Here is a 42,733-nt window from a genome sequence, read left to right as displayed (position 1 = left end):
ATCGACATCTTCACATTGGCAAGCTCGACACCCGTGCCATCCGGACGAACCCGGATCTTCACGTTGTAGTCGACAACCCGTTTGACTGGCACGAGTATCTTCATGGGGTCCTTCCTTCAGGAGAAACTGGCTTCAGAGGCTTTTTTAGAAAATGCGCGCTTGGGCGCCGCTCCGATTGTCGAATGGCGACATGGATACGCGTTTTTCCTCCAAATTCAACGCTTCCATGACGCCGGCAGGCAATTTGCCTCGGCAATATATGGACGTTTACGTTCACGTCAATATAGCTATCAGCGTCGGCCCCAGGGAAAGCGCTGCGCCGTTTGCCCGTCCGTACCGGCCGCGATGGCCGGACCGGCACTGCGGTCGTTTCTCACGGCGCGGGGCGTGACGATCTGCCGGTCGAAGAGCGGTACACCCGGCCGGCGCAACACCAGGATCAGAAGAGCGCCGGCAAGAATGCCGCCGACATGCGCGCCCCAGGAAACGTCGCTATCAGGGGTGATCGCCAGCATGAAGAACTGCTGCCCGATCCACAAAAGCAGCGGAATGAAGGCCGGCAGGGGCAGTGGCACACGGAAGAACACCAGCACCCAGACCCTGACGCGCGGATGCAGCATGACATAGGCGGCAACGACGCCGGAGATCGCCCCCGAGGCGCCGACCAGCGGCGCTTGCGAGGTCATGGTCAGCAGGCCGTGGCAGAGCGCGCCGGCGGCCGCGCAGAGGAGGTAGAAAATCAGGAAACGCAGATGCCCCATGGCATCCTCGACATTGTCGCCGAAGACCCAGAGGAAGATCATGTTGGAGGCCAGATGCCAGAAGCCGGCATGGACGAAGGCATAGGTGAGATAGGTCAGCGGTTCCGGCACGATTTCCAAGCCCGGCGCCAGCACAGCGTCGCCGAAGGCGATCGCCGGGATATAGCCGAGCCCGACAGTTGTCGCCTGGGCTGCCTGTTCGCTCTCCAGGCTGGTCAAAAGCCAGACCGCGATATTCAGTGCGATCAGTGAGAGTGTCACCCACTGGACCTTGATATGTTTCAGCGTATTGGCGTCGTGAAGTGGTATGAACATAAGGCCCCCCGGCGATCGTGCGGCAAGCCTATCTGTTTTTTCCCGGAACCCAAAGCACATCCGCATGGCCGCGGGCATTGGCATGGCGTGCGGCGACGAAGAGAAAATCGGAGAGCCGGTTGACATATTTCATCGCCGCCTCGCTGACGATTTCGCCATCGGTGCGGGCAAGCGCCACCATCAGACGTTCCGCGCGCCGTGCAATCGTCCGGGCAAGATGCAGATGTGCGGCGGCCGGGCTGCCGCCCGGCAGGATGAAGGATTTCAGCGGCTCGAGAGCGGCATTCAGCTGGTCGATATCGCGCTCGACGCGGTCGACCTGCGTCTCGACGATCCGCAGCGGCTCATAGGCCGGCGGCTCACCGGTGTCAGGGGTGGCGAGATCGGCGCCGAGATCGAAGAGATCATTCTGGATCGACATCAGCATGGCGTCGAGTTCGGGCAGGCCTGAAGTGTGCAGCCGCGCCAGGCCGATCGCGGAATTGGCCTCGTCGATCGTGCCATAGGCCTCGACGCGCAGATCGTCCTTTGTCCGGCGCGGGCCGGAAACCAGCCCGGTCGTGCCGTCGTCACCTGTCTTGGTGTAGATCTTGTTGAGTTTGACCACGGTTCCCCCTCAAAGCGCCGTCAGGTCGGGCGGCCGCCGCCGGTCAGCCAGAGCGTTATCATGATCAGGACGACGGCGATCGCCTGCAACAGGACGCGAAGCTGCATCAGCTTGTTGGAGCGGTTGGCATCGCCGCCCTTCATCATGTTGAAGAGACCGCGAATCAGCACCAGGGCGACGGCGCCCATAACGATGATCGCGAGGACATAGGTGAACGTGGACATGGCACTCAGCTTTCTCAGTCAGTCCGTCCAGCGCATCAGGCGGTAGAAGAGGTCTGCCGGAAGCAGCCGCTTCAGGAACATGCCCTGCTTAGCCGGAGTCGTTACGGGATAATGTGGTCTTGGATTTTTCGAGTTCAATGCGTGTTTCAATACGGAATAGACCGCCTCCGGGCCGAGTTTATGGCGGTTGACCGGCCCCGATCCGTCGAGCCTTGCCAGTTGTCTGCTGTAATCGACCGCGTGCGGCGAATTGTCGAGGTCGATATTCTCCTTGATCTTTGCAAGCGCGTTGGCGGTGAAACGGGTGGCGATCGGTCCCGGCTCGATCAGGCTCACATGGATTCCGCTGCCCTGCAACTCCATGCGCAGTGTGATGCTGAGGCCTTCGAGCGCGAATTTGGACGCGGTGTAGGCGCCGCGATAGCGATAGGGCACGACGCCGAGGATCGACGAGCATTGGACGATCCGCCCCTCTCCGCGTTTGCGCATCGGCGGAATGACCTGCCGCGTCAGTTCGTGCCAGCCGAAGAAGTTCGCCTCGAACTGGGCGCGCAGCACTGCCGTCGAAAGATCCTCGACGGCGCCCGGCTGGCCGTAGGCGCCGTTGTTGAAGAGCGCGTCGATGCGGCCGCCGCTGCGTTCGAGAACCGCGCCGACCAGGTCGGAAATCGTCTCGGGCCTGGTATAGTCCATCAGGAAGGTCTCTATGCCGTCTGCTTCCAACCCCTTGAGGTCGTCCGGCTTGCGCACCGTCGCGAAGACACGCCAGCCATCGGCTTTCAGCGCCCGCGCGCAATGAGCGCCGATCCCGGACGAACATCCGGTGACGACGATGATGCGCTCTCCCGCCATGGAATGATTCCTGTACAAAATGGGACTCGTTTCCCATATTCGGCCAGAGGATACAATCTGGAAAGCCGGAGACGGAATGCCGAAGGTGCTGCGCACGATCTACGACGTGGTCTATGACGCGATCTGTCACATGATCGAGGATGACGGCTTCGCCATGGCAAGTCACGTGGCACTGTCGAGCCTGCTTGCGGTTTTCCCGTTCCTGATCTTCGGCACCGCGCTTGCAAGCTTCCTCGGCGCCGATCAGTTCTCCTCGACCGCCATCCACCTGATCTTCGACACCTGGCCCGAGGCGATCGCCAAGCCGCTGGCCGACCAGGTGCTGCAGGTGCTGACCATTCCGCGCGGCGGGCTGCTGACGATCTCCGTGCTGGCGGCCGCCTATTTCGCTTCGAACGGCGTCGAGGCGCTGCGCATCTCGCTCAACCGCGCCTACCGGGTGCAGGAGACGCGGCCCTGGTATTTCACCCGTCTCTTCAGCCTCGGCTACGTGTTGATCGCGGTCATCATCTTTGCGGCGATCAGCATTCTGCTCGTCGCCCTGCCGCTGGCGCTCGACTATTCCAGGAAATGGTTCCCTCTGTTTGCCGATACGCTCGACATCGTCTTCAGCTGGCGCATCTACGGCACGCTGGTGGTTCTGACGGTTGGACTGCTGGTCATGCATCTCTGGCTGCCGGCCGGCAAACGACGGGTCTTCGACGTTATTCCGGGCGTTTTGCTGACACTGCTTCTGTGGCTCGCCGGCGCACTGATCTTTGCCTACTACCTGGCGACCTTCGCCAATTATACGGCAACTTATGCCGGTCTGGCCTCCGTCATGATCGTGTTGATCTTCCTCTACATGGTCGGCGTCATCTTCATCATCGGGGCGGAGATCAATGCGGCGCTGATCAAGTTCCGCGTCTTCCGAATGTTTTCCCATACGCTTTCGATCGTCGGCAGAGAGCGTGTCGAAAGGCCATCAGAGCCCGACAAGACGGCGAATATCCGCTCCTGACATGCCTTGGGCGCGCAATTCGCCAAGCCCGGTGTCGCCTTCGCTTTTCGAAAGTTTGCGGCCGTCGGCGCCGAGAATGAGGCGATGATGGTGATAGACCGGCTGCGGTAGCCCGAGCAGCACCTGCAGCAGCCTGTGCACCGATGTCGCATGGAAGAGGTCGAGCCCCCGCACGACATGGGTGACGCCCTGCAGCGCATCGTCAACGACCACGGAAAGATGATAGCTCGATGGCGCATCCGAGCGCGACAGGATGACGTCGCCCCAGACGCCGGGCTCGGCGGCGATTTCGCCAGTCCTACCGTCGCCGGTTTCAGTCCAGAACAGCAGCTGACCGATCAGGTCGAGCGCCGTGCGCATATCGAGCCGCCAGGCATGTTTCCTCCCCGCGGTCAGCATCTCCTGCCATTCGTCTTTCGGCCGGTCGCGATCACCTGCCGGATAATGCGGAGTACCGTCTGGATCGCGTGGCCAGGATTCTCCCGCCGCCTCGTAGGCCGCGACGCGCGCCTTCACCTCGCTGCGCGTCAGGAAGGCCGGGTAGACCAGACCGCGCTCGATCAGCGCATGCAATGCTGCCTGATATTCGGGCAAATGTTCCGACTGGCGCCGCACCGGGCTTTCCCAGCGGATATCAAGCCAGTCGAGATCTCTGTGGATGCCGGCCTCGAACTCGGGCGTACAGCGTGTCTGGTCGATATCCTCGATGCGGAGCAGCAGGCGGCCTTGTTCAGCCCGCGCCATGTCGTGGTTCAGAAGCGCCGAGAGGGCATGGCCGAGATGCAACGCCCCGTTGGGACTCGGCGCAAAGCGAAAGACGGGTTTTTGACGCTCACTCGTGGTCATGCTTTCTTCTGCCATGGATTCGGCTTTTGAACCACTGCGAGGCAATGTGCAGATCATCCGCAACGAAGACGACGTCAGGCAGGGGCTCGAAGCATTGCTTCGCCTCGATCCGCGCCTTGCGCCGATCGCAGCGGACGCCGGACCCGTTCCGCTGCGATTGCGCGAACCCGGCTTTGCCGGGCTTGCCCATATCATCGTCTCGCAGATGGTGTCGCGCGCCAGCGCCGACGCGATCTGGCGGCGCATGCTGCCAGCGGATGGTCTTTTGACTGCCGAAGGCTACATGCTTCTTCACGCAGAGGCATGGCGCGAATTCGGCCTGTCGCGCGCCAAGGCCGAGACTCTGTCGCGGATCGCCGAAGCGGTTGCCTCCGGCCGCCTCGATCTCTCCGGCCTCTGCCTGAAGCCGCCGGGCGAGGCGCTTGGCGAACTCACCGCGCTGAAGGGTATCGGCCCGTGGACGGCGGAGGTCTATCTGATGTTTTGCGGCGGCCATGCCGATGTTTTCCCGGCCGGCGATGTCGCACTGCAGAATGCGGTCGGGACGGCATTCGGCCTTGCGGCACGGCCGCAGGCGAAGGCGCTTGCCGAGCTTTCGGAAGTCTGGTCGCCGTGGCGCTCGGTGGCGGCACGGCTTTTCTGGGCCTATTACGCCACGAAAATGCGCCGCGACATGGTGCCGATCGGCTGATCGGCAACACTCTTCATTTTGCCTTTATCCTCTGAATTTATTGGACTTCACAATCCTGTAACAACCGGCCTAATATACAGGTGCAGATGCCGAATCGATCAGGAGAGTCCCTTGACGATTGCAGTCTCCCCGCAGGCCCTGCCGGCGCTCGTCCTGAACGCTGACTACCGGCCGCTGAGTTATTATCCCTTGTCGCTATGGTCCTGGCAGGACGCGATCAAGGCGGTATTTCTCGACCGTGTGAATATCATCGCGGAGTATGAACATTCGGTTTCCTCACCGAGCTTCTCGATGCGGCTTCCGAGTGTCGTGTGCCTCAAGACTTACGTTCAGCCGTCCCGCAATCCCGCTTTCACCCGGTTCAACGTCTTCCTGCGCGACCGGTTCGAATGCCAGTATTGCGGCGCCCATGACGACCTGACCTTCGATCACGTCATCCCGCGCGCCCATGGCGGCGAGACGACCTGGGAGAATGTCGTGGCTGCCTGTTCGCCGTGCAATCTGCGCAAGGGCAGCAAGCTTCCCAAGCAGGCAGGCATGTTCCCGGCGCAGAAGCCCTACCAGCCGACGGTGCAGGATCTGCACAATAACGGCCGGCTGTTCCCGCCGAACTATCTGCATGACAGCTGGCTCGATTATCTCTACTGGGATACCGAACTGCAGCCGTGATCGAGTTGCTTACAGCACGGCGTCCTTCGGAGGCACAGAGAACGGCCGACTTAAGGGATTATGCAGAGGCAGCCCTGCGAACGCCTGCAAAGGCGAAGGCTGCGAGCAGAATTCCGGCAATCACGTTCCAGCCTGCAAAAGACAGGCCGAGCACCCGCAGCGCCGCATCGGTGCAGGACGGGCCTTTGATGGTGTTGAGTTCGCCGAGCAGATCGCCGGCATTGGTCGTCATGCTGCTTGCCGTGGTCGAGCAGGTGGCCGGCCCCGGCCAGAAATGCCATTCGACGCCAGCGTGATAGACACCCATGCCTGCCGTGACCAGCATCAGGATGCCGGCCGCCAGGATGAGCGCGCGGGTGATCCAGTTCGGCAGGCCGACGAGCTCGGAGATTGCGGCGAGAATCGCGATCGGGACGGCGTAATAATAAGGCTGGCGCTGCAGCAGGCAGAGCGCGCAGGGAATATAGCCGCCGATATATTGGAAGCCCAGCGCCGTGCCGACGACGGCCGCCATGCCGATCGCGAGCAGCAGGGAATAGGTAAAGCCGGGGCGGGTGAGCGGCGAGGAAGTGGCAGTCATGGCGGAACTCCGCAAAGTTGGTAAAGCCTGAGATGCGGATTCAGATTTTAGGCCTGTTCGGCCGAAAATCATCCTGTTCTAGTGAGCGAGATAGCGGTAGGCGGGATATAACACGATCACGGCGGCGGCACCGACGCTGACGATCTGGCCGAGGCGCTTCTCGATGAAATGGCGGATCGGCTCGCCGTAACGGCGCAGCAGCCAGGCGAGGAAGAGGAAACGCGCGCCGCGCGCGACGATCGCCGAGACGACGAAAAGCCCCAGATTGACGTGGATGACGCCGGACAAAATCGTGACGATCTTGATTGGCGGCAGATGCGCGAGACCCGAAGTGACGAGCAGCAGCAGGATCCACTCGTAGGTGACATAGGCCTTCATCTGCTCGAAGGCGTCGAGTTTGCCGTAGAATTCGAGAACCGGCCGCGCAACCGTTTCATAGGCGTAAAAGCCGAGCGCCCAGCCGGCGATGCCGCCGAGCACGGAGGCGACGGTTGCAATCAGCGCATAGCGGTAGGAGCGTTCCGGCCTCGAAAGCGCCATCGGCAGGAAGAGCACATCGGCGGGGACGAGAAAGACGGAGCTTTCGACGAAGGCGATGACGGCGAGCCAGACTTCGGCCGATTTGCGCGAGGCCAAAGACATGGTCCAGTCGTAAAGTCTGCGGAGCATTCCGTTTCCTTCCTGTTGCGGTGCAAAAGCTTTAGGGGCCGTGCGCGGTGCTGTAAATGCTCGCCCGTGTCCTTCCTGCCACCGCCGTCCAAAAATTTTCGTGATGCGGCGCATCCGCGCCTCTCTCGAGATTTCATGGGATTGCGAATCGGCCATTCTGCGGCAAGCTGTATTAGAGCATAGGGTCGACGTGCAGGGTGGCATGAGAATGTTCGAAGTGATCGAAGGCGGCCGTGGGCAGGCCGTGCAAATGGATGACCGGTCCGAAAAGGGGCGCGGACCGAGCAGAGACGATGTACGCCAGGAGGCTGCGCGGCGGCTGAGCGCCAGCGGCTGTCATCTGTCCCGCATCCGGGAGTTTGCGACCGGCGCGCCGATGCTGGCGTCTCTCAAATACTTGTCGCTACAGATCGATTTCGCGGCCGAGACATTGTCGCGCCTCGATCCGATCCCGGAGGATTTCCGTGCCGATGGCTATTGGCCGGCGGTCTAAAGCGCGTCGCAATCCTCAGATTCGCTTGCGATTTAGATGTTTGCTTTTACGCATGTCGGAATCGCAAAACCGCTGCTCAGTTTTGCGCGACCTACTCTAGGCAATCACGCTATCGCGCTCCCGCGAGAAATGCGGCGGTGTTTGCTCAGGACAGGTCCATCGACTTTTCCCATTGCTGGCGCAGGACGTTCATCTCCGTGCGCTTCTGGGCCATTTCGCTGACGGCGGCGCGCAGATTGGGATGGTGTGACATGAACATGTTAAAGTCTCGCCGCTCGAGCACCTCGAACTGGCAGAAATCGACGGCAATGACGTCGGCGGTGCGTCGTCCGCCGGTGAGAAGCGCCATTTCGCCAAAAAAGGCGCCCGGTTCCAGGCGGATCGCACCGCTGGCGAGCCGCACCTCCACCGCTCCCGAAGAGATGAAATACATGCTGTCGCCGCGGTCGCCGCGGCGAATGACGCGTTCGCCGGGAGGGGCGGACTTTGCCTTGAAGAGCAGCAGCAGCTCCTCTTGCGCGTCCTCGCTGACCTCGGAGAACAACGGGAAAGTTTCGATCAACTGCTGCATCTTCAACTGATGCTGACGCTCGCGCTCCTCGCTGAGCGCCCTGATCTTTTCCAGTTCCTTGCCGAGCGCTTTCTGCCTCTTTCTGCCGTAATTTTCCCAAAGGGAGGGCCATGTCGAATGGATATATTTCTTCAGTCCGTCGGTCGCCAGGATCACGATCGGGTTCAGCGTAATCGACAGGATTGCGGCGGCAAGGATCAGATCCTGGCCCTCATGCGGCAGAAGCCCGAGCGACACGCCGAGACCGGCGAGGATGAAGGAGAATTCGCCGATCTGGGCGAGGCCGCCGGCCAATGTCAGCCCCAGGCCGATCGGATATCTGAGCAGGATAACGATGAGGAAGGTGATGATGCCCTTGCCGAGGATGACCAGCGCCAGCGCGCCGATCACGGCCAGCGGCTGGCGCACCAGGATCGAGGGGTCGAAGAGCATGCCGACGGAGACGAAGAACAGCACGGAGAAGGCATTCTGCAGCGGCAGCGAATCGGCGGCCGCCCTGTGGCTGAGCTGGGATTCGCTCATGACGACACCGGCAAAAAATGCGCCGAGTGCAAATGAGACGCCGAAGATCGCCGCCGAGCCGAAGGCGATGCCGAGCGCGATCGCCAGGACTGTCAGCGTGAACAGCTCACGCGAGCCGGTGCGGGCGATCATCGTCAGCAGCCAGGGCACGATGCGAGGGCCGAGGAAGATCGCCATGGCGGCGAAGGCCGCCACCTTCAACAGCGTCAGGCCGATCGTCAGCACCAGCGGCAGGTCGCCGAGGCCGTGGTTGGTCGTATCGGCGGCGTTGCCACCCAGAAGCTCTGCGAGCGCCGGCAGCAGCACCAGCGCCAGCACCATCACCAGATCCTCGACGATCAGCCAGCCGACGGCGACGCGTCCGCTTGGCGCGTTGACGAGATTGCGCTCCTCCAGCGCCTTCAAGAGAACGACGGTGCTCGCCACCGACAGGCTGAGGCCGAGGACGATGCCGGCGCCGAGGCTCCAGCCCCAGAGTTGGCAAAGGCCGACGCCGAGCAGGGTGGCGAGAATGATCCGTCCGATCGCCCCCGGCACGGCGATGCCGCGCACGGCGAGCAAGTCGGAGGCGGAAAAATGCAGGCCGACGCCGAACATCAAAAGGATGACGCCCATTTCGGCGAGCTGACCGGCAAGGGCGGTGTCGGCGACGAAGCCCGGGGTGAACGGCCCCATCAGGATGCCGGCCATCAGGTAGCCGACGAGCGGCGGCAGCCGGAGCCGATCGGCGCCGTAGCCCAGGATCGCGGCGAAAACAAAACTGACGGCAACCGTCGCGATGAGTCCTACTTCCTGATGCACGTCCGCCCTCTCTATTTGTAGCGGCGGCCACTTTGGACGAAGCGCAAGCAAAATTAAACAAGTGATTTGAGCGGTGAGGCCCCCTCACTCATAGTTCTGGCCCGCCAGATGCAGACGTTGTCTGCGGCACGGCCGGGCCGTCACAATGTTGGAACCACTTGCGGCTTGCCTCGTTGCCCTTTCATCAAGAAAGGAGAACGACATGCGGAAGATTATCCTGAACTGTACTGTGGCGGCCCTTGCCGCCTGCTCGTTTGCAGCGCCTGTTCTTGCCGATAACGTCTATGTCAGGGAGCGTTCCTATGATGACGGCTATCGTCACGAGCGGGTACGACCTGGAATTACCATCAGCGAGCGAGGCGTCACTTTTGGTGCCGTGCGCGAACGTGAGCACCGCCGCTACCGCGATAGTGGCTGCGAAACCAGGAGCGTCACGCGCCAGACCGATGAAGGCGAGGTCACCAAGACGGTCCGACGCTGCAATTAACGAGACATACGCTACAAGGGCGAAGCCCGGTTCCCACGAGCCGGGTTTTCGCCTTTTGTGGCGCGACTGTCTGAATGGGTGGTGGAAGTGGTCCGTCGGTGTTATGAGCACGCCTTTGGTAAAAGCGCGTTCCCAGCGCAAATACCTCCCGCACAGGATTTTTACTATGATTGAGCTTACCCCGTCCCAGATCGCCGCACTCAAACTCGCCAGGGATGGAGATCTCTATCCTCAGCCAGCCAACAAATGGACGCACCAGAACGCGCAGGTGACTTACGCAAAAACCGACCGTTGGAAAGAGCGGCCGCAGAAAATCAAATCAGTCACTGCCAAGACGCTGGGTGAATTGAAGGAGCCGGGTTTCCTCGAGCGGCGGCATCTGGACGACGACGTCTCAAAAGACGTCTACGGCATCACCATGGCCGGCAAAATGTGGCTGTTGAAGAACAAGTAGGCTTCACCCGCAGGCGAATTTTGCTCCGTAGTCCCGTATCAGGTCTCCTGAGGCAGGGCTACGCGAAGCGATTTGAGATGATGGTGCAGCTAGCCGGAGCATTGTCGAACCAGTCCGCCTTCGTTCCTGACGGAACTACGGCGCGACAACCCTTCGCTTAGCTGCTCTTCGGCCTGCCGAGCCGAAGTTCGCAGAGCGTAGGTGGTGCCCCATGCCGGGGTCGAACCAGCACTTCTTTCGAAACTCGATTTTGAGTCGAGCGCGTCTACCAATTCCGCCAATGGGGCAACGGATACGAACGGGCGGCTGTCTAACATGCGAGCGCCTGCGCGCGCAAGACGGGCAAGCGAAGTTATCAGACCGATCCGGTGGAGAGACCCGGCCTCGTTTCGAGGCCGGGTCCGGTCGATATCAATGGGCTGCAGCGGGGGCCGGGCTGCTGAGGCCGGACTTCTTCAATGTGATCGCCAGGATCGAGGCCAGCAGGCAGAAGGCGCCGGCGACGAAGAAGGCGGGCAGATAGCTCGAAAGCTCCGTGCGCGAGAGGCCGGCGCCATAGGCGGCGGTGGCGGCTCCCAGCTGATGGCCGGCAAAGACCCAGCCGAAAACGAGGCCGACCTTTTCGCGGCCGAAGCGGTCGGCGGCGATCTTGACGGTCGGCGGCACGGTGGCGATCCAGTCAAGGCCGTAGAAAATGGCGAAGATGGAAAGGCCGTAAAAGCTGAAATCACTGAAGGGCAGGTAGAGCAGCGAGAGGCCGCGCAGGCCGTAATACCAGAACAGCAGCCAGCGATTGTCGAACCGATCGGAGAGCCATCCGGAGCCGATCGTGCCGAAGAAATCGAAGATGCCCATGACGGCGAGCACGCTGGCGGCGGCCACGGGCACGATGCCGAAATCGCCGCAGAGGGTGACGAAATGGGTCTGGATCAGGCCGTTGGTGCTGAGGCCGCAGATGAAGAAGGTGGCGAAGAGGATCCAGAAGGTCGAGGTCTTCGAGATTTCCCTGAGGACGGTGATCGGCGTCATCAGCGCGACGCCGAGCGAGGTGGCTGCCGGCGGCGGCGTCACCTGCGTTTCGCCGAGAGCCGGCAGGTTGAGGTCGGCCGGGCGGTCGCGCATGAAGGCGAGCACCGCAAGGGCTGCGACCATGATCATGGCGCAGACGAAAAACACCGTCGAGCGCCAGCCGTAGCGTTCCGTCAGCTCGGCCATCAGCGGCAGAAAGACGAGCTGGCCGGTGGCCGAGCTTGCCGAAAGCATGCCGACGACGAGGCCGCGATGCCTGGTGAACCAGCGGGAGGAGATCGTCGCGGCGAGCACCATGGCTGTCAGACCGGTGCCGAAGCCGACGACGATGCCCCAGAGCAGCAGCAACTGCCACAGCGTGGTCATGAACAGCGAACCGATGAAGCCGGCGCCGATCAGGGCGAGCGCGAAGACGATGACCTTGCGCACGCCGAAATAATTCATGAAGGCGGCGGCGAACGGACCCATGAAACCGAACAGGATCAGACGGATCGCCAGCGCCGAGGAAATCTGCGAGGTCTCCCAGCCGAACTCGTCCTGCAGTGGCTTGATGAGAACGCCGGGTGCGCCCATGGCGCCGGCGGTGACCAGCATGGTGAGGAAGGTCGCGGCAACGACGACCCAGCCGTAATGGATGTTGCGCCGGGCAAGGGTGGAGGCGAGGGCTGTGGAAACCATGGGCAAGATTCCGTTCGAATTCAGGTTCGCGAAAGTACAGGACCGATTTACATGATGGTCATCATATTTCTTGCGTATTGATGATGGACGTCATATATTTTGTCAAGCGACTATTTCTGGAGACGAAAAATGCGGGTCAGCCGCGAGAAATTTGCCGAAAACCGCGAAAAGATCCTGAGCGTTGCGGGCGTGCTTTTCCGCGAGAACGGTTTCGACGGGGTCGGCGTTGCTGACATCATGAAGGCGGCGGGGCTGACGCATGGCGGCTTCTACGGTCATTTCAGTTCGAAGGACGATCTGGCGCTCGAGGTCAGCCGCAAGCTGATCGACAGAGTGGAAACGCGGTGGAAGGAGCACATCGCCGAATCGCCGGACCGGCCGCTGGCAGCACTTCTCGACCATTATATTCACTGGCGCACGGTCGACGATCCGGGTGGCAGCTGCGTCTTCGCAACGCTGATCCAGGAGGTGAGCCGCAGCCGGGGGGCTGTCCGCGCGGTCTTCAGCGACGGGCTGTCCGTGCTGGTCGACACGCTCGCCGATATCGTTCCCGGCGAGACTGAAGAAGAACGCCGGGCCAATGCCGCGACGACGCTCTCGTCGATGATGGGCGCCGTCATTCTTGCCCGCGCGGTCGAGGATAGGGCGCTTGCCGAGCAATTTCTGGTGACGATGCGCCGGCAGCTCGACCCCGGCAGCCGGATGTAAGATCGGTCGTGGAATAGTCATAATGCCGATCTCCCTCTCCGCGCGGGCGCGTAGAGGGATCTGCCTCGCTCATGCCTGCTGAGAAGTCGGCCGGCTGACTACTTGAAGCCGGCGACGGCGTGCGGGATGTAGGGTGCTTCCAGTGTCGCGATTTCCTCGGGGGTAAGCTTGACCAAGAGCGAGGCAACGGCGTCCTGCAAATGGTTCGGTTTCGAGGCACCGATGATCGGCGCGGTCACCGCGCTCTTCTGCAGGATCCAGGCGGTTGCGACCTGGGCGCGGGAGATGTTGCGGGTCCTGGCGATCTCGGCCACCGCCTCGACGATTCTGCGGTCGGCATCGATGGACTGGGTGTAGAGCGTCTTGCCGAATTCGTCGGTTTCGCTGCGTGCCGTCGTCTCGTCCCAGTCGCGGGTCAGGCGGCCGCGGGCCAGCGGGCTCCAGGGGATGACGGCGATCTTCTGATCCTCGCAGAGCGGCAGCATTTCGCGCTCTTCCTCGCGGTAGAGCAGGTTCAGGTGGTCCTGCATGCTGACGAATTCGGTCCAGCCGTTCAGCCTGGAGACGTAGAGCGCCTTGGCGAACTGCCAGGCATACATGGAGGAAGCGCCGATATAACGCGCCTTGCCCGATTTGACCACGTCGTGCAGCGCTTCCAGCGTTTCCTCGATCGGCGTCGTATAGTCGAACCGGTGGATCTGGTAGAGATCGACATAGTCGGTGCCGAGGCGACGCAGACTGTTGTCGATCTCGTCGAAGATCGCCTTGCGTGACAGGCCGGCGCCGTTCGGGCCCGGCCGCATGCGATTGAACACCTTGGTCGCCAGCACGATATCCTCGCGTTTGGCGAAATCTTTGATGGCGCGGCCGACGATCTCCTCCGAGGAACCGTTGGAATAGGTGTTGGCGGTGTCGAGGAAATTGATGCCGAGGTCGATTGCCTGCCTGATCATCGTCCGGCTTTCGTCTTCCCTGAGGCTCCAGGCATGATTGCCGCGGCCGGGATCGCCGAAGGTCATGCAGCCCAGGCAGATTTTCGACACTTCCAGTCCGGTCTTCCCAAATTTTGCGTATTCCATGAAACGGCTCCGTGATGAATTGGTGGCCCCCGGCGGCTTCCATGATCTAGTGCGAAAGCCGGCAAAGTCGCAGGGCACCTGGCGAAGAATCCGTTCTGCCATGCGTGCAACTATGCGTGATGGCTTTGAAGCCGGGCAGTCATCGCCGCCCGGACCGGCCGCTTGCGCAATTGCAGCACAAGGTGTTAGCTGGTGCAACATTCACCGGATTCTGCCTATGAAACTGCCGCCCCATGATCGCTACGACGATCTCTATCGCGATTTTTCGTGGCGGATTCCCGAAGATTTCAATATCGGCCGCGCCGTCAGCGACGACTGGGCCACGAGAGATCCGGAGCGCGTCTGTCTCGAGCATTTCAGCCCGGATGGCCATCACCGCGTGATGACCTATCGCGCCCTTGCAGACCAGTCCTCGGCCTTCGCCAATGCGCTCGTTTCGCTTGGGGTGGAGCGCGGCGATCGTGTCGCGCTGCTCTTGCCGCAATCCTTCGAGACGGTGATCGCACATGTGGCGATCTACAAGACCGGCGCGGTCGCGCTGCCGCTGGCGCTGCTCTTCGGCGTCGAGGCGCTGGAATACCGGCTGAAGGCAGCAGGTGTTGCAGCAATTGTCACCAATGGTTTCGGTCTCGAGCGCATCCGGCAGATCCGCGATTGCCTGCCGATGCTGAAACATGTCGTCAGCATCGACCGGGCGGATGTCGATGCGGTTGCCTTTGGCGATCTGGTGAACGGCCATCCCTCTGTCTTCGACGTTGCCAGGACCGGTCCCGACGATCCGGCGCTGATGATTTTCACCTCGGGAACAACGGGGCCGCCCAAGGGCGCGCTGCATGGCCATCGCGTTCTGCCCGGCCATATTCCGGGTATGCAGTTTGCCCATGAGGGCTTTCCGAGAGTGGGCGACAAGGTCTGGACGCCGTCCGACTGGGCCTGGGCGGGCGGTCTGCTCAATGCGCTGCTGCCGAGCCTGCTGCTCGGCGTTCCCGTCGTCTCGTCGCCGGCGCAGAAATTCGATGCCGACATGGCCTATCGCATCATGGCGGAGATGAACGTGCGCAATGCCTTCATTCCGCCGACGGCGCTGCGGCTGATGCGATCCGTTGCCGATCCGCGTTCGAAATATGATCTGGTGCTGCGCACCATCGGCTCGGCCGGCGAGGCGCTCGGCCGTGAGACTTACGAATGGGCGCGGCGTACGCTCGGCATCACTATCAACGAATTTTACGGCCAGACGGAGTGCAATTTCGTACTCTCGTCGAGTGCTGCCCATGACGTCACCAAGGCTGGCGCCATCGGACGGGCGGTCCCGGGGCATCGCGTTGCCATCGTCAGCGAAGCGGGCGATGAATTGCCGGCCGGCGAACCGGGCCAGATCGCCATTGCCAGTCCCGACCCCGTCATGTTCCTCGGCTACTGGAACGATGCGGCGGCGACCGAGCGGAAGTTCGCCAAAGGCTGGCTGCTCACCGGCGATATCGGCCGGCAGGACGCCGAGGGTTACATCACCTTCGAGGGCCGCGACGACGACGTCATCACCTCGTCGGGATATCGCATCGGCCCGGCCGAGATCGAGGATTGTCTGATCGGCCATCCCGCCGTGCAGCTCGCCGCCGCCGTCGGCAAACCCGATGCCGTGCGCACCGAGATCGTCAAGGCCTATATCGTGCTGTCACCAGGCCATCATCCAAGCGAGGCGCTGGCCGCCGATATCAGGGAATGGGTGAAGACGCGGCTTTCGATGCACGAATATCCGCGCGAGGTGGAATTCATCGACGCCTTGCCGCTGACGACCACCGGCAAGGTGATCCGCCGGCTGCTGCGCGAAAGAGCGGCGGCCGAAAATTAGCCCCGGCCGGCAAGCGACATGATCTTCTCGCGCAGCATCTTCGCCATATTGCGGGTGCTGCGGTACATATGGAGTTGGGCCGAGACCTGGCGCATGTCGCGGTCGCCGTTCTGCGTCAGGCCGATCACCAGCGTTCCCATCTCCTCGCGCTCCTGCCAGAAGCGGCTCATGATCGGATGATCGGAGACGGCACAGGAATCGGAACGCACGATATTGGCGTCGTCGAGATGCCATTCGGTGAGCTCGCTCATCAAGAGCTTGCCCGGCGAATAGCGGGCATAGTTCTCGTCATAGGCGGTCTTCCAGGTATAGGCTTCGCCGCCCATCATCAGGACGACGATGGCGGCGATCGCCTTGCCATTGAGATCGATCGTGTGAATACGCACGGCATCGACGGCGGCAAGGTTCGACACCGCCTCGCGGGCAAAGGCCGTGTGATAGCGATCGGTGACGAGAGCGCTTCGCCGCTTGCCCTTCCAGCCACCGGCTTCCATCGCCAGGAATTCCTCGAAGCGGATATGGATTTCGCGCGGCTGGCGGGCGACGGCATAGACCGCCGTTCCCTGTTCCTCCAGCAGGCGCCACTGACGGCGCATTTCGCGCATATGCGAGGAGGAAATGGTTTTGCCGAGATAGGCCGGCGCCTCTTCGTCGCTCTGCAGCATCGGGCGCTGGTAAGGATTGGTGACGGTGACGGGAAGGTTGCGGCTGAGCGCCACAGCCTTGAGCATGCGCACGAAGATGCCGTTCAGCCGCAGATCCGGCAGAACCAGAATGCCGGGCAGATTGAGATCGCGCACGGTCAGGGCCTCGAAGAGATTGTCGAGGGTCTCGGCAGCATCCTCGGCATCGACGAGCGGCGTGCCGAGCGGGCCGAAACTGTTCGACCAGCCGCGGATGATCGACGGGCCGACGGCAAAACCGGGCCGGTCGACCGAAAACGGCATCAGGAAGCGCATGCGGCTGCGGCCGGCATTGTGGTCGCGGATCAGGGCGAAGTTCACCTGCCGGTCCTCAAGCCGCGGCATAGCGGGGGCGAGAAAGCGGCCGGAGAAGAAGACGTTCGGTTCCATCGCCCGGTTGGAGAGGAAATCGAGCTCATCCTGAAGTTCATAGCCGAGTTTGCCGGGATAGAGGCAGAGCTCGCGCCCCGGCCGGCCGATCTCGGCGCGGGCCTCGGCCTGCGGCGCTTCGAAATGCAGCGCGGCGAGATCATGCACCATGCGGTTGGCGGCGCTGTTGGTGCTTTCGGTAACGGGGGGAACACGCACCATCTATCGAACTCTCATTTCTGGCGTTGCGGCGGAGGGGCTGGCGAAGGCGAACAGGACGATACCGAGCGTGCGGCGCACGGCGAGATGCAGCAGGATCGCCTCGACCGCCATGGCCGAGGCCGTGGCAATCGCCGTGCCCTCGATGCCGTAATGCGGGATCAAAGCGAGGTTGAGGCCGACATTGGCCGTCAGTGCGCCGGCATAGAGTGCGACGCAGAGGTTCTGCTTGCCTGCCATCATCAACAACGTTTCGGCGGGGCCGACCAGCGACTTGGCGAGGATGCCGGCGAGCAGGATCGCCATGACCAGATAGCCTGATGTGAAGGCGCCGCCGAAGAGCGATAGCAGCAGATGGCCGGCCGCAAGCACGGCAAGGCCGACACCGAGCGCCGGCCAGAAGGTCCAGCGGGCGGCGTCGATGGCAGCGGTCGCCAGCTGTCCGTGGTCGCCTTCGGCGATGATCGAGGAGAAGCGCGGGCCGGAGGCTGCCTTGACCGAGAAATTGATGAAATGCACCAGCGCCATCGTCTTGGCGGCGGCGAAATAGATGGCGACATCGTGCGGTTCGAGGAAGATGCCGACGACGACGACATCGGAATTGGTGAGCAGGAAGCTCACGCCCTCGATCAGGAAAATCGGAAAGGCGACGCTGAACCAGGCGAGGAAATCGACCTTGCGCGGGCCTTCATCATAATGCCGGCGAAGGCGATAGAGCGTTGCGGCATACTGGCCGAGCGCGGTGACAAAGGTGGCGACGAGTGCTGCCTGCATCGCAGTGACGGCGGTGTGCTCGGCGCCGATGGCAATGGCGATGAGCATGAAGAGGATGATGAGGATCGGGCGGACGATATAGACCGGGCTCAGCGCCATCACCGGCCAGTGGTTGGCCCGCGACGTGCCTTCCAGAATGTCGCCGAGCGCGATCATCGGCATGGCGAGCAGGCCGATGAAGATCGGGACGAGATAATAGACCTGGATCATGTCGCCGAAGAAATGCAGACCGAGCGTGCCGGCGGCGAGCACCGCCGTGCCGGAAAGCAGCGCAAAGATGCGCGCCGTCCCGGTCAGGCCGCGGATTTCCTCGAAAGCGCCCGCTGCCCTGTATTGCGGCAGGAAGCGGATGATCGCCGTGTGGAACCCGAGGCATGAGAGATCGCCGAAGACGACGACCAGCACCCAGACGAAAACGAAGATGCCGTATTCATATTCGCCCATCAGCCGGGCGAGCACGATCTGGGAGACGAAGGCGAGAGCCGCGCTGAGGATACGGATCGAAAAGGCCGTCAGCGCCATGCGCTGGGCGGCCGCCTTCTCGCCGCGTTCCGTGAGCACGGCCGCAAGCATGCGCAGCGTACGGCCGCCGATCGGGCGCAGGCCCGCGGGCAGCATCTTCTCCGCTGTTTCTATGACCGCCATGATGAACACGCAAAACTCTAAGGTCAGGCAAATCGCGCCTGAAGTCTTGACAGAACAGGGTTAAGAAACGGTTCCGGATCGGGCTTGCTGCCCGACGCTGAGTTACGATCGTGAGGCGTTGCCGGAGAAAAGAAAATGCCGCCCGAAGGCGGCATTTTCAGGATCGTTGCGGCTTGCCTCAGACCTGCTCGAAGGCGCCGTGGCAATGCTTGTATTTCTTGCCGGAACCACAGGGGCAGGTCTCGTTACGGCCGACCTTGCCCCAGGTGGCCGGGTCATCCGGGTTGCGGTTTTCGGGAGAAACGATGACTTCCGATGCCTGGTAGATCGCTGGGGCGAAATCGTCTTCGCCGGTCGTCGGATCCAGGTGATGGGCCTGCATCAACGGCGGTTCGGGCTCGGCGGGCGCCTGCTGCACCAGCTCGACGCGCATCAGCTGGGCGGTGACGGCCTCGCGCAGATTGTTGAGCAGCGCCGTGAAGAGCTCGAAGGCTTCCGACTTGTATTCCTGCAGCGGATCGCGTTGGGCATAGCCGCGGAAGCCGATGACGGAGCGCAGATGGTCGAGATTGACGATATGCTCGCGCCAGAGATGATCGAGCGTCTGCATGACGATCGAGCGCTCGACATAATGCATGATGTCGTCGCCGAAACGCTCGGCTTTTTCCGTGAAGGCGGCATTGGTGGCTTGCGTCAGCCGCTCGCGGATATCGTCTTCGCCGATACCTTCTTCCTTCACCCAGTCCTCGATCGGCAGATCGAGATTGAGGATGTTCAAAGCACCGGTCTTCAGGCCGGCAGCATCCCATTGTTCGGCATAGGCGCGCTCGGGGATATGCTTTTCGACCATGTCCTCGATTACCTCGCGGCGCATGTCGGAGACCATTTCGGAAATATTGGCCGCTTCCATCAGCTCGAGGCGCTGTTCGAAAATTACCTTGCGCTGGTCGTTGAGAACGTCGTCATATTTCAGAAGGTTCTTGCGGATATCGAAGTTGCGGGCTTCGACCTTCTTCTGGGCGCGCTCCAGGGCCTTGTTGATCCAGGGATGGACAATCGCCTCGCCCTCCTTGAGGCCGAGCTTGGTCAGCATGCTGTCCATGCGGTCGGAGCCGAAGATGCGCATCAGATCGTCCTGAAGCGACAGGTAGAACTTCGAGCGGCCGGGGTCGCCCTGACGGCCGGAACGGCCGCGCAGCTGGTTGTCGATGCGACGGCTTTCATGGCGTTCGGTGGCGATGACGTAGAGACCGCCGGCGGCGAGCGCCTTCTGCTTGAGTTCCTTGATCTCCTCGACGATCGCCTGGATCCGGGCGTCACGCTCCGGACCGGCTTCGACATCGCCGAGTTCGCGCTCGATGCGCATGTCGAGGTTGCCGCCGAGCTGGATGTCGGTGCCGCGGCCGGCCATGTTGGTGGCGATGGTGACGGCACCCGGCACGCCGGCCTGGGCGACGATATAGGCTTCCTGCTCGTGGTAGCGGGCGTTCAGCACCTGGAAGTCGTTGAAGCCTTGCTTGCGCAAGCGCTCGGCAAGCAGCTCCGACTTCTCGATCGAGGTGGTGCCGACCAGCACCGGCTGGCCACGCTTATGGGCATCGAGGATTTCCTCGATGATCGCCTTGAACTTCTCGTCGAAGGTCCGGTAGACCTCGTCGTCCTCGTCGATGCGCTTGATCGGCAGGTTGGTCGGAACCTCGATGACATCGAGATTGTAGATATTCCCAAATTCTTCCGCTTCCGTCTGCGCCGTACCGGTCATGCCGGCGAGCTTGCCGTACATGCGGAAGTAGTTCTGGAAGGTGATCGAGGCCAGCGTCTGGTTTTCCGGCTGGATCTGCACCTTTTCCTTGGCTTCCAGCGCCTGGTGCTGGCCTTCCGAATAACGGCGGCCCGGCATCATGCGGCCGGTGAACTCGTCGATGATGACGACTTCGTCGTTGCGGACGATATAGTCCTTGTCGCGCTGGAAGAGCTTGTGGGCCTTCAGCGCATTGTTGATGTGGTGGACGATCGCGACATTCTCGATGTCGTAGAGCGCGTTGCCCTTCAGGAGGCCGGCCTGGCGGAGCAGGTTTTCCAGCTTCTCAGTGCCTTCTTCGGAGAAGTTGGCGGAGCGCTGCTTCTCGTCGATCTCGTAGTCGCTGGGCGCCAGCAGCGGAATGAAGGCGTCGATCGTATTATAGAGTTCGGAGCGGTCGTCGAGCGGACCGGAGATGATCAGCGGCGTGCGCGCCTCGTCGACCAGGATCGAGTCCACTTCGTCGACGATCGCGAAGTTATGGCCGCGCTGGACCATCTGGTTCTTCTCGTACTTCATGTTATCGCGCAGATAATCGAAGCCGAGTTCGTTGTTGGTGGCATAGGTGATGTCGCAGGCATAGGCCGCGCGACGCTCCTCGTCGGAGAGGCCGTGGACAATGACGCCGGTGGTCATGCCGAGGAAGCCGTAGACTCGGCCCATGGTGGCGGCGTCGCGCTGGGCGAGGTAATCGTTGACGGTGACGACGTGCACGCCCTTGCCGGAAAGCGCGTTCAGATAGACCGGCAGGGTGGCGACGAGGGTTTTGCCTTCGCCGGTCTTCATCTCGGCGATCGCATTCGAATGCAGGATCATGCCGCCGACCAGCTGTACGTCAAAAGGTCGCAGGCCGAGAACGCGGCGCGAGGCTTCGCGCACGACGGCAAAGGCCGGGATCAGAATGTCGTCGAGGGTCTTGCCCTCGGCGAGCAGGGCGCGAAACTCCACGGTCTTTGCCGCGAGCTGCTCGTCCGTCAGGGCCTTCGTCTTCTCTTCGATAGAGTTGATGGCAGTGACGTTCGGCTGGAAGGACCGCACGCGGCGGTCATTGGAAGAACCAAATAACTTGCGGGCTATACCGCCAAAGCTGACCATATGACTGGTCCTTTCTCAATATTCATCCCCGACGTTTCTTATTCGCGGCCCAGCCGAAAATCAGGCGCGCGCCTTAAAACGCCCGGAAACTGTTCTGGACGCGAGGTTGCGTGACAGATAAGAGGGGGGTCGAATGATGTCAACGGATTTGGCGGATACAGAAAGGCCACAATCCGGTGTTGATGGCTATTTTGGGCTGGATTCAGGCGATGCTGAAACCGGCGATGTAACTGTGAAGGGTATTTCATGTTGAGCACCAACAAACTTGCCGTTCTGGCGTTCGCAACTTTTGTTGCGCTCCAGGCCCCGGCCTATGCCGATGACGCCGTCATCGCCAAGGTCGGCAATCTGGAGATCCACCAGTCGGAACTCGACCTTGCCGTCGCCAATCTCGACCCGCAGCTGGCGCAGCTCCCCGATGACCAGAAGAAGGTCGCAGCCCTTTCCGCCGCCATCGACGTGAAGCTGCTCGCCGCCGACGCTGCGGCCGAGAAGCTCGATCAGACCGACGAATTCAAGAGGCGCATGCAGTATCTCACCGATCGCGAGCTGCACAACGCCTATTTCAAGAAGCATGTCGTCGACATCGTGACGCCTGAGGAAGTCAAGGCCCGCTACGACAAGGAAGTCGCTGCCCTGCCGAAGCAGGAGGAAGTCCACGCCCGTCACATCCTCGTCAAGACCGAGGACGAAGCCAAGGACATCATCAAGCAGCTCGACGCCGGCAAGGATTTTGCCGAACTCGCCAAGGAAAAGTCCACCGATCCGAACAAGTCGGAAGGCGGCGATCTCGGCTATTTCTCGCGCGGCCGCATGGTCAAGGAATTCGAGGACGCAGCCTTCGCGTTGGAGAAGGGCACCTATTCCAAGACACCCGTCAAGACCGATTTCGGCTTCCACGTCATCAAGGTCGAGGACAAGCGCGACGCTCCGCCGCCGCCCTTCGAGCAGGTGCAGGATCAGGTTCGTCAGCTCGTCATGCGCGACAAGTATCTTGAGCTTCTGAACAAGGCGAAGGCCTCCGCCAAGATCGAGATCTCGGACGAGACGCTGCGCAAGGGTTACGACCAGGCCAACAAGCAGCCGGAGCCGGGCAGCGAGCCCGTCGCGCCGGCGCCGCAGCAGTAATCATCGCATCGGGGCCCGGTTCTTCCGGGCCCTTCCAAATCAAAAAGCAGAGCATGATGTCGTCGAAAAACGCCGACACTTTCGGCATCATGCTCCGGCATCGTTTGTTGTCGCATTTCCGGACGGCGAACCGGTTTCCAATTCGCCTGGAAATGCTCATTGGCAGGTCTTATCATGTCCGGTTCCGTCTCTCCGCTCGCTCCGAAATCCTTCGTCTCGATGCCGCCGTTGCGCGGCGTGCGCATGGCGACGGCGTCCGCCGGCATCAAGTACAAGAACCGCACCGACGTGCTGATGATGGTCTTCGACAGGCCGGCGGCCGTTGCGGGCGTCTTCACCCGCTCGAAGTGCCCGTCGGCGCCGGTCGATTTCTGCCGGGCCAATCTTCCCCATGGCAGCGCCCGCGCCGTCGTCGTCAATTCCGGCAATGCCAATGCGTTTACCGGGCTGAAGGGCCGCCAGGCGACCGCGCTGACGGCGCAGTCGGCTGCCGCTGCCGTTGGCTGCGCTGAAAACGAGATCTATCTGGCCTCGACCGGCGTCATCGGCGAGCCGCTCGATGCCACCAAATTCGCAGGCGTTCTGGATCGGATGCAGGTCGAAGCGACCGGCGATTTCTGGTTCGAGGCCGCCAAGGCGATCATGACGACCGACACCTACCCGAAGGTTTCGACCCGCAGCGCCGAGATCGGCGGCGTGGCCGTGACGATCAACGGCATCGCCAAGGGCGCCGGCATGATCGCGCCTGATATGGCGACCATGCTCTCCTTCGTCGTCACCGATGCCGACATTGCACCGGCCGCGCTGCAGGCGCTTCTGTCCGACGGTGTCGGCCCGACCTTCAATTCCATGACTGTCGACAGCGACACTTCCACCTCCGATACGCTGATGCTGTTTGCGACGGGTGCGGCGGCCGAGGACGGCCAGGCCCGTATCGAACGCGCCGATGATCCGCGCCTTGCCACCTTCCGCGCTGCACTCAACGAAGTGCTGAAGGATCTGTCGCTGCAGGTGGTGCGTGATGGCGAAGGTGCCACCAAGATGCTCGAGATCACAGTGACGGGCGCCGAGAGCGATACCGCCGCCAAGCGCATCGCACTGTCGATCGCCAATTCGCCGCTGGTCAAGACGGCGGCCGCCGGCGAAGACGCCAATTGGGGCCGTATCGTCATGGCGGTCGGCAAATCCGGCGAGATGGCCGATCGCGACCGGCTCGCCATCTGGTTCGGCGACATCAGGGTCGCCGTCAATGGCGAGCGTGACCCGGATTATTCCGAGGAGGCCGCCTCTGATGTCATGAAGGCGCAGGATATCCCCGTCAAAGTCGATATCGGGCTCGGTGCCGGCACGGCTACGGTCTGGACCTGCGACCTCACCAAGGAATATGTTGCGATCAATGGCGACTATCGGAGCTGATCGGTCATTGGCGCAGGCATCCATTTCCTCACAAAATCTGCCGCTGGTCCGCAGGCTGGAGGCTGTCGGCTTCCGCGCCTGGCCGGCGGCGTCCGTGCAATATGACGGCAGCTGGCAGGTGCGGCTGACGGCCGGCCACCCGTCCAACCGGTTGAATTCGATCGTGCCGCTCGATCCTTCGGATCATCGCGACGTCGAAATCCGCCTGGAAAAGGCGAGCCGAAAGTTCGAGGCCTATGGCCGCGCCGTCGTGGTCCGCCAGACGCCGCTTGCCTCGCCGGTGCTGATCGAACTTCTGCGCCAGCAGAACTGGATGCAGTTCGACGAGACTGTCGTGATGACCTGCGATCTGGCCGAGGCGGAATTGCCGGACACGCTCGATCACCTGCCGACCCATGATGTCGGCCGTTTCGTCGATGCCAATCTCGCCGTCGAGCGGGCGCCACTGAGCTTGAAGCCGGCGCTTGCCGAAATCATTACGGCGATCAAGCCGCCATCCGGCCTGTTCATGATCGAGAATGCGACGGATGGCCCGCTTGCGACCGTGCTCTGCGTTCAGGACAACGATCTTGCCGGCATCATGTCGCTTTCGGTCTCCGAGGCGCGGCGGCGCGAGGGGCTTGGCACCGAGATCCTGACCTCGGCGCTGCGCTGGGCACGCATGCGCAGCGCTCGTTCGGCCTGGCTGCAGGTGAAGCTTTCCAACCGTCCGGCGATCGCCCTCTATGAGCGCCTCGGTTTTCGCGACGCCTATCATTATTGCTATTGGCAGCGGGAGCCGAAATGATCGAGGCAGGCCGGAAGATATTGCTGGTCGCCGCCTGCGCGCTGATCGATACCGACGGGCGTATCCTATTGGCACAGCGTCCCGAGGGGAAGTCGCTTGCGGGGCTCTGGGAGTTTCCCGGCGGCAAGGTCGAACCTGGCGAGACGCCGGAAGAAACGCTGGTGCGCGAGCTCGAGGAAGAGCTCGGCATCAAGACCAAGATCGCCTGCCTGGCGCCGCTCACCTTCGCCAGCCATTCCTACGAGACCTTCCACCTTTTGATGCCGCTTTATATCTGCCGGCGCTATGAGGGCATTCCCCAGGGCCGCGAGGGCCAGGCGCTGAAATGGGTGCGGCCGCAGGCGTTGCGCGATTATCCGATGCCGCCGGCCGACGAGCCGCTCATCCCGATGCTGCAGGATTTACTTTAGCGTTACCTGATTATTATCGCGCCGTGTCGTTTTCGGCTGTGGATATTAATGGATCGTTTAACACCTTCTGCCAAAGATCGGCCTCAATCAAGCATCTGGCGTGCGTGTATTAAAAGGCTTGACGTCATGGACGATGATTTCTGGAAAGCTGTCCGGGAAAAGGAACGGGCTTCGTCTGCCTCGCGCAGGACGGGTGCGCTCAATATCGCCCTTCTGTTCGGTACGGCGGTGGTTGCGCTGACGCTCATCCTGACGCCGATGCTTGCGGATTCCTCGAAAAAGAGTGTCTTTGCCAGCGCTCCCCTTGAATTTGATACGATGACAACAGGATCGATTCCGAAGGCCGAAAGCGGCAAGCGTTATACGATTCGCCGCAGCGTCCTCCAGGATACACCCGGCTCGGTCTGCGTCGTCCAGGGCTATGGCGTCGGCGCCGGTTGCTGAAAAATGTCGGCCATCACCTGATGGTCGTGGAATTGGTCGTTTGCTGTCCGTTCGCGCTAAGGGTTGGGTGATGCATTTTTTGAAGGCATTTCTTGCAGATAATAGAGGTGCGACGGCGGTCGAGTATGGGCTGATCGCCGCCGTCATCGGCGGCGCAATTGTCTCTGCTCTCGGTATCTTCTCCGGCAGACTGCAGGATATTTTCAACGCGATCGGCAACAATCTGCCTGGGAATTGAAGAGGCAGCCGGCCATTACTGCCTGAGCTTGTGCTCGTCCACTTTCAGCGCATCGGCGAGGCGAGCCTTGGCCGAACCGGGCTTCAGCGGCTTTTGCTGGCTCTCGTGCGCAGCCCATCCCGAGACATAGACGATCGAGAAGGTGGCGCGGATGCGCCCGTCGGGATCGGAATAGCGTTCGGCGTAGATCTCCGCTGCGCGCAGGAAGAAGGCGCGTGTCAGCGGCATCCGGCCGCGGGCTGCAAGCGGATTGCTCATGCCCATCGCTCGCAGATCCCGCATCAGCGGGAAGAGCGAATCATAACGCACCGTGTAGTTCTCCGTGTCGATCACCGGCAGCGTGAAGCCGGCGCGCTGCATGAGGCCGCCAACATCGCGCACATCGGCGAAGGGAATGACACGCGGGCTTGCGCCGCCGGTCATCTCGACCTCGGCGGCCAGCAGCACCTCGCGCAGTTCCTGCAGGGTCCCGGCGCCGGGGATCGCAGCGAGAAACAGCCCGTCCGGCTTCAGGGCTCGGCGAATCTGGATGAAAACGCCAGGCGTATCGTTGGTCAGATGCAGACTGAGCGGCGCAAGGATGAGATTGGCCGATTGCGGTTCGAGCGGCACATCTTCGAGCGGCGCCTCGATCAAGGTTTCGCCCGGCCCGGCATAGGCCTTCTCGCTTTCGACGCGGATCATCGTGCCGATCTTGCCCGTCGCCAGCGCCGCACGGGCGGCAGCCCCGGTTGCGCCGTGCAGCTCGACGGCGGTCTCGAAGGTCCGCTCGACGACGGCAAGCCTCTCGGCCATTTCCTCAGCGGCGATGTCGAGCAGGAAGGCGGCTTTCGGGTCGTTGCTGGCAAGCGCACGATGGCGGTGTGCGGCGATCAGGGCCTTGTCGAAGATCGTTTCCATGGCGATGTCCTTAGTCCCGCGCCGTTTATGCGGCAAGACGATTTTCGTTTCGCGCAGAACGCGCCAGAGCCTTTCCTGGCCAGATTGAAGCATTCTGCCGGAGCAGGTTTTCGTCAGGGCAGAGGCGATTGGCGAAGGGCATACCCCTTGGTACGTCCGACCGAGCTTATCGCCTCTGCCCTGGCGTAGAGATGCCCGGCCCACCGGCCGCACTGCTTCGCCATGCGAAGCAATAGGTGCGTCCGGCGGTTCTAAAGTCTTGCAGATTTGCCAGGCAAATCTGCGGGAGGGTTGGCTGAAACGGCTGGCTGATCGACCGGCCGGCTTGGCCGTAGAGCCGGGCTACGACGCGCGCCGGCCGGTCGACCATCCGACTCCGTTTGAGCCAACAGAATGCTTCAATCTGACCAGGAAAGGCTCTAGTCTTAGCCGCATGGGCTCGATCGATTTCGAAAGACCGGCAGAGTTTTTGCGGGCGCATCTCGTGCGGCCGTTGTCGGCGCTTGCCGATTTCTTCTATCCGCCCGCCTGCTCCGTCTGCGGTATTTCCACAGGCGGCCATCGCGGGCTCTGCGCAAAATGCTGGTCCGGCATCCGCTTCATCGAACGGCCCTATTGCGAGGTGCTCGGCATTCCCTTTTCGCACGATCTCGGTGCCGGCATCCTCAGTGCCGAGGCGATTGCTGACCCGCCGCCCTTCGACCGGCTGCGGTCGGCTGCGACCCACGACCATGCGGTCCGCGATCTCGTGCATGGGCTGAAATATCGCGACCGTACCGATCTGGCGCCGATGATGGCCGCCTGGATGCTGCGCGCTTCCGACGGGGCGGTCGAAAGCTGCGATGCGCTGATCCCGGTGCCGCTGCATCGCACCCGCATGCTGGCGCGCAAGTTCAACCAGGCAGCCGAGCTTGCCCGCCATATGGCAAGGCTTTCGGGCAAGCCGCTGCTTGCAGCCACGCTTATTCGCGTCAAGCGCACCAGCCAGCAGGTCGGCCTTGGCGCGAAGGCGCGCGAGGACAATGTCAGGGGCGCTTTCGCGATTGCCAAGGGTTGCGAAAACGACATTTTCGGCAAGCGCATCGTCCTCGTCGACGACGTCTATACAACGGGGGCGACGGTTGCTGCGGCAAGCCGGACATTGCGCAAGGCAGGTGCGGCCGAGATAACGGTTTTGACCTTTGCAAGGGCTCTCTCCGAGCCTATATGACAGAAATACCCGGCATCGGTCTGGAGAGATTATGGTACCCGTCACGATCTATACACGGCAGTTCTGCGGCTATTGCAGCCGCGCCAAGTCCCTTCTCGAAGAAAAGGGCGTCGACTACGTCGAACACGACGCAACCTTTTCGCCGGATCTTCGCCAGGAGATGATCGGCAAGTCGAACGGCCGCACCACCTTTCCGCAGATCTTCATCGGCGCCGATCATGTCGGCGGTTGCGACGATCTCTTCGCGCTCGATCGGGCCGGCAAGCTCGATCCGATGCTGGCGGCCTGAGGACAAATCGATGAGCTTCAAGGCCGCCGCCATCCAGATGTGTTCCGGGGTCGATCCGGTGAAGAACGCCGCCGCCATGGCGCGGCTGGTGCGCGAGGCCGCCGCAGAGGGCGCGATCTATGTGCAGACGCCGGAGATGACCGGCATGTTGCAGCGCGATCGCGCGGCGGCGCGCGCCGTGCTTGCCGACGAGGCGCATGACATCATCGTCAAGACCGGCTCGGAGCTCGCCGCCGAACTCGGCATCCACGTGCATGTCGGCTCGACGGCAATCGCCCTTGCCGACGGCAAAATCGCCAATCGCGGTTTCCTCTTCGGTCCCGACGGCCGAATCCTCAATCGCTACGACAAGATCCATATGTTCGACGTCGACCTCGACAATGGCGAGAGCTGGCGTGAAAGTGCCGCCTATACGGCCGGCTCGGAGGCCCGTGTTCTGTCGCTGCCCTTTGCCGAAATGGGTTTTACGATCTGCTACGACGTGCGGTTTCCCACGCTCTTCCGCGCCCAGGCGATTGCCGGCGCCGAGGTGATGACGGTTCCCGCAGCCTTCACCAAACAGACCGGCGAGGCGCATTGGGAGATTCTGCTCAGGGCACGCGCGATCGAGAACGGTGTCTTCGTCATCGCCGCCGCACAGGCCGGCCGGCATGAGGACGGCCGCGAGACTTTTGGCCATTCGATGATCATCGATCCCTGGGGCACGGTGCTGGCGTCGGCCGGCGCCACCGGCGAGGCCATTATCGTTGCCGAGATCGATCCCAGTGCGGTCAAAACCGCGCATGACAAGATCCCGAACCTGAGGAATGGCCGGGAATTCTCGGTCGAGAAGATTGCGGGGGCAGTCGCAGGAGGCGTCGCCGCTTGATCCGCTATTCTCTCACCTGTGACAATGCCCATGAATTCGAAGGCTGGTTTTCCGAAAGCGCCGATTTCGACCGTCAGGTCGCGACCGGCTTCCTGACCTGCCCCGTCTGTCATTCCGCTGCTATTTCCAAGCTGTTGATGGCGCCTTCGGTGTCGACGGCGCGGAAGAAGGACGAGATCCAGACACTGGCGATGGATGCCATGCGCCAGGAGGCCCTGCAGAAGCTGAAAGAGGCGGTCGCGGCCGTCAAGGCCAATTCCGAGGATGTCGGCACGCAGTTTCCCGAGGAAGCCCGCAAGATCCATTATGGCGAGGCGGATGCCCGCGGCATCATCGGCCAGGCGACTTTCGACGAGGCGCAGGCACTCCTCGAAGAGGGCATCGAGATCGCAGCCATTCCGGTTTTGCCGGAAGACGTGAACTGACGCAGTCCGCGCGGGCTGCTGCAATGGCTACCTGCATGTGGCGCCTGCCCTGGACTTACGCCGGCCGCTTTGCCAGCAGCATATAATTGACGTCCATATCCTTGGACAGGTTCCATTGGTTCGACAGTGGGTTGAAGAAGACGCCGGTGCGGTCGGTGATCTCGAGGCCGCTTGCCGCCAGCGGCTTTTCCAGCTCTTCCGGGCGCACCAGCTTTTCATATTGATGCGTGCCGCGCGGCAGCCAGCGTAGAATGTTTTCGGCGGCGAAGATGGCGAGCGCGGCCGCCTTCATCGTGCGGTTGATGGTGGCAACGAAAATCAGACCGCCGGGGCGGACCATTTTCGCGCAGGTCGTCATGAAAAATTCGACGTCGGCGACGTGTTCGACCACTTCCATGTTCAAGACGATATCGAAGGTCTCGCCGGCGTCGGCGAGCTCCTCGGCAGTGACAGCGCGATAATCGACCGAAACGCCTGATGCCTTGGCATGGGTAGAGGCGATGCCGATATTCTTCTCGGACGGATCGGCGCCGGTGACGGAGGCGCCCATGCGGGCGACAGGTTCGGACAGGAGGCCGCCGCCGCAGCCGATATCGAGCACCCGCAGGCCTTCGAGCGGGCGGGCGCTTTTCGGATCACGGCCGAAATTCTCGCAGGCCTTGTCTCTTATATAGGTAAGCCGGACGGGATTGAACTTGTGTAGCGGCCTGAACTTGCCGGTCGGGCTCCACCATTCCGCCGCCATCGCCGAGAAGCGGTCCACTTCGCCCTGGTCGATCGTGCTTCTGGCGCCTTCCGTCATCGTCCACTCCTTCATTCGCTCAATGTGAAGTCGGACGATCGACGGCATAAGTCAAGGGGCGTGGATCAGCGGACTGACGAGCGCGGAGCCGCTCGCCAACAGCTTTTATCGCGTGCGCTTGCCTACCCCCGCCAAACTCGCTAAGAGACGCCGCAACTTGGGGCCTTTTGGGGCCTGGGCTTTTAGAGCGGTTCCAGAAGTTGGGAATCCGGCTCTTTGGCCAGGCGGTCCGCCCCAGAGCTTTCGTGATGCCGGGTTCGGTTTTCCGCTGTTCCGGCGCCAGTCGTGGTAGAGGCATATGGCACGCATCGTAATGAAATTCGGCGGCACATCCGTCGCTGACCTGGACCGCATCAAGAACGTTGCCCGCCACGTAAAACGCGAAGTCGATGCCGGGCACGAGGTGGCGGTGGTCGTCTCGGCCATGTCCGGCAAGACCAATGAACTGGTCGGCTGGGTGCAAGGCACGCCGAAGGTGATCGGTGCCAATTCTCCGTTTTACGATGCGCGGGAATATGATGCGGTGGTCGCATCCGGCGAGCAGGTGACCTCCGGACTGCTGGCGATCGCATTGCAGGCGATGGATATCAATGCGCGGTCCTGGCAGGGATGGCAGATCCCGATCCACACCGACAACGCTCATGGCGCGGCGCGGATCATGGAGATTGACGGCTCCGACATCGTCAAGCGGATGGGCGAGGGGCAGGTTGCCGTCATCGCCGGTTTCCAGGGTTTGGGACCCGACAACCGTATCGCGACGCTCGGGCGCGGCGGATCGGACACGTCCGCCGTCGCGATCGCGGCAGCTGTCAAAGCGGATCGCTGCGATATCTATACCGATGTCGACGGCGTCTACACCACCGACCCGCGCATCGTGCCGAAGGCGCGCAGGCTGAAGAAGATCGCCTTCGAGGAAATGCTGGAAATGGCCTCGCTCGGCGCCAAGGTGCTGCAGGTGCGCTCGGTCGAGCTTGCCATGGTGCACAAGGTGCGCACCTTCGTGCGCTCGTCATTCGAAGATCCCGATGCTCCGGGCATGGGCGATCTGTTGAACCCGCCCGGAACGCTGATTTGTGACGAGGATGAAATCGTGGAACAGGAAGTAGTCACCGGCATCGCCTATGCCAAGGATGAGGCTCAGATCTCGCTTCGCCGTCTTGCCGACCGGCCGGGCGTTTCCGCAGCGATCTTCGGACCGCTCGCCGAATCCCATATCAATGTCGACATGATCGTCCAGAATATCTCCGAGGACGGGTCGAAGACCGACATGACCTTCACCGTCCCTTCAGGCGACGTCGAGAAGGCGATCAAGGTGCTCGGCGACCATAAGGAGAAGATCGGCTACGATGTCGTGCAGAACGAATCGGGGCTGGTGAAAGTATCGGTCATCGGCATCGGCATGCGCAGCCACGCGGGCGTTGCCGCGACCGCATTTCGTGCACTTGCCGAAAAAGGCATCAACATCAAGGCGATCACGACCTCCGAGATCAAGATTTCCATCCTGATCGACGGTCCCTATGCAGAACTCGCTGTCAGGACTTTGCATTCCTGCTACGGTCTGGATAAGAATTGATTCCCAGTGGGCGGCCTGCCCCTTCAGGTTGAGGAGACGAGGGCCGGCCCGCCGGGACTGAGTGCGTTGTTTCGGGAGCTTGAGACGCCATGAGAGACCTTTCCGGCGGTCCACGCGTGCTGCTCAGGCGGCTGCGCGAGTTGATGGCGGAGCCGCTGGAGCCGCAGGATCGTCTTGACCGGATCGTCCGCCAGATCGCCGGCAACATGGTGGCGGAAGTCTGCTCTGTCTACGTGCTGCGCGCCGACGGCGTCCTCGAACTCTATGCAACCGAAGGTCTCAACCGCGAGGCCGTGCATCTGGCGCAACTGAAGATGGGGCAGGGCCTCGTCGGCACGATCGCAGCCTCGGCCCAGCCGCTGAACCTTTCCGACGCGCAGTCACACCCTGCTTTCCGTTACCTGCCGGAAACGGGCGAAGAGATCTACCATTCCTTCCTTGGTGTGCCGATTCTCCGAACCGGGCGCTCGCTCGGCGTTCTCGTCGTCCAGAACAAGGCGAGCCGCAACTATCGCGAGGAAGAGCTGGAAGCGCTCGAGACGACGGCGATGGTGCTGGCCGAGATGATCGCCACCGGCGAGCTCAAGAAGATCACCAAGCCGGGCCTCGAACTCGACCTGACGCGTTCGGTGACCGTCGACGGCGACACCTATAATGACGGCATCGGCCTCGGTTACGTCGTGCTGCACGAGCCGCGCATCGTCGTCACCAACCTGCTCAACGAGGATGCCGAGAAGGAAATCCGACGGCTGGCCGAAGCCATGGGCTCGCTCCGGATCTCGATCGACGACATGCTGTCGCGTCGCGACGTGTCGATGGAAGGCGAACACCGCGAGGTGCTCGAAACCTATCGTATGTTCGCGCATGATCAGGGCTGGGTGCGCAAGCTCGAGGAGGCGATCCGCAACGGCCTGACGGCGGAAGCGGCGGTCGAGAAGGTGCAGAGCGATACCAAGGCGCGGATGATGCGCCTGACGGATCCGTATCTGCGCGAACGCATGCACGATTTCGAGGATCTGGCGAACCGGCTGCTCAGACAGTTGACGGGTTATACCGGGCGGACGACGGCCGAGGGTTTCCCCAGCGACGCGGTTATTCTGGCGCGCGCCATGGGGGCGGCAGAACTGCTCGATTATCCACGTGCCAATGTGCGCGGGCTGGTGCTGGAAGAAGGCGCGGTGACGAGCCATGTGGTGATCGTCGCGCGCGCCATGGGCATTCCGGTCATCGGCCAGGCAGCCGGCGTCGTGGCGCTCGCCGAGAACGGCGATGCCGTGATCATCGATGCCGACGAGGGGCATGTGCATCTGCGGCCGATGGCCGATCATCGGCGTTCCTACGAGGAAAAGGTCCGCTTCCGTGCCAGACGGCAGGAGCAGTTCCGGGCGCTGCGCGCCGTCGAGCCGGTGACGAAGGATGGGCAGCGGATCGCGCTGATGATGAATGCGGGGCTGCTGGTCGACCTGCCGCAGCTTTCGGAATCGGGCGCCGAGGGCATCGGCCTCTTCCGCACCGAACTGCAGTTCATGATCGCCTCCACCATGCCGAAGGCGGATGAGCAGGAGCAGTTCTATCGCAATGTGATAAAACAGGCGGCGGGCCGCCCCGTCACCTTCCGCACGCTGGATATCGGCGGCGACAAGGTCGTGCCCTATTTCCGCGGCCATGAGGAAGAAAATCCCGCCCTTGGCTGGCGCGCCATCCGGCTATCGCTCGATCGGCCGGGACTATTGCGCACCCAGCTGCGCGCCCTATTGAAGGCGTCGGCCGACACCGAACTGAAGCTGATGGTGCCGATGGTGACCGAGGTTTCGGAGCTGAAGATCGTGCGCGAGCTGTTGCAGAAGGAAGTGCAGCACCTCTCGCGCTTCGGTCACGGGTTGCCGCGCAAGCTGCAATTCGGAGCGATGCTGGAGGTGCCTGCACTGCTCTGGCAGCTTGACGAACTGATGGAGGCGGTGGATTTCGTTTCGGTCGGTTCGAACGACCTCTTCCAGTTCTCGATGGCGGTCGATCGCGGCAATGCGCGGGTCTCGGATCGCTTCGATCCGCTCGGCAAACCATTCTTGCGCATCCTGCGCGATATCGTGCGCGGGGCGGATCGGAACAAGACGCCGGTGACGCTCTGCGGCGAACTCGCCAGCAAACCGATCTCGGCGATGGCGCTGCTCGGCATCGGCTTCCGCTCGATCTCGATGTCGCCGGCCTCGATCGGACCGGTGAAGGCGATGCTGCTCGGGCTCGATGTCGGGGCGCTGGCCAAGGTGATGGACGAGGTGCTGGACGATCACCACGCCGTGATGCCGATGCGCGAGGTGCTTGCCCGCTTCGCCGAGAGCCACAATATTCCCCTTTAGACAGAGATTAAGAAGAATCGGAGTGAAGGGTGGCGAAGCTTCCCGTTGAAAAAATGCGCGAGCTGGAGCGCCGTTTCGGCGAGATCGAGGCGCGCATGTCGGCTGGCCCGGCTGCCGATGTCTATGTGAAGCTCGCATCCGAATATTCCGAGCTGCAGCCCGTCGTGACGCAGATCCGTGCCTATGAGAAGGCGGTCGCCGAGCTTGCCGATCTCGAAACGCTGCTGGCGGATAAATCGGTCGACCGCGAGATGCGCGACCTCGCCGAGCTGGAACTGCCGGAGGTGAAAGAGCAGATCGAGGCGCTCGAACAGGACATGCAGATCCTGCTTTTGCCGAAGGATGCAGCGGACGAAAAGAGTGCGATCCTCGAAATCCGCGCCGGCACCGGCGGCTCGGAAGCGGCCCTTTTTGCCGGCGATCTCTTTCGCATGTACGAGCGTTTCGCGGCGGAAAAGGGCTGGAAGGTGGAAGTTCTCTCGGCAAGCGAGGGCGAAGCCGGCGGCTATAAGGAAATCATCGCGACGATCACCGGCAGGGGCGTTTTCGCCAAACTGAAATTCGAATCCGGCGTACATCGCGTGCAGCGCGTGCCGGAAACCGAGGCGGGCGGACGCATCCATACGTCGGCTGCAACCGTTGCAGTGTTGCCGGAGGCAGAGGAGATCGACATCGAGATCCGGCCGGAGGATATCCGCATCGATACGATGCGCTCTTCGGGTGCGGGCGGCCAGCACGTCAATACGACGGACTCGGCGGTGCGCATCACCCACCTGCCGAGCGGCATCGTCGTCACCAGCTCGGAAAAGTCGCAACACCAGAACCGCGCCAAGGCGATGCAGGTGCTGCGCTCCAGGCTCTACGATGCCGAGCGACAGCGGGCCGACAGCGAGCGCTCTGCCGATCGCAAGAGCCAGGTCGGCTCCGGCGACCGCTCGGAACGCATCCGCACCTATAATTTCCCGCAGGGTCGGGTGACGGACCATCGCATCAATCTGACGCTTTACAAGCTCGACCGGATGATGGAAGGCGAGATCGAGGAGGTCGTCGATGCGCTGATGGCCGATTACCAGGCAAGCCAGCTGGCACAGCTCGGCGAACAGCAATGAGCTCGACGGTCGCCGATATGCTTGCTGACGCGCGCCGACGCTTCACTGAAGCAGGTATCGTCGATCCGGCGACCGATGCGCGGCTGCTGGTCGCGGGCCTTCTGAAATTGTCGCCGACCGAGCTGTTGACGCGATCGGCCGAGAGACTTTCTCCCGAGCGGTCCGAGCTGATCTTCAAGGCGATGGAGCGGCGGCTCGGCCATGAGCCGGTGCATCGCATTCTCGGCGAGCGTGAGTTCTACGGCTTGCCGCTTCGGCTCTCGGCGGAAACGCTGGAGCCTCGGCCGGATACAGAAATCCTGGTCGATACGGTGCTCGCCTATCTCAGCAACCTTGCAAAAGCTGAAGGCGATCTCCATATCCTTGATCTAGGAACCGGGACTGGGGCGATATGCCTTGCGCTTTTGAGCGAGTGTCCTGATGCGTCAGGTGTCGGCAGCGACATATCGGCGGATGCGCTTTTGACGGCAAGATCGAATGCAGAAAGAAACGGATTGCTGGATCGGTTTCAGGCCATACAGTCGAGATGGTTCGAGAGCATCGAAGGGTCCTTTCACGCGATTGTCTCAAATCCGCCCTATATTGCTTCCAATGTCATTCACGATCTCGCTCCCGAAGTGACGAAATTTGATCCGCTTGCGGCCCTGGATGGCGGCCCGGATGGGCTTGACGCCTACAAAGCCATAGCCAAGGATGCGGCAAGGTTCATGAGACCCGATGGGTTCGTCGGACTGGAGATCGGCTACGATCAGCGAAACGATGTGACGGCGATCTTTGAAGCGAAAGGCTTCAAGTGCCTCAAATCCGTGAAAGATTATGGTCAGAACGACAGGGTGCTCGTGTTCGCGCTCGCGTGACAGGCGATAATTGCTGCACTGGACAGGACATTATTGTTATTGCGAAGAAAAGGCTTGGATTTCCCAGGGAAGCAATATAGGTTGCGGTTACGTGTTGGGCAGATAGGAATGAACGAGATTCGTTCGGTACTTGGTTTGCCTCGGGGGTCCGCTCTTTTAAACGAGAGTTTCAACGGTTGAACACGACCCAATGCGTGAATCAGTCAAACTGACTTGAGAACCAAGCGGCAGGTCGGCGCAAAGGCGCAGTATGCTCGCGGCACAAAGGTCCTGACCCGGTTTTCCGGTCATGGCGGTTGGTGCCATGTATCCATCACAAACAGAGAATTCAGGTGAACGATCTATGAGGCCAGGACAGCAGAACAAGCGCGGTCGAGGGCGTGGTAACAACAATAATAACAACGGCGGCGGTGGAAATAACAATAACAACAATTTCAACCGCAAGGGCGGCAATCCGCTGACCCGGACCTATGACAGCTCCGGCCCCGATGTGAAGATTCGCGGTACTGCGCAGCATATCGCCGAAAAATACGCACAACTCGCCCGCGACGCCCAAAGCTCCGGCGACCGCGTGATTGCCGAGAACTATCTCCAGCACGCCGAACATTACAATCGTATCATCGCCAGCGCCCAGGCGCAGATGCAGGAGCGCTTCCAGCGCGACGATCGCGGCGATTACAATGATCGCGACGGTGCGGACCGCGACGGCGACGATATGGATAGCAACGACAATGACGGTGACGACGTCGTTATCGTCCAGCCGCCGCAGAGCAGGCAGCATCAGCCGCGGCCGCAGCCTGAGTCCCAGCCCCAGCCGACTCCTGCTCCGGCGCCGGTAGTGTCCCAGGCCGAGGTCATCGATGGAACCGGCCCGCAGCCGGAGATCGAAGGTATCCCGGCCGAAGTCGCCATGGACGAGGAAGGTTCGGGCGGCCAGCCGCGCGAACGCCAGCCTCGCCGTCGCAGCACCGGCAACCGTCCCCGTCGCCCGCGTCGCGGCGCAGAAGGGGAAGCTGCTGCTGAAGGCGAGGGTGCCTCTGCCGAGGCGCCGGTGCTGGCTGACGTCGCATCGGAATGAGGATTTCGCTTCTCCTTCAGGGGAGAGCGTGAGGTTCATGCCATCTGCTCAAATTGCCTTTAAAATCCCCGGTCTCGCGCCGGGGATTTTCGTTTTATGGGCTTTAAACTCGCAGAACAGGCTACCATATTCTCCTCGAACTGCTTCGCCCGAAATCCCAGACGGGCAACGCGCGGCCTGCCTTTTCAGGGGGTCGATCTCAATCATCGGTCTGCGCCTCGTCAGGGCAGGGCGATCCATGGAGGTAGAATATGAATATCGAGAAATATTCCGAGCGGGTGCGCGGTTTCATCCAGTCCGCCCAGACTTATGCGCTGGCGCAAGGTCACCAGCAATTCACGCCCGAACATGTGCTGAAAGTCCTGCTCGACGACGATCAGGGCATGGCGGCCTCGCTGATCGAGCGCGCCGGCGGCGATGCCAAGGCGGCCCGCCTTGCCAACGACGCGGCTTTGGCCAAGCTGCCGAAAATTTCCGGCGGCAACGGCAACATCTATCTTGCGCAACCGCTTGCCAAGGTACTTTCAACAGCTGAAGAGGCGGCGAAGAAGGCCGGCGACAGTTTTGTCACCGTCGAGCGCCTGCTGCAGGCGCTGGCGATCGAATCCTCGGCCTCGACCTTTTCGACGCTGAAGAATTCAGGCGTGACGGCTCAGGGCCTCAACCAGGTCATCAACGACATCCGCAAGGGCCGGACGGCGGATTCCTCCAATGCGGAGCAGGGTTTCGATTCGCTGAAGAAGTTCGCACGCGATCTCACCGCCGAAGCCCGCGAGGGCAAGCTCGACCCGGTGATCGGCCGCGACGACGAAATCCGCCGCACCATCCAGGTGCTTTCGCGCCGCACCAAGAACAATCCTGTGCTGATCGGCGAACCCGGTGTCGGCAAGACGGCGATCGTCGAAGGCCTGGCGCTGCGCATCGTCAACGGCGACGTGCCGGAATCGCTCAAGGACAAGAAGCTGATGGCGCTCGACATGGGCGCGCTGATTGCCGGTGCGAAATACCGCGGCGAATTCGAGGAGCGGCTGAAGGCCGTACTCAACGAAGTGCAGGCGGAGAACGGCGAGATCATCCTGTTCATCGACGAGATGCACACGCTGGTCGGCGCCGGCAAGGCGGATGGGGCGATGGACGCCTCCAACCTCTTGAAGCCCGCCCTTGCCCGCGGTGAGCTGCATTGCGTCGGCGCGACCACGCTTGATGAATATCGCAAACATGTCGAGAAGGATCCGGCCCTTGCCCGCCGCTTCCAACCCGTCGTCGTTGACGAACCGACGGTCGAAGACACGATCTCGATCCTGCGCGGCCTGAAGGAAAAATACGAGCAGCATCACAAGGTGCGCATCGCCGATGCGGCGCTGGTGGCCGCGGCGACACTTTCCAACCGCTATATCACCGACCGTTTCCTGCCCGACAAGGCGATCGACCTGATGGACGAAGCGGCAGCGCGGCTGCGCATGCAGGTGGATTCCAAGCCGGAAGAGCTCGATGAACTCGACCGCCGCATCATCCAGCTGAAGATCGAACGCGAGGCCCTGAAGAAGGAAACCGACATTGCCTCGGCCGACCGGCTGAAGCGGCTGGAGACCGAACTCACCGACCTCGAAGAAGAGGCCGATGCGCTGACGGCCCGCTGGCAGGCGGAAAAGCAGAAGCTCGGCCTTGCCGCCGATCTCAAGAAGCAGCTCGACGATGCCCGTAACGACCTGGCGATCGCCCAGCGCAAAGGCGAGTTCCAGCGTGCCGGCGAGCTGACTTACGGCGTCATTCCGGATCTCGAAAAGCAGCTCGTCGATGCCGAGAAGCAGGATGGCGATCGCGGCGCGATGGTGCAGGAGGTGGTAAGCCCCGACAATATCGCTCACGTCGTTTCCCGCTGGACCGGCATTCCGGTCGACAGGATGCTGGAGGGCGAACGCGACAAGCTGCTGCGGATGGAAGACGAATTGGCGAAATCGGTGATCGGCCAGGGTGATGCGGTTCAGGCCGTGTCGCGCGCCGTCCGCCGCGCGCGCGCCGGCCTGCAGGATCCGAACCGGCCGATCGGCTCGTTCATCTTCCTCGGTCCGACCGGCGTCGGCAAGACGGAGCTAACCAAGGCGCTCGCCCGCTTCCTCTTCGACGACGAAACGGCGATGGTGCGCATGGATATGTCGGAATATATGGAGAAACACTCCGTTGCCCGTCTGATCGGCGCGCCTCCCGGCTATGTCGGTTATGACGAAGGCGGAGCGCTGACGGAAGCCGTGCGCCGCAGGCCCTATCAGGTCGTGCTGTTCGACGAGATCGAAAAGGCGCATCCCGACGTCTTCAACATCCTGCTGCAGGTGCTGGACGACGGACGCCTGACGGACGGCCAGGGCCGGACCGTCGATTTCCGCAACACGATGATCATCATGACCTCGAACCTCGGTGCCGAATATCTGACGCAGCTGAGGGACGGCGACGACAGCGATACGGTTCGCGAGCAGGTGATGGAGGTCGTGCGCGGGCATTTCCGGCCGGAATTCCTGAACCGCATCGACGAGATCATCCTCTTCCATCGCCTGAAACGTGAGGAGATGGGCGCGATCGTCGATATCCAGCTGAAACGGCTGGTGGCTCTGCTTTCCGAGCGCAAGATCGTCATCGATCTCGACGAAGACGCCCGCCATTGGCTGGCGAACAAGGGTTATGATCCGGTCTACGGCGCAAGGCCGCTGAAGCGAGTGATCCAGAAGTTCGTGCAGGATCCGCTCGCCGAGCAGATCCTGTCCGGCCAGGTGCCGGACGGATCGACGGTGAAGGTGACGAGCGGTTCGGACCGGCTGCAGTTCAAGACGCAGCAGACGGTGAGCGAAGCGGCGTAAACCGGTTTGCGGATGAATGAGGAATGGCGGCTTCGGCCGCCATTTTTCGTCTGGGGTGCGATCGGCGACCGGGATGACCAGCGTGTAGGCAGTTCAAAGGACGCTGTCGGAGATTATTTGCTGGCCACCTGGTCTGACGTCTGGTTGTTCAGCAGCGTATCGATGCGCTTGCGCTCATCCTCGAATTTCGCCAGCGCCTCGCCCTGCAGCGATTTGCCGCCCGGCAGACGGATGCGCAGCGGGTCGACCTTCGTGCCGTTGACGATCAATTCGTAATGCAGGTGCGGGCCGGTGGATTCGCCTGTGGTGCCGACCCAGCCGATCACCTGGCCCTGGCGGATCTTGGCGCCGGGGACGACGCCCTTGGCGATGGCGCTCTGGTGGTTGTAGGAGGATTCATAGCCGTTGGCATGGCGAATAATCGTCTGGTTGCCGTAACCGCCGGAATCCCAGCCGGCTTTCTCGACCGTGCCGTTGCCGGCGGCGATGATCGCCGTGCCGCGCGGCGCTGCCCAATCGACACCTGTGTGCATGCGGGCGAAACCGAGGATCGGGTGACGGCGCATGCCGAAGCCCGATTTGAAGATGCCGTTCGGAACCGGGTTGCGCAGCAGGAACTGGCGGATGCTCTTGCCGTTCTCGTCGAAATAATCGACCGTGCCGTCATCGGGATCCTGGAAGCGATAGAAGCGCGTCTGCGTATCGCCGAAACGGGCGTTGACGTAGAGCAGTTCGGAATCCTCGGTCGCCTGGCCGGCGCTGTCGGCGACGGAGAAGAAGGCCTCGAGACTGTCGGTCGTCCTCAGTTGCGCCTGGAAATCGACGTTGCTGGCGAGCAGCTTGATGATCAGCGCCGTCATATCCTTGGTCATGCCGTAGGAAAGGGCAGCGCGATAGATGCCGTCATAGACGCGCGGCAGGTTCTGGCCGGGAGGCGGCGCGAAGGAATTATCATCGAAAGCGGTGGCGATGGCATCCAGCATCGGCGGCTCGCTGCCGGGTACGTATCTGCCCTTGTCGTCGACGGCCACGGTGACGAGATGGCGCGTGCCGCGATAGACGCTGGCGCGGATGATCTTGGCCTGTTCGCCCTTCTGAATGATGCCGATGCGCAGCACGTCGCCCTTATCGAGATCGGTGGACCCCAGTTGCTGCGAGATAAAGCCGGCAATGCCATCGGCATATTGCTGTGGATAGCCTGAATCCGTCAGCGCCTTGGCGATCGGCGTGTCGATGCGCACCGGCAGGATGTCGTCGGCGAACTCTTCGGTCTGCGGTGTGATCGATTCCGATGCGGAGACCGTCATGTTCTGTTCGAGCACACGGGCGGACAGGCCGGCGGTCAGATCGACATCGGCATCCTCGTTGGAGAAACGGCGCGGATCGACGTAATAGAGCGCTGCGAGCTGCGTGTTGCCGTCGGTCAGCACCGAGCCGTTGGATCGTACGTTCTCTTCGACCTCTTCGAGCGACAGGCCGGACGCCATCTGCATGTTGGTCTTGCCGGTGGGGAAGGGAATGGTCTTGAGGCTGACTTCGGATTCAACGTCGGAGCCGTAAAGCGCACCGGTGCGGCTTTGCGGGGCGGGCTGAGGCTCGTCGGCGGAAAAGATCGCCAGGGGATCGAAGTCCGGATAGTCCTCGGTCGCCACGTGGTTGGCGGCCAGTGTCATCTTCACATGCGCGAAGGGCTGGCGGCGCACGACTTCCTTTTCGCCGTCATGGACGACGGTCGAAACTTCCATGATGGCACGGTCGGACGGTTTTGCGGCGATGGCGGGCGCGATCAGCCGACCGCCGCGGACCACTGTCGTATCCTCATGCGCGTCTGTCGCGGCACTTGCATAGGCTTCGGCGGGGATCGCCAGCTGCTGGCGCCCGTCAAGGGCGGCAAAAAGGGCGACACCCATGAGCACGGACGAGGTGATGCCGGTGAGGAACGTGCCCGAGAGCCAACGCAGGGAAACTTCGCGCCGGTCGGGCGCGCGTCTGCCGTCGGCCAGAAGCGGAGGCTCGTTGCCCAACGAGCGGATCATCATTTTCTCCGTCATCATGGCAGTCGGGTCCGCGTCCTTACATCAGGCGTCTCAGAGAGCATTTCTTAGCCATCCTGGCTGGGGCGAAAGATGTGCATATTTTAAGCATGGAAGTCAAATCACCCGGGAAAAGGCAGTCTGCCTGCATTTGCCTGTGTGAATCGTGTGTCTCTTAAGACCAGCAGATTGTGATGATGTCGGGGCGCAGGAGACAAAAGAGCGTGCTTTCCACGAAAAGTCGAAAGACGTTCATCTTTTCCTGAGGGTTTAAGGCCGATCGGAATCCGGGAAATGACCGCATCTGGGTGTCTCCCGGAATTTGATCTGAAAAAACAATGACATGAAAGAAATATCATTTTTTTCGAAATGGCCTGTTGACTGCTTGGGAGGGTTAGTTCTATAAGCCCCCTCACTGAACGAGGGCGGCGGCGCTGCTGGCGACGAAGTCTTTCGTTCTAAAGAACCTCAAGCGGATTGGCGGAT

General features: G+C 61.8%; 41 protein-coding genes, 1 tRNA gene and 1 pseudogene. 24 read left to right on the top strand and 19 right to left on the bottom strand.

What is annotated here, in order from left to right; genetic code table 11:
• The 5 genes and pseudogenes from FHX10_RS34640 to FHX10_RS34620 form a co-directional block, all read right to left on the bottom strand.
• Positions 1–104, bottom strand: a pseudogene (locus FHX10_RS34640) (electron transfer flavoprotein subunit beta/FixA family protein); the annotation flags it as partial.
• A gap of 186 nt (positions 105–290) precedes the next feature.
• Complete coding sequence (locus FHX10_RS34635; protein WP_063476299.1) at positions 291–1,076, bottom strand: rhomboid family intramembrane serine protease; 786 nt, start codon at positions 1,074–1,076, stop codon at positions 291–293.
• A 28-nt stretch (positions 1,077–1,104) separates the two neighbouring features.
• On the bottom strand, positions 1,105–1,683 hold the full coding sequence (locus FHX10_RS34630) for a cob(I)yrinic acid a,c-diamide adenosyltransferase (RefSeq protein WP_028757254.1): 579 nt from the start codon (positions 1,681–1,683) through the stop codon (positions 1,105–1,107).
• 20 nt (positions 1,684–1,703) lie between these two features.
• Positions 1,704–1,907, bottom strand: a complete 204-nt coding sequence (locus FHX10_RS34625; protein WP_028757255.1) for a twin transmembrane helix small protein — start codon at positions 1,905–1,907, stop codon at positions 1,704–1,706.
• Positions 1,908–1,925: 18 nt separating this feature from the next.
• The gene (locus tag FHX10_RS34620; protein WP_097545254.1) at positions 1,926–2,759 is read right to left on the bottom strand and encodes an SDR family oxidoreductase; all 834 of its coding nucleotides are present in this window, start codon (positions 2,757–2,759) and stop codon (positions 1,926–1,928) included.
• Between the two features lie 76 nt (positions 2,760–2,835).
• Between FHX10_RS34620 and FHX10_RS34615 the strand changes: the two genes are divergently transcribed.
• Positions 2,836–3,759 carry a YihY/virulence factor BrkB family protein gene (locus tag FHX10_RS34615; RefSeq protein ID WP_028757257.1) on the top strand — a complete coding sequence of 308 codons (924 nt, stop codon included), beginning with the start codon at positions 2,836–2,838 and terminating at the stop codon, positions 3,757–3,759.
• Here the strand turns inward: FHX10_RS34615 and gluQRS are convergent.
• Positions 3,724–4,605: a tRNA glutamyl-Q(34) synthetase GluQRS gene (gluQRS, locus tag FHX10_RS34610; protein ID WP_184390802.1), complete on the bottom strand. Its 882-nt coding sequence runs from the start codon at positions 4,603–4,605 to the stop codon at positions 3,724–3,726. The genes FHX10_RS34615 and gluQRS overlap by 36 nt on opposite strands.
• Between gluQRS and FHX10_RS34605 the strand changes: the two genes are divergently transcribed.
• Both FHX10_RS34605 and FHX10_RS34600 read left to right on the top strand, forming a co-directional pair.
• Positions 4,604–5,296: a DNA-3-methyladenine glycosylase family protein gene (locus FHX10_RS34605; RefSeq protein WP_047619920.1), complete on the top strand. Its 693-nt coding sequence runs from the start codon at positions 4,604–4,606 to the stop codon at positions 5,294–5,296. The two genes, gluQRS and FHX10_RS34605, sit on opposite strands and share 2 nt — an antisense overlap.
• A gap of 111 nt (positions 5,297–5,407) precedes the next feature.
• Positions 5,408–5,965, top strand: a complete 558-nt coding sequence (locus FHX10_RS34600; protein WP_004671754.1) for an HNH endonuclease — start codon at positions 5,408–5,410, stop codon at positions 5,963–5,965.
• Positions 5,966–6,023: 58 nt separating this feature from the next.
• Here the strand turns inward: FHX10_RS34600 and FHX10_RS34595 are convergent, their stop codons facing one another.
• Complete coding sequence (locus FHX10_RS34595; protein ID WP_028757260.1) at positions 6,024–6,545, bottom strand: disulfide bond formation protein B; 522 nt, start codon at positions 6,543–6,545, stop codon at positions 6,024–6,026.
• A gap of 78 nt (positions 6,546–6,623) precedes the next feature.
• Positions 6,624–7,214 carry a YqaA family protein gene (locus tag FHX10_RS34590; RefSeq protein ID WP_028757261.1) on the bottom strand — a complete coding sequence of 197 codons (591 nt, stop codon included), beginning with the start codon at positions 7,212–7,214 and terminating at the stop codon, positions 6,624–6,626.
• Between the two features lie 202 nt (positions 7,215–7,416).
• Here FHX10_RS34590 and FHX10_RS34585 point away from each other — a divergent pair, with 202 nt between their 5' ends.
• Positions 7,417–7,707, top strand: coding sequence for a hypothetical protein (locus FHX10_RS34585; RefSeq protein ID WP_048338611.1), 291 nt, complete (start codon positions 7,417–7,419; stop codon positions 7,705–7,707).
• Between the two features lie 145 nt (positions 7,708–7,852).
• On the opposite strand, the gene FHX10_RS34580 is transcribed toward FHX10_RS34585, so the two are convergent.
• A complete protein-coding gene (locus FHX10_RS34580) occupies positions 7,853–9,601 on the bottom strand; it encodes a cation:proton antiporter (protein WP_028757263.1) in 1,749 nt (582 codons plus the stop codon).
• A gap of 202 nt (positions 9,602–9,803) precedes the next feature.
• On the opposite strand from FHX10_RS34580, the gene FHX10_RS34575 reads away from it, so the two are divergent.
• Both FHX10_RS34575 and FHX10_RS34570 read left to right on the top strand, forming a co-directional pair.
• On the top strand, positions 9,804–10,088 hold the full coding sequence (locus FHX10_RS34575) for a hypothetical protein (protein ID WP_097545256.1): 285 nt from the start codon (positions 9,804–9,806) through the stop codon (positions 10,086–10,088).
• A 166-nt stretch (positions 10,089–10,254) separates the two neighbouring features.
• Positions 10,255–10,542 carry a hypothetical protein gene (locus tag FHX10_RS34570; RefSeq protein ID WP_028757264.1) on the top strand — a complete coding sequence of 96 codons (288 nt, stop codon included), beginning with the start codon at positions 10,255–10,257 and terminating at the stop codon, positions 10,540–10,542.
• A 202-nt stretch (positions 10,543–10,744) separates the two neighbouring features.
• Here the strand turns inward: FHX10_RS34570 and FHX10_RS34565 are convergent.
• A tRNA-Leu gene (locus FHX10_RS34565) sits at positions 10,745–10,829 on the bottom strand.
• 124 nt (positions 10,830–10,953) lie between these two features.
• Entirely contained in the window at positions 10,954–12,249 is a 1,296-nt protein-coding gene (locus tag FHX10_RS34560) for an MFS transporter (RefSeq protein WP_063476301.1), read from the bottom strand.
• Between the two features lie 129 nt (positions 12,250–12,378).
• Between FHX10_RS34560 and FHX10_RS34555 the strand changes: the two genes are divergently transcribed.
• Positions 12,379–12,957 (top strand): TetR/AcrR family transcriptional regulator, encoded by a 579-nt coding sequence (locus FHX10_RS34555; protein WP_028759089.1) that lies wholly within the window; start codon positions 12,379–12,381, stop codon positions 12,955–12,957.
• A gap of 98 nt (positions 12,958–13,055) precedes the next feature.
• Here the strand turns inward: FHX10_RS34555 and FHX10_RS34550 are convergent, their stop codons facing one another.
• Positions 13,056–14,036: an aldo/keto reductase gene (locus FHX10_RS34550; RefSeq protein ID WP_063476302.1), complete on the bottom strand. Its 981-nt coding sequence runs from the start codon at positions 14,034–14,036 to the stop codon at positions 13,056–13,058.
• Positions 14,037–14,253: 217 nt separating this feature from the next.
• On the opposite strand from FHX10_RS34550, the gene FHX10_RS34545 reads away from it, so the two are divergent.
• A complete protein-coding gene (locus tag FHX10_RS34545; RefSeq protein ID WP_063476303.1) occupies positions 14,254–15,885 on the top strand; it encodes an AMP-binding protein in 1,632 nt (543 codons plus the stop codon).
• Here the strand turns inward: FHX10_RS34545 and FHX10_RS34540 are convergent.
• The 3 genes from FHX10_RS34540 to secA form a co-directional block, all read right to left on the bottom strand.
• Positions 15,882–17,159, bottom strand: coding sequence for a GNAT family N-acetyltransferase (locus FHX10_RS34540; RefSeq protein ID WP_047619931.1), 1,278 nt, complete (start codon positions 17,157–17,159; stop codon positions 15,882–15,884). The genes FHX10_RS34545 and FHX10_RS34540 overlap by 4 nt on opposite strands.
• Entirely contained in the window at positions 17,160–18,575 is a 1,416-nt protein-coding gene (locus FHX10_RS34535) for a lipopolysaccharide biosynthesis protein (RefSeq protein ID WP_063476315.1), read from the bottom strand.
• Between the two features lie 178 nt (positions 18,576–18,753).
• The gene (gene secA / locus FHX10_RS34530) at positions 18,754–21,471 is read right to left on the bottom strand and encodes a preprotein translocase subunit SecA (protein WP_063476304.1); all 2,718 of its coding nucleotides are present in this window, start codon (positions 21,469–21,471) and stop codon (positions 18,754–18,756) included.
• A gap of 246 nt (positions 21,472–21,717) precedes the next feature.
• On the opposite strand from secA, the gene FHX10_RS34525 reads away from it, so the two are divergent.
• From FHX10_RS34525 to FHX10_RS34500, 6 genes are all read left to right on the top strand, one after another.
• Positions 21,718–22,599, top strand: a complete 882-nt coding sequence (locus FHX10_RS34525) for a peptidylprolyl isomerase (RefSeq protein ID WP_047619934.1) — start codon at positions 21,718–21,720, stop codon at positions 22,597–22,599.
• A 174-nt stretch (positions 22,600–22,773) separates the two neighbouring features.
• Complete coding sequence (gene argJ, locus FHX10_RS34520) at positions 22,774–24,015, top strand: bifunctional glutamate N-acetyltransferase/amino-acid acetyltransferase ArgJ (RefSeq protein ID WP_063476305.1); 1,242 nt, start codon at positions 22,774–22,776, stop codon at positions 24,013–24,015.
• The gene (locus tag FHX10_RS34515) at positions 23,996–24,802 is read left to right on the top strand and encodes a GNAT family N-acetyltransferase (protein WP_063476306.1); all 807 of its coding nucleotides are present in this window, start codon (positions 23,996–23,998) and stop codon (positions 24,800–24,802) included. The genes argJ and FHX10_RS34515 overlap by 20 nt, the downstream gene beginning before the upstream one ends.
• Entirely contained in the window at positions 24,799–25,212 is a 414-nt protein-coding gene (mutT, locus tag FHX10_RS34510) for an 8-oxo-dGTP diphosphatase MutT (protein WP_047619940.1), read from the top strand. The genes FHX10_RS34515 and mutT overlap by 4 nt, the downstream gene beginning before the upstream one ends.
• A 126-nt stretch (positions 25,213–25,338) precedes the next feature.
• Positions 25,339–25,656, top strand: coding sequence for a hypothetical protein (locus FHX10_RS34505; RefSeq protein WP_047619941.1), 318 nt, complete (start codon positions 25,339–25,341; stop codon positions 25,654–25,656).
• A gap of 70 nt (positions 25,657–25,726) precedes the next feature.
• Positions 25,727–25,894, top strand: a complete 168-nt coding sequence (locus tag FHX10_RS34500; protein ID WP_047619943.1) for a Flp family type IVb pilin — start codon at positions 25,727–25,729, stop codon at positions 25,892–25,894.
• A 15-nt stretch (positions 25,895–25,909) separates the two neighbouring features.
• Here the strand turns inward: FHX10_RS34500 and FHX10_RS34495 are convergent, their stop codons facing one another.
• Positions 25,910–26,794 (bottom strand): methyltransferase domain-containing protein, encoded by an 885-nt coding sequence (locus tag FHX10_RS34495; RefSeq protein WP_063476316.1) that lies wholly within the window; start codon positions 26,792–26,794, stop codon positions 25,910–25,912.
• A 433-nt stretch (positions 26,795–27,227) separates the two neighbouring features.
• On the opposite strand from FHX10_RS34495, the gene FHX10_RS34490 reads away from it, so the two are divergent.
• The 4 genes from FHX10_RS34490 to FHX10_RS34475 are packed head-to-tail and all read left to right on the top strand — an operon-like array spanning position 27,228 to position 29,586.
• Positions 27,228–28,004 carry a ComF family protein gene (locus tag FHX10_RS34490; protein WP_097623610.1) on the top strand — a complete coding sequence of 259 codons (777 nt, stop codon included), beginning with the start codon at positions 27,228–27,230 and terminating at the stop codon, positions 28,002–28,004.
• A gap of 31 nt (positions 28,005–28,035) precedes the next feature.
• Complete coding sequence (gene grxC / locus FHX10_RS34485; protein WP_047619947.1) at positions 28,036–28,293, top strand: glutaredoxin 3; 258 nt, start codon at positions 28,036–28,038, stop codon at positions 28,291–28,293.
• Between the two features lie 10 nt (positions 28,294–28,303).
• Complete coding sequence (locus tag FHX10_RS34480) at positions 28,304–29,161, top strand: carbon-nitrogen hydrolase family protein (RefSeq protein WP_063476308.1); 858 nt, start codon at positions 28,304–28,306, stop codon at positions 29,159–29,161.
• Positions 29,158–29,586, top strand: coding sequence for a DUF1178 family protein (locus FHX10_RS34475; protein ID WP_063476309.1), 429 nt, complete (start codon positions 29,158–29,160; stop codon positions 29,584–29,586). The genes FHX10_RS34480 and FHX10_RS34475 overlap by 4 nt, the downstream gene beginning before the upstream one ends.
• Before the next feature lie 55 nt (positions 29,587–29,641).
• Here FHX10_RS34475 and ubiG read toward each other — a convergent pair whose 3' ends face one another.
• Entirely contained in the window at positions 29,642–30,388 is a 747-nt protein-coding gene (gene ubiG / locus FHX10_RS34470) for a bifunctional 2-polyprenyl-6-hydroxyphenol methylase/3-demethylubiquinol 3-O-methyltransferase UbiG (protein WP_047619973.1), read from the bottom strand.
• Positions 30,389–30,686: 298 nt separating this feature from the next.
• Here ubiG and FHX10_RS34465 point away from each other — a divergent pair, with 298 nt between their 5' ends.
• The 5 genes from FHX10_RS34465 (at position 30,687) to FHX10_RS34445 (ending at position 37,362) form a co-directional block, all read left to right on the top strand.
• Positions 30,687–31,961 (top strand): aspartate kinase, encoded by a 1,275-nt coding sequence (locus tag FHX10_RS34465; RefSeq protein WP_047619953.1) that lies wholly within the window; start codon positions 30,687–30,689, stop codon positions 31,959–31,961.
• 89 nt (positions 31,962–32,050) lie between these two features.
• Positions 32,051–34,318, top strand: a complete 2,268-nt coding sequence (gene ptsP / locus FHX10_RS34460) for a phosphoenolpyruvate--protein phosphotransferase (protein ID WP_047619955.1) — start codon at positions 32,051–32,053, stop codon at positions 34,316–34,318.
• A 29-nt stretch (positions 34,319–34,347) separates the two neighbouring features.
• A complete protein-coding gene (gene prfA / locus FHX10_RS34455; protein ID WP_047619957.1) occupies positions 34,348–35,427 on the top strand; it encodes a peptide chain release factor 1 in 1,080 nt (359 codons plus the stop codon).
• Positions 35,424–36,284: a peptide chain release factor N(5)-glutamine methyltransferase gene (gene prmC / locus FHX10_RS34450; RefSeq protein WP_063476310.1), complete on the top strand. Its 861-nt coding sequence runs from the start codon at positions 35,424–35,426 to the stop codon at positions 36,282–36,284. Before prfA ends, prmC begins: the two co-directional genes overlap by 4 nt.
• 343 nt (positions 36,285–36,627) lie before the next feature.
• Positions 36,628–37,362, top strand: coding sequence for a DUF4167 domain-containing protein (locus FHX10_RS34445; protein ID WP_063476311.1), 735 nt, complete (start codon positions 36,628–36,630; stop codon positions 37,360–37,362).
• Positions 37,363–37,410: 48 nt separating this feature from the next.
• Here the strand turns inward: FHX10_RS34445 and FHX10_RS34440 are convergent, their stop codons facing one another.
• The gene (locus FHX10_RS34440) at positions 37,411–37,569 is read right to left on the bottom strand and encodes a hypothetical protein (RefSeq protein WP_176707411.1); all 159 of its coding nucleotides are present in this window, start codon (positions 37,567–37,569) and stop codon (positions 37,411–37,413) included.
• Between the two features lie 44 nt (positions 37,570–37,613).
• Between FHX10_RS34440 and clpB the strand changes: the two genes are divergently transcribed.
• On the top strand, positions 37,614–40,214 hold the full coding sequence (clpB, locus tag FHX10_RS34435) for an ATP-dependent chaperone ClpB (RefSeq protein WP_184390800.1): 2,601 nt from the start codon (positions 37,614–37,616) through the stop codon (positions 40,212–40,214).
• 113 nt (positions 40,215–40,327) lie between these two features.
• On the opposite strand, the gene FHX10_RS34430 is transcribed toward clpB, so the two are convergent.
• The gene (locus FHX10_RS34430) at positions 40,328–42,268 is read right to left on the bottom strand and encodes a M23 family metallopeptidase (RefSeq protein ID WP_063476313.1); all 1,941 of its coding nucleotides are present in this window, start codon (positions 42,266–42,268) and stop codon (positions 40,328–40,330) included.
• Positions 42,269–42,733: the final 465 nt, after the last annotated feature.

The organism is Rhizobium sp. BK591 (assembly GCF_014195045.1).
Taxonomy (GTDB): domain Bacteria; phylum Pseudomonadota; class Alphaproteobacteria; order Rhizobiales; family Rhizobiaceae; genus Rhizobium; species Rhizobium anhuiense.
This window is presented reverse-complemented; position numbering and strand designations above follow the sequence as displayed.

Coding starts and splice junctions, on each gene's coding strand:
- FHX10_RS34635 (WP_063476299.1), bottom strand. CDS start 1,076: ATGTTCATACCACTTCACGACGCCAATACGCTGAAACATATCAAGGTC.
- FHX10_RS34625 (WP_028757255.1), bottom strand. CDS start 1,907: ATGTCCACGTTCACCTATGTCCTCGCGATCATCGTTATGGGCGCCGTC.
- FHX10_RS34620 (WP_097545254.1), bottom strand. CDS start 2,759: ATGGCGGGAGAGCGCATCATCGTCGTCACCGGATGTTCGTCCGGGATC.
- FHX10_RS34615 (WP_028757257.1), top strand. CDS start 2,836: ATGCCGAAGGTGCTGCGCACGATCTACGACGTGGTCTATGACGCGATC.
- FHX10_RS34605 (WP_047619920.1), top strand. CDS start 4,604: ATGCTTTCTTCTGCCATGGATTCGGCTTTTGAACCACTGCGAGGCAAT.
- gluQRS (WP_184390802.1), bottom strand. CDS start 4,605: ATGACCACGAGTGAGCGTCAAAAACCCGTCTTTCGCTTTGCGCCGAGT.
- FHX10_RS34595 (WP_028757260.1), bottom strand. CDS start 6,545: ATGACTGCCACTTCCTCGCCGCTCACCCGCCCCGGCTTTACCTATTCC.
- FHX10_RS34590 (WP_028757261.1), bottom strand. CDS start 7,214: ATGCTCCGCAGACTTTACGACTGGACCATGTCTTTGGCCTCGCGCAAA.
- FHX10_RS34585 (WP_048338611.1), top strand. CDS start 7,417: ATGAGAATGTTCGAAGTGATCGAAGGCGGCCGTGGGCAGGCCGTGCAA.
- FHX10_RS34575 (WP_097545256.1), top strand. CDS start 9,804: ATGCGGAAGATTATCCTGAACTGTACTGTGGCGGCCCTTGCCGCCTGC.
- FHX10_RS34570 (WP_028757264.1), top strand. CDS start 10,255: ATGATTGAGCTTACCCCGTCCCAGATCGCCGCACTCAAACTCGCCAGG.
- FHX10_RS34560 (WP_063476301.1), bottom strand. CDS start 12,249: ATGGTTTCCACAGCCCTCGCCTCCACCCTTGCCCGGCGCAACATCCAT.
- FHX10_RS34555 (WP_028759089.1), top strand. CDS start 12,379: ATGCGGGTCAGCCGCGAGAAATTTGCCGAAAACCGCGAAAAGATCCTG.
- FHX10_RS34550 (WP_063476302.1), bottom strand. CDS start 14,036: ATGGAATACGCAAAATTTGGGAAGACCGGACTGGAAGTGTCGAAAATC.
- FHX10_RS34545 (WP_063476303.1), top strand. CDS start 14,254: ATGAAACTGCCGCCCCATGATCGCTACGACGATCTCTATCGCGATTTT.
- FHX10_RS34540 (WP_047619931.1), bottom strand. CDS start 17,159: ATGGTGCGTGTTCCCCCCGTTACCGAAAGCACCAACAGCGCCGCCAAC.
- FHX10_RS34535 (WP_063476315.1), bottom strand. CDS start 18,575: ATGGCGGTCATAGAAACAGCGGAGAAGATGCTGCCCGCGGGCCTGCGC.
- secA (WP_063476304.1), bottom strand. CDS start 21,471: ATGGTCAGCTTTGGCGGTATAGCCCGCAAGTTATTTGGTTCTTCCAAT.
- FHX10_RS34525 (WP_047619934.1), top strand. CDS start 21,718: ATGTTGAGCACCAACAAACTTGCCGTTCTGGCGTTCGCAACTTTTGTT.
- argJ (WP_063476305.1), top strand. CDS start 22,774: ATGTCCGGTTCCGTCTCTCCGCTCGCTCCGAAATCCTTCGTCTCGATG.
- FHX10_RS34515 (WP_063476306.1), top strand. CDS start 23,996: ATGGCGACTATCGGAGCTGATCGGTCATTGGCGCAGGCATCCATTTCC.
- mutT (WP_047619940.1), top strand. CDS start 24,799: ATGATCGAGGCAGGCCGGAAGATATTGCTGGTCGCCGCCTGCGCGCTG.
- FHX10_RS34505 (WP_047619941.1), top strand. CDS start 25,339: ATGGACGATGATTTCTGGAAAGCTGTCCGGGAAAAGGAACGGGCTTCG.
- FHX10_RS34500 (WP_047619943.1), top strand. CDS start 25,727: ATGCATTTTTTGAAGGCATTTCTTGCAGATAATAGAGGTGCGACGGCG.
- FHX10_RS34495 (WP_063476316.1), bottom strand. CDS start 26,794: ATGGAAACGATCTTCGACAAGGCCCTGATCGCCGCACACCGCCATCGT.
- FHX10_RS34490 (WP_097623610.1), top strand. CDS start 27,228: ATGGGCTCGATCGATTTCGAAAGACCGGCAGAGTTTTTGCGGGCGCAT.
- grxC (WP_047619947.1), top strand. CDS start 28,036: ATGGTACCCGTCACGATCTATACACGGCAGTTCTGCGGCTATTGCAGC.
- FHX10_RS34480 (WP_063476308.1), top strand. CDS start 28,304: ATGAGCTTCAAGGCCGCCGCCATCCAGATGTGTTCCGGGGTCGATCCG.
- ubiG (WP_047619973.1), bottom strand. CDS start 30,388: ATGACGGAAGGCGCCAGAAGCACGATCGACCAGGGCGAAGTGGACCGC.
- FHX10_RS34465 (WP_047619953.1), top strand. CDS start 30,687: ATGGCACGCATCGTAATGAAATTCGGCGGCACATCCGTCGCTGACCTG.
- ptsP (WP_047619955.1), top strand. CDS start 32,051: ATGAGAGACCTTTCCGGCGGTCCACGCGTGCTGCTCAGGCGGCTGCGC.
- prmC (WP_063476310.1), top strand. CDS start 35,424: ATGAGCTCGACGGTCGCCGATATGCTTGCTGACGCGCGCCGACGCTTC.
- FHX10_RS34445 (WP_063476311.1), top strand. CDS start 36,628: ATGAGGCCAGGACAGCAGAACAAGCGCGGTCGAGGGCGTGGTAACAAC.
- FHX10_RS34440 (WP_176707411.1), bottom strand. CDS start 37,569: ATGATTGAGATCGACCCCCTGAAAAGGCAGGCCGCGCGTTGCCCGTCT.
- clpB (WP_184390800.1), top strand. CDS start 37,614: ATGAATATCGAGAAATATTCCGAGCGGGTGCGCGGTTTCATCCAGTCC.
- FHX10_RS34430 (WP_063476313.1), bottom strand. CDS start 42,268: ATGATGACGGAGAAAATGATGATCCGCTCGTTGGGCAACGAGCCTCCG.